General features: G+C 68.1%; 57 protein-coding genes (2 of these 57 only partly in view). 22 read left to right on the top strand and 35 right to left on the bottom strand.

Features of this window, described 5'->3' with window-relative positions:
- The 12 genes from D620_RS0103650 to D620_RS0103595 form a co-directional block, all read right to left on the bottom strand.
- Positions 1-143, bottom strand: partial view of a hypothetical protein gene (locus D620_RS0103650; protein WP_017664434.1) — the 5' portion only. It extends 70 nt beyond the left edge of the window; 143 of the gene's 213 nt are visible here — the first part of the coding sequence; the start codon lies at positions 141-143; its stop codon lies off the left edge, out of view.
- Positions 140-517, bottom strand: a complete 378-nt coding sequence (locus D620_RS0103645) for a HesB/IscA family protein (protein WP_017664433.1) — start codon at positions 515-517, stop codon at positions 140-142. Before D620_RS0103645 ends, D620_RS0103650 begins: the two co-directional genes overlap by 4 nt.
- On the bottom strand, positions 514-1,008 hold the full coding sequence (locus D620_RS0103640; protein ID WP_017664432.1) for a GNAT family N-acetyltransferase: 495 nt from the start codon (positions 1,006-1,008) through the stop codon (positions 514-516). Before D620_RS0103640 ends, D620_RS0103645 begins: the two co-directional genes overlap by 4 nt.
- Complete coding sequence (locus D620_RS0103635) at positions 1,005-1,460, bottom strand: SUF system Fe-S cluster assembly protein (protein WP_017664431.1); 456 nt, start codon at positions 1,458-1,460, stop codon at positions 1,005-1,007. The genes D620_RS0103640 and D620_RS0103635 overlap by 4 nt, the downstream gene beginning before the upstream one ends.
- A gap of 5 nt (positions 1,461-1,465) precedes the next feature.
- Complete coding sequence (locus D620_RS0103630) at positions 1,466-2,692, bottom strand: aminotransferase class V-fold PLP-dependent enzyme (RefSeq protein ID WP_017664430.1); 1,227 nt, start codon at positions 2,690-2,692, stop codon at positions 1,466-1,468.
- Positions 2,689-3,456, bottom strand: coding sequence for a SufD family Fe-S cluster assembly protein (locus D620_RS0103625; protein WP_017664429.1), 768 nt, complete (start codon positions 3,454-3,456; stop codon positions 2,689-2,691). Before D620_RS0103625 ends, D620_RS0103630 begins: the two co-directional genes overlap by 4 nt.
- Positions 3,453-4,196, bottom strand: coding sequence for a Fe-S cluster assembly ATPase SufC (sufC, locus tag D620_RS0103620; RefSeq protein WP_017664428.1), 744 nt, complete (start codon positions 4,194-4,196; stop codon positions 3,453-3,455). Before sufC ends, D620_RS0103625 begins: the two co-directional genes overlap by 4 nt.
- Positions 4,196-4,753 carry an endonuclease domain-containing protein gene (locus D620_RS0103615; protein ID WP_017664427.1) on the bottom strand — a complete coding sequence of 186 codons (558 nt, stop codon included), beginning with the start codon at positions 4,751-4,753 and terminating at the stop codon, positions 4,196-4,198. The genes sufC and D620_RS0103615 overlap by 1 nt, the downstream gene beginning before the upstream one ends.
- Complete coding sequence (locus D620_RS16225; RefSeq protein WP_155799966.1) at positions 4,750-5,097, bottom strand: hypothetical protein; 348 nt, start codon at positions 5,095-5,097, stop codon at positions 4,750-4,752. Before D620_RS16225 ends, D620_RS0103615 begins: the two co-directional genes overlap by 4 nt.
- A 133-nt stretch (positions 5,098-5,230) precedes the next feature.
- The gene (gene sufB, locus D620_RS0103605; protein WP_017664425.1) at positions 5,231-6,712 is read right to left on the bottom strand and encodes a Fe-S cluster assembly protein SufB; all 1,482 of its coding nucleotides are present in this window, start codon (positions 6,710-6,712) and stop codon (positions 5,231-5,233) included.
- Positions 6,709-7,158: an SUF system Fe-S cluster assembly regulator gene (locus D620_RS0103600; protein ID WP_017664424.1), complete on the bottom strand. Its 450-nt coding sequence runs from the start codon at positions 7,156-7,158 to the stop codon at positions 6,709-6,711. The genes sufB and D620_RS0103600 overlap by 4 nt, the downstream gene beginning before the upstream one ends.
- A gap of 83 nt (positions 7,159-7,241) precedes the next feature.
- Positions 7,242-7,682: a helix-turn-helix domain-containing protein gene (locus D620_RS0103595; protein WP_017664423.1), complete on the bottom strand. Its 441-nt coding sequence runs from the start codon at positions 7,680-7,682 to the stop codon at positions 7,242-7,244.
- An 86-nt stretch (positions 7,683-7,768) separates the two neighbouring features.
- Between D620_RS0103595 and D620_RS16220 the strand changes: the two genes are divergently transcribed.
- From D620_RS16220 to D620_RS0103570, 5 genes are all read left to right on the top strand, one after another.
- Complete coding sequence (locus tag D620_RS16220; protein ID WP_017664422.1) at positions 7,769-7,930, top strand: hypothetical protein; 162 nt, start codon at positions 7,769-7,771, stop codon at positions 7,928-7,930.
- Positions 7,931-8,454: 524 nt separating this feature from the next.
- On the top strand, positions 8,455-9,489 hold the full coding sequence (locus D620_RS0103585) for a quinone-dependent dihydroorotate dehydrogenase (RefSeq protein WP_017664421.1): 1,035 nt from the start codon (positions 8,455-8,457) through the stop codon (positions 9,487-9,489).
- 11 nt (positions 9,490-9,500) lie between these two features.
- Positions 9,501-11,225 carry a gamma-glutamyltransferase gene (gene ggt, locus D620_RS0103580; RefSeq protein ID WP_017664420.1) on the top strand — a complete coding sequence of 575 codons (1,725 nt, stop codon included), beginning with the start codon at positions 9,501-9,503 and terminating at the stop codon, positions 11,223-11,225.
- 114 nt (positions 11,226-11,339) lie between these two features.
- Positions 11,340-13,199 (top strand): AMP-dependent synthetase/ligase, encoded by a 1,860-nt coding sequence (locus tag D620_RS0103575; RefSeq protein WP_017664419.1) that lies wholly within the window; start codon positions 11,340-11,342, stop codon positions 13,197-13,199.
- Positions 13,200-13,482: 283 nt separating this feature from the next.
- Positions 13,483-14,085: a hypothetical protein gene (locus D620_RS0103570; protein ID WP_017664418.1), complete on the top strand. Its 603-nt coding sequence runs from the start codon at positions 13,483-13,485 to the stop codon at positions 14,083-14,085.
- 19 nt (positions 14,086-14,104) lie between these two features.
- On the opposite strand, the gene D620_RS14600 is transcribed toward D620_RS0103570, so the two are convergent.
- Positions 14,105-14,659, bottom strand: a complete 555-nt coding sequence (locus tag D620_RS14600) for a hypothetical protein (protein ID WP_233991955.1) — start codon at positions 14,657-14,659, stop codon at positions 14,105-14,107.
- A 118-nt stretch (positions 14,660-14,777) separates the two neighbouring features.
- On the opposite strand from D620_RS14600, the gene D620_RS0103560 reads away from it, so the two are divergent.
- Positions 14,778-16,076 (top strand): MFS transporter, encoded by a 1,299-nt coding sequence (locus tag D620_RS0103560; protein ID WP_017664416.1) that lies wholly within the window; start codon positions 14,778-14,780, stop codon positions 16,074-16,076.
- Between the two features lie 131 nt (positions 16,077-16,207).
- The gene (locus D620_RS0103555) at positions 16,208-16,978 is read left to right on the top strand and encodes a helix-turn-helix domain-containing protein (protein WP_017664415.1); all 771 of its coding nucleotides are present in this window, start codon (positions 16,208-16,210) and stop codon (positions 16,976-16,978) included.
- On the opposite strand, the gene D620_RS0103550 is transcribed toward D620_RS0103555, so the two are convergent.
- From D620_RS0103550 to D620_RS0103535, 4 genes are all read right to left on the bottom strand, one after another.
- Positions 16,968-17,873: a hypothetical protein gene (locus D620_RS0103550; protein ID WP_155799965.1), complete on the bottom strand. Its 906-nt coding sequence runs from the start codon at positions 17,871-17,873 to the stop codon at positions 16,968-16,970. The genes D620_RS0103555 and D620_RS0103550 overlap by 11 nt on opposite strands.
- Positions 17,870-18,415 (bottom strand): DUF7010 family protein, encoded by a 546-nt coding sequence (locus D620_RS0103545; protein ID WP_017664413.1) that lies wholly within the window; start codon positions 18,413-18,415, stop codon positions 17,870-17,872. The genes D620_RS0103550 and D620_RS0103545 overlap by 4 nt, the downstream gene beginning before the upstream one ends.
- Before the next feature lie 200 nt (positions 18,416-18,615).
- Positions 18,616-19,338, bottom strand: a complete 723-nt coding sequence (phbB, locus tag D620_RS0103540) for an acetoacetyl-CoA reductase (protein ID WP_017664412.1) — start codon at positions 19,336-19,338, stop codon at positions 18,616-18,618.
- 273 nt (positions 19,339-19,611) lie between these two features.
- Positions 19,612-20,397: a hypothetical protein gene (locus D620_RS0103535; protein ID WP_155799964.1), complete on the bottom strand. Its 786-nt coding sequence runs from the start codon at positions 20,395-20,397 to the stop codon at positions 19,612-19,614.
- 322 nt (positions 20,398-20,719) lie between these two features.
- On the opposite strand from D620_RS0103535, the gene D620_RS0103530 reads away from it, so the two are divergent.
- The 5 genes from D620_RS0103530 to D620_RS0103510 all read left to right on the top strand — a co-directional run bounded on the left by D620_RS0103530 (position 20,720) and on the right by D620_RS0103510 (position 26,822).
- Positions 20,720-21,196 (top strand): DUF3576 domain-containing protein, encoded by a 477-nt coding sequence (locus tag D620_RS0103530; protein ID WP_017664410.1) that lies wholly within the window; start codon positions 20,720-20,722, stop codon positions 21,194-21,196.
- A gap of 25 nt (positions 21,197-21,221) precedes the next feature.
- Complete coding sequence (gene leuS, locus D620_RS0103525; RefSeq protein WP_017664409.1) at positions 21,222-23,741, top strand: leucine--tRNA ligase; 2,520 nt, start codon at positions 21,222-21,224, stop codon at positions 23,739-23,741.
- Positions 23,741-24,253, top strand: a complete 513-nt coding sequence (gene lptE, locus D620_RS0103520; protein WP_017664408.1) for an LPS assembly lipoprotein LptE — start codon at positions 23,741-23,743, stop codon at positions 24,251-24,253. The genes leuS and lptE overlap by 1 nt, the downstream gene beginning before the upstream one ends.
- Positions 24,250-25,314: a DNA polymerase III subunit delta gene (holA, locus tag D620_RS0103515; RefSeq protein WP_026091919.1), complete on the top strand. Its 1,065-nt coding sequence runs from the start codon at positions 24,250-24,252 to the stop codon at positions 25,312-25,314. The genes lptE and holA overlap by 4 nt, the downstream gene beginning before the upstream one ends.
- Before the next feature lie 104 nt (positions 25,315-25,418).
- Positions 25,419-26,822, top strand: a complete 1,404-nt coding sequence (locus tag D620_RS0103510; RefSeq protein ID WP_026091918.1) for a sugar transferase — start codon at positions 25,419-25,421, stop codon at positions 26,820-26,822.
- Here the strand turns inward: D620_RS0103510 and D620_RS0103505 are convergent, their stop codons facing one another.
- From D620_RS0103505 to D620_RS0103495, 3 genes are read right to left on the bottom strand one after another with little or no spacing between them, the layout of a single operon-like run.
- On the bottom strand, positions 26,823-27,413 hold the full coding sequence (locus D620_RS0103505; protein ID WP_017664405.1) for an LptA/OstA family protein: 591 nt from the start codon (positions 27,411-27,413) through the stop codon (positions 26,823-26,825). It lies immediately after the preceding gene.
- Positions 27,413-28,078 (bottom strand): LPS export ABC transporter periplasmic protein LptC, encoded by a 666-nt coding sequence (lptC, locus tag D620_RS0103500; RefSeq protein WP_017664404.1) that lies wholly within the window; start codon positions 28,076-28,078, stop codon positions 27,413-27,415. The genes D620_RS0103505 and lptC overlap by 1 nt, the downstream gene beginning before the upstream one ends.
- 25 nt (positions 28,079-28,103) lie before the next feature.
- Positions 28,104-28,724: a ribonuclease D gene (locus D620_RS0103495; protein WP_017664403.1), complete on the bottom strand. Its 621-nt coding sequence runs from the start codon at positions 28,722-28,724 to the stop codon at positions 28,104-28,106.
- An 81-nt stretch (positions 28,725-28,805) separates the two neighbouring features.
- On the opposite strand from D620_RS0103495, the gene ung reads away from it, so the two are divergent.
- The 3 genes from ung to D620_RS0103480 all read left to right on the top strand — a co-directional run bounded on the left by ung (position 28,806) and on the right by D620_RS0103480 (position 32,455).
- On the top strand, positions 28,806-29,489 hold the full coding sequence (ung, locus tag D620_RS0103490) for a uracil-DNA glycosylase (RefSeq protein ID WP_017664402.1): 684 nt from the start codon (positions 28,806-28,808) through the stop codon (positions 29,487-29,489).
- Positions 29,489-30,286 (top strand): enoyl-CoA hydratase, encoded by a 798-nt coding sequence (locus D620_RS0103485; protein ID WP_017664401.1) that lies wholly within the window; start codon positions 29,489-29,491, stop codon positions 30,284-30,286. The genes ung and D620_RS0103485 overlap by 1 nt, the downstream gene beginning before the upstream one ends.
- A gap of 120 nt (positions 30,287-30,406) precedes the next feature.
- Positions 30,407-32,455 carry a GMC family oxidoreductase N-terminal domain-containing protein gene (locus D620_RS0103480; protein ID WP_017664400.1) on the top strand — a complete coding sequence of 683 codons (2,049 nt, stop codon included), beginning with the start codon at positions 30,407-30,409 and terminating at the stop codon, positions 32,453-32,455.
- On the opposite strand, the gene D620_RS15675 is transcribed toward D620_RS0103480, so the two are convergent.
- Together D620_RS15675 and D620_RS0103470 are read right to left on the bottom strand one after the other, a co-directional pair.
- On the bottom strand, positions 32,452-34,158 hold the full coding sequence (locus tag D620_RS15675; RefSeq protein WP_196795246.1) for a serine hydrolase: 1,707 nt from the start codon (positions 34,156-34,158) through the stop codon (positions 32,452-32,454). The two genes, D620_RS0103480 and D620_RS15675, sit on opposite strands and share 4 nt — an antisense overlap.
- Before the next feature lie 100 nt (positions 34,159-34,258).
- Complete coding sequence (locus D620_RS0103470; protein WP_017664398.1) at positions 34,259-35,497, bottom strand: polyhydroxyalkanoate depolymerase; 1,239 nt, start codon at positions 35,495-35,497, stop codon at positions 34,259-34,261.
- A gap of 181 nt (positions 35,498-35,678) precedes the next feature.
- On the opposite strand from D620_RS0103470, the gene D620_RS0103465 reads away from it, so the two are divergent.
- From D620_RS0103465 to D620_RS0103450, 4 genes are all read left to right on the top strand, one after another.
- Positions 35,679-37,532: an ABC transporter transmembrane domain-containing protein gene (locus D620_RS0103465; protein WP_017664397.1), complete on the top strand. Its 1,854-nt coding sequence runs from the start codon at positions 35,679-35,681 to the stop codon at positions 37,530-37,532.
- A 114-nt stretch (positions 37,533-37,646) separates the two neighbouring features.
- Positions 37,647-39,812: a M13 family metallopeptidase gene (locus D620_RS0103460; RefSeq protein ID WP_017664396.1), complete on the top strand. Its 2,166-nt coding sequence runs from the start codon at positions 37,647-37,649 to the stop codon at positions 39,810-39,812.
- 81 nt (positions 39,813-39,893) lie between these two features.
- Positions 39,894-40,697: an undecaprenyl-diphosphate phosphatase gene (locus D620_RS0103455; protein ID WP_017664395.1), complete on the top strand. Its 804-nt coding sequence runs from the start codon at positions 39,894-39,896 to the stop codon at positions 40,695-40,697.
- A gap of 97 nt (positions 40,698-40,794) precedes the next feature.
- On the top strand, positions 40,795-41,055 hold the full coding sequence (locus D620_RS0103450; protein ID WP_017664394.1) for a hypothetical protein: 261 nt from the start codon (positions 40,795-40,797) through the stop codon (positions 41,053-41,055).
- A gap of 106 nt (positions 41,056-41,161) precedes the next feature.
- On the opposite strand, the gene phhA is transcribed toward D620_RS0103450, so the two are convergent.
- A complete protein-coding gene (phhA, locus tag D620_RS0103445) occupies positions 41,162-42,052 on the bottom strand; it encodes a phenylalanine 4-monooxygenase (RefSeq protein WP_017664393.1) in 891 nt (296 codons plus the stop codon).
- Between the two features lie 101 nt (positions 42,053-42,153).
- On the opposite strand from phhA, the gene ppk2 reads away from it, so the two are divergent.
- Complete coding sequence (gene ppk2 / locus D620_RS0103440; RefSeq protein ID WP_017664392.1) at positions 42,154-42,927, top strand: polyphosphate kinase 2; 774 nt, start codon at positions 42,154-42,156, stop codon at positions 42,925-42,927.
- Positions 42,928-42,958: 31 nt separating this feature from the next.
- On the opposite strand, the gene D620_RS0103435 is transcribed toward ppk2, so the two are convergent.
- The 6 genes from D620_RS0103435 to D620_RS14590 form a co-directional block, all read right to left on the bottom strand.
- Positions 42,959-43,819, bottom strand: a complete 861-nt coding sequence (locus D620_RS0103435) for an FAS1-like dehydratase domain-containing protein (RefSeq protein WP_017664391.1) — start codon at positions 43,817-43,819, stop codon at positions 42,959-42,961.
- On the bottom strand, positions 43,816-45,057 hold the full coding sequence (locus D620_RS0103430; RefSeq protein WP_017664390.1) for an acetyl-CoA C-acetyltransferase: 1,242 nt from the start codon (positions 45,055-45,057) through the stop codon (positions 43,816-43,818). Before D620_RS0103430 ends, D620_RS0103435 begins: the two co-directional genes overlap by 4 nt.
- Entirely contained in the window at positions 45,054-46,286 is a 1,233-nt protein-coding gene (locus D620_RS0103425) for a CoA transferase (protein WP_017664389.1), read from the bottom strand. The genes D620_RS0103430 and D620_RS0103425 overlap by 4 nt, the downstream gene beginning before the upstream one ends.
- A gap of 144 nt (positions 46,287-46,430) precedes the next feature.
- Complete coding sequence (locus tag D620_RS0103420) at positions 46,431-47,630, bottom strand: acyl-CoA dehydrogenase family protein (protein WP_017664388.1); 1,200 nt, start codon at positions 47,628-47,630, stop codon at positions 46,431-46,433.
- Positions 47,631-47,668: 38 nt separating this feature from the next.
- Entirely contained in the window at positions 47,669-47,902 is a 234-nt protein-coding gene (locus D620_RS0103415; RefSeq protein ID WP_017664387.1) for a hypothetical protein, read from the bottom strand.
- 14 nt (positions 47,903-47,916) lie between these two features.
- Entirely contained in the window at positions 47,917-48,210 is a 294-nt protein-coding gene (locus tag D620_RS14590; RefSeq protein WP_017664386.1) for a hypothetical protein, read from the bottom strand.
- A gap of 145 nt (positions 48,211-48,355) precedes the next feature.
- Here D620_RS14590 and D620_RS0103405 point away from each other — a divergent pair, with 145 nt between their 5' ends.
- On the top strand, positions 48,356-49,309 hold the full coding sequence (locus D620_RS0103405) for a right-handed parallel beta-helix repeat-containing protein (RefSeq protein WP_017664385.1): 954 nt from the start codon (positions 48,356-48,358) through the stop codon (positions 49,307-49,309).
- 432 nt (positions 49,310-49,741) lie between these two features.
- Here the strand turns inward: D620_RS0103405 and ribA are convergent, their stop codons facing one another.
- Positions 49,742-50,815, bottom strand: coding sequence for a GTP cyclohydrolase II (gene ribA, locus D620_RS0103400; RefSeq protein ID WP_051020527.1), 1,074 nt, complete (start codon positions 50,813-50,815; stop codon positions 49,742-49,744).
- A 2-nt stretch (positions 50,816-50,817) separates the two neighbouring features.
- On the bottom strand, positions 50,818-51,606 hold the full coding sequence (locus tag D620_RS0103395) for an exodeoxyribonuclease III (protein ID WP_017664383.1): 789 nt from the start codon (positions 51,604-51,606) through the stop codon (positions 50,818-50,820).
- Positions 51,607-51,769: 163 nt separating this feature from the next.
- On the opposite strand from D620_RS0103395, the gene D620_RS0103390 reads away from it, so the two are divergent.
- Complete coding sequence (locus D620_RS0103390; protein WP_017664382.1) at positions 51,770-53,170, top strand: alkaline phosphatase; 1,401 nt, start codon at positions 51,770-51,772, stop codon at positions 53,168-53,170.
- A 468-nt stretch (positions 53,171-53,638) separates the two neighbouring features.
- On the opposite strand, the gene D620_RS0103385 is transcribed toward D620_RS0103390, so the two are convergent.
- The 4 genes from D620_RS0103385 to D620_RS0103370 all read right to left on the bottom strand — a co-directional run.
- A complete protein-coding gene (locus D620_RS0103385; RefSeq protein WP_017664381.1) occupies positions 53,639-54,310 on the bottom strand; it encodes a LolA family protein in 672 nt (223 codons plus the stop codon).
- A gap of 80 nt (positions 54,311-54,390) precedes the next feature.
- On the bottom strand, positions 54,391-54,558 hold the full coding sequence (rpmG, locus tag D620_RS0103380) for a 50S ribosomal protein L33 (RefSeq protein ID WP_017664380.1): 168 nt from the start codon (positions 54,556-54,558) through the stop codon (positions 54,391-54,393).
- Between the two features lie 138 nt (positions 54,559-54,696).
- Complete coding sequence (arfB, locus tag D620_RS0103375) at positions 54,697-55,119, bottom strand: alternative ribosome rescue aminoacyl-tRNA hydrolase ArfB (RefSeq protein ID WP_017664379.1); 423 nt, start codon at positions 55,117-55,119, stop codon at positions 54,697-54,699.
- Positions 55,112-55,291: the 3' end of an RluA family pseudouridine synthase gene (locus D620_RS0103370; RefSeq protein WP_017664378.1), read on the bottom strand. The gene runs 480 nt beyond the window's last position; 180 of the gene's 660 nt are visible here — the last part of the coding sequence; its start codon lies off the right edge, out of view; the stop codon is at positions 55,112-55,114. The genes arfB and D620_RS0103370 overlap by 8 nt, the downstream gene beginning before the upstream one ends.

Here is a 55,291-nt window from a genome sequence, read left to right as displayed (position 1 = left end):
ATCCGGGCCCGGTCTTCGGGCGCGGACCTCTCGGCAAGCTGCGCTTCCAGAGCGGCATGCTCGCCTTCCACCCGCGCGATGATCGCCTGCACTTCGCGCCCGCGCTGGGCGGTGCGCTGGGCATCGCGATCGGGCGGGGTCACACCATGAAGCTCTCGCCGCAGCCGCAGGCGCCCTTGGCGTTGGGGTTTTCGAACACGAAGCCGGCGGTGAAATCGTCCTCGCGCCAGTCCATGACGCTGCCGACGAGGTAGAGCACGCTCGCCCCGTCGATGTAGAACACGCCGCCCGGCGTCACGATCTTCTCGTCGAATTTGGCCTCGGTGGTCACATAGTCGACCGAATAGGCAAGGCCCGAGCACCCGCGGCGGGGGGTGGACAGCTTGACCCCGATGGCATCGGCAGGGGCCTTGCTCATCAGTTCGGCGATCCGCGCTTCGGCAGAGGGCGTCAGGGTGACGGCGGCCTTAGGAGCAGGGCCGCGGGCGGGGCGAGACGTCGTGGTGGTGTCGGTCATGTCAGCCTCTTCTGCCAGAACAGCGCGTGCCCGGTGGCGGGGTCGAGCTGGTAGTCGCCATAGCCTTCGCGCGCATAGAGACGGCGCGCCGGATTGCCGCTCAGCACTTCCAATGTGATCTTGGCAGCCCCGCGCTTCAAGGCCTCGGCCTCGACAGCGTACAGCAGCGCCTTGCCGACCCCGTGCCCGCGCGCCTCGGGCAGCACCGCGAGATCGTGGATGTTCACCAGCGGGGCGGCGGCAAAGGTCGAATAGCCCATGAAGCAATTGGCGAGGCCGACCGCGCGATCGTTGAGCCGCGCGATCAGCGAGAAGGCCTGCGGGTTGGCCGCCAGATCGCCCGGCAGCCGCGCCTTGACCGCGTCGCGCAAGGGTTCGCCCCCGCCCATCGGGTCGCGCGCATAGGCATCGAGCAGCGCCACCACGTCCGCCGCATCGCGCGCGTCGCGGGTGTCCGCGAGGGCAATCGCAAGGGTAGCCGTGTCGCTCACAGCATCCCCAGTTCGAGCCGCGCCTCGTCGCTCATCTTGTGCGGGCCCCACGGCGGGTCCCAGACGAGGTTGACCTCGGCATCGCGGATCCCCGGCACGCTCGACACGCGCAGTTCAACCTCGCCGGGCATGCTTTCGGCAACCGGGCAGTGCGGGGTGGTGAGCGTCATGGTGACGGTGGCGTCGCGGTTCTCGTCCACCTCCACGCCGTAGATCAGGCCGAGGTCGTAGATATTGACCGGGATTTCCGGATCGAAGATCTCGCGCAGGGCTTCGATGACGTCGGCCTGAAGATCGCTGCCCTCTCCGCCCACGGGGCCCTCGGGTGGCTTGGCGGCGAGGAAGCCGTCGAGATAGTCGCGGGTGCGGCCTTGCTCTTGGGGCGCCTCGGCGTCGCTATCGATCGCGTCTTCGACGCGGGCGCGGGGGGGCTTTTCGGCTGAGCTGTCCATCGCTCTCATCCTCTTCCAAAAATCTTGCGGGTGCGGGCGATCCCGGCGAGCAGAGCGTCGACATCGGCCTCGCTCGAATAGAGGCCGAAGCTGGCGCGCGCGGTGGCGGGAACGCCGAGATAGTCCATCAAGGGCTGGGCGCAGTGGTGCCCGGCGCGGATCGCGACATTGCTCTCGTCGAGGATCGTGCCGAGGTCGTGGGGGTGGATGTCGTCCAGCGCGAAGCTGACGATCCCGGCGCTGCCCTCGGGGCCGAACAGGCGCACGTCGTTCATCGCGCCCAGTTCCCGGCGGAGCCTCGCGACAAGGGCCTGTTCGTGCGCGTGGATGTTGGCGGGACCGATGGCGCTGACGTAATCGGCGGCGGCGGCGAAGGCGATCGCCTCGGTGATCGCGGGGGTGCCGGCCTCGAACCTTTGCGGCCCGCTGGCGTAGGTCGTCTTGGCGAAGGTCACCCGGTCGATCATCGCCCCGCCGCCCTGATAGGGGGGCATATCGGCGAGGATGTCCTTGCGCGCCCACAACGCCCCGATCCCGGTCGGCCCGTAGAGCTTGTGGGCGGAGAAGACGTAGAAATCGCAATCGAGCGCGGCTACATCGACGCCCATGTGCGGCGCCGACTGGCACCCGTCGAGCAGCAGCTTCGCGCCGACCTTGTGCGCCAGCGCGGCAGCCCGGGGCGCGTCGAGCACGCTGCCTGTGACGTTGGAGACATGGCCCAGCGCGACCAGCTTGTGCCGCTCGGTCAGCATCGCCTCGGCGGCACCCAAGTCGATCCGGTGATCGTCGGTCAGCGGGCAGACGTCGATGATCGCGCCGACCTCTTGCGCAACCATCTGCCACGGCACGATGTTCGAATGGTGCTCGGCCTGCGACAGCAGGATGCGGTCCCCGGCCTTGACGTTGGCCCGGCCCCACGTCTGCGCGACGAGGTTGATCGCTTCGGTCGCGCCGCGAGTGAAGACCAGCTCGTCCTCATGCCCGCCGATAAACCTGGCGACCGTGCGCCGTGCTGCCTCGTAGGCGAGCGTCATCTCGGCCGAGCGGGTGTAGACTCCGCGGTGAACGGTCGCGTAATCCTCGCCCAAGGCGCGCGCCATGGCGTCGATCACGGCGCGCGGCTTCTGCGCGGTCGCGGCGGTGTCGAGATAGTGCCAGGGTGTGCCGTCACGGGTGACCATGCCGGGAAAGTCGGCGCTGAAGTCGCGGGTGATGGTGGCGGGCGCGTTCACAGCTTGGCCCCCTCCAGCGCGGCGAGCGCTGCATCGAGCAGCGTCGCGCGGCTCTCTTCGTCGTCCAGCGCCACAAAGGCGTCGCCGATGAAGGCCTGCACCAGCAGCCGCTGCGCCGTGGCCGGATCGAGCCCGCGCGCCATCATGTAGAAGCGCGCGGCTTCGTCGAGCGCGCCGACCGTGGCGCCGTGGGCGCATTTGACGTCATCGGCGAAGATTTCGAGCTGCGGGACGGCGTTGGCGCTCGCCCCGGCTTCGAGCAGCAGGCCCTTGAAGTCCTGCGCGGCGTCGGTCTTCTGCGCATGGCGCGCGACCTTGATCTCGCCGAGGAAATTGCCCGTCGCGCCCGCCCAGTGGACCGCGCGGACGGTCTGGTTGGAGGTCGCCTCGGGTTCGGCATGGACAACCTGCGTCACGAATTCGCGGGTGACGCCCCCCTGCTTATTGGCCCCCCCAATCGTGACCCCGCCGAATTCGAAATGCGCACCCCGGGCGAGCCGCACTTCCACCTCGACCCGGGTGTAATCGCTCCCTGCATTGGTGACGAAGAACGCCGCCCTCGCGCCCTCGCCCAGCTGGACGCGGAAGCGGTGGAGTTCGGGCGCGTCGGAGCCGGCCACCAGGCAGCGCGTCAGGCTTTCGCCCGCAGGAACGTCAATCGCCTGCCACTGGCCAAGCGCCCCCGCGCCGAGCCGCGCCAGCCCATCCATGTCGGCATAGCGCCATGCCTCGTCGCGGCGGGTCGGGAGGGTCGCTACCGTCACGCCATCACCGCGTCATAGCCCTCGGCCTCGAGCCTCAGGGCAAGCTCCGGCCCGCCGGTCTCGACGATGCGGCCGCCGGCGAGGATGCTGACCTTGTCGGGCTTCACGACGTCGAGCAGGCGCTGGTAGTGGGTGATCAGCAGCACCGCCTTGCCGGGGCTGCGCATGATCGCGTTGATCCCCGCGCCGACGATCCTGAGCGCGTCGATATCGAGGCCGCTATCGGTCTCGTCCAGCACCGCGAGGTGGGGCCCGAGAATCCCCATCTGCACCATCTCGGCGCGCTTCTTCTCGCCGCCCGAGAAGCCGACATTGACCTGCCGTTTCAGCATTTCCATGTCCATCCTGAGCAGCCCGGCCTTCTCCTTGGCGAGCTTGAGGAACTCGCCGCCCGAGAGCGGTTCTTCCCCGCGCGCCTTGCGCTGGGAATTCAATGCCTCGCGCAGGAACTGGACGTTGGAGACGCCGGGGATCTCGACCGGATACTGGAAGCCGAGGAACAGGCCTTTCGCGGCGCGCTCGTGCGGTTCCAGCGCCAGCAGATCCTCGCCGCGGAAGGTCACGCTGCCCGCCGTCACCTCGTAACCGGGCTTGCCGCCGAGCACATTGGTGAGCGTCGATTTGCCCGCGCCGTTGGGGCCCATGATCGCATGCACCTCGCCCGCGGGGACTTCGAGCGTGAGGCCCTTGAGGATCGGCTTGTCGCCGACGGAGGCGTGGAGGTTGGTGATTTCGAGCATCAATACTTCCTTGGAGGGCGCTTCGCATCACCCTGCGGCTTGTCGCCGGACTTGGGCCGCGAATAGGTCTGCTTGGGGTTGGCCGCCTTGTGTGCGCGGGCGGCCTCTTTCTTCTCGGCAATGCGGTCGCGCATCACCTGGGTGAGCTGCTTCAGCACCGCGTCGATGTCGGTGAGGATGTCGGCGGCGGCGATCCGCATCACCTGAATGCCGACGCTCTCGAGGCTCTTGTCGCGGCGTGTGGCTAGGCGCACGTTCTGCCCCTCCTCGTCAATCGCCAGCGCGAGGCCGAGGTTGTGGCAGTTGAAATCGACGATCGCCGAGCCGACCACCGCGTGGCGCTTGAAGGTGTAGCGGCCCATGTCGGCGGCGACGAACTTGGCGGCGAGCGCCTTGTGCGCCTCGGACGAATGGCGGCGCAATTCGCGCGCCTGCTCGTGCAGCGCATCGAGCCGCTTGTCCGAAATCTCCCACCCGCGGCCCTTCTTCTTGAGCGCGGGGGCTTCGGCGGAGGCGGCAGCCTCTGGGTTGAGGGCGAGGGTTTTGCGGGTGGTCATTCGAATTCCTCGCCTCTAAGCGCACGGCAGGTGAGTTTCATCTCTCCGACAAGAAGCGCGACAGCATCCTTCCCGCCTTCGACATTTTTCTGCTGCAATTCCAGAAACCGGAGGAGGAAGTCACGATCCTCTTTGAATTCTCGGAGGCGATAAGTCGCTGCTAAGCGACAAAAAATGCCAGTGTTTGGATTGTCGAAGCGGTCTAGTAGCGCAAAAAACTCGTCGCGCTGCCGCTGTTTGGCCTCATAATATTGTCGGATTACAAGGGCCACAGCACTACCGGCTAATGCAATCAGAGGGGCTGCAAACCCAAGAAGGGCGAGCCAAGTTGGAATGTTATTCACCCCACGCTCCCCTCAACCAAACCAACTTCGTCATCCCGGCGAAGGCCGGGACCCAGTGGCGCTGGGCGCTGCACTTTGCCGCTCTGGGCCCCGGCCTGCGCCGGGGTGACGGAAAAGGTGAGGGCGGCGCGGATCACCCCACGCTCCCCTCAAGCGAAATCGCCAGCAGCTTCTGCGCCTCCACGGCAAACTCCATCGGCAGCTCTTTCAGCACTTGCCTAGCAAAGCCGTTGACGATCAGCGCCACGGCTTCCTCCTCGCCGAGGCCGCGTTGCATTGCGTAGAACAGCTGTTCGTCGCTGATCTTGCTCGTGGTCGCCTCGTGCTCGATCTGCGCGCTGGGGTTCTTCACCTCGATATAGGGCACGGTGTGCGCCCCGCATTGATCGCCGAGCAAGAGGCTGTCGCACTGGGTGAAGTTTCGCACGCCGCTCGCCGTCGGGCCGACCCTCACAAGCCCGCGATAGGTGTTGTTCGACTTGCCCGCCGAAATCCCCTTGGAGATGATCGTCGAGCGGCTGCCACGCCCGTTGTGGATCATCTTGGTGCCGGTGTCGGCCTGCTGGTAATTGTTCGTGACCGCGACCGAGTAGAACTCGCCCACGCTATCCTCGCCGTTGAGGACGCAGGAGGGATATTTCCACGTCACCGCCGAGCCGGTTTCGACCTGCGTCCAGCTGACCTTGCTCCGGTCACCCTGGCACAGCGCGCGCTTGGTGACGAAGTTGTAGATCCCGCCCACGCCCTCGGCATTGCCGGGATACCAGTTCTGCACGGTGGAATACTTGATCTCGGCATCGTCGAGCGCGACCAGTTCCACCACCGCGGCGTGGAGCTGGTTTTCATCCCGCATCGGCGCGGTGCAGCCTTCGAGATAGCTGACGTATGCGCCCTTGTCGGCGATGATCAGGGTGCGTTCGAACTGGCCGGTGTTCTCGGCATTGATGCGGAAATAGGTGCTCAATTCCATCGGGCAGCGCACGCCTTCGGGCACGTAGACGAAGGTGCCGTCGGAGAAGACCGCGCAATTGAGGGCCGCAAAGTAGTTGTCGCGCACCGGCACGACGCGGCCCAGCCACTGCTTCACCAGATCGGGATATTCGCGGATCGCCTCGGAGATCGAGAGGAAGATTACCCCTGCGCGCAGCAATTCCTCGCGGAAGCTTGTGGCGACGCTGACGCTGTCGAACACCGCGTCAACCGCGACCTTCTTCGCGCCCTTCACCCCGGCGAGCACTTCCTGCTCGCCCAGCGGGATGCCGAGCTTGTCGTAGACGCGCTTGATCTCGGGATCGAGCTCGTCGAGGCTGCCCAGCTCGATCTTCTTCTTGGGCGCGGCGTAGTAATAGGCGTCCTGGTAGTCGATCGGCGGATAGCCGAGCTTGGCCCAGTCGGGCTCCTCCATGGTCTGCCACAGGCGGAAGGCCTTGAGGCGCCAGTCGAGCATCCACTCAGGCTCGTTCTTCTTGGCGCTGATGAAGCGGACGGTGTCTTCGCTCAGGCCCTTGGGCGCGAATTCGGTGTCGATGTCGGCCGACCAGCCATGCTCGTAATCGGCGACCTTGGCGGCAGCTTCGCGCGCGTCACGGTCCTGGATTTCGATGTCTTCGCTCATGCCGGAAGGTCCTCAGGGGTCGCCGCGCCCATGACGGGGGATGGGGCGACAGGGCCGCGCAGCTGGGCCAGCGTGATGCCCGCCAGCGCCCCGCGCAGCGCGTTGTTGATGATCGGCCAATGCGGCTTCATGTTGCACCCGGCTTCGTAATCGCAAGGGGCATGGTCGATGCAGGCGGTGAGCGCGATGCGGCCCTCGATCGCCTCGACGATGTCCGCCACCGTGATCGCCGCCGCCGGACGCCCGAGCTGCAACCCGCCATGCGCGCCGCGCACACTCCGCAGCAGCCCTGCCGCGGTCAGCTTCGAGACCAGCTTCTGCACAGTCGGCACCGGCAGGCCGGTCTCGGTCGCGAGTTCAGCCGCGCTCACCCGCCCGTTGCCGCAATGGAGCGCGGCCTGGCACATCGTGATGACGGCATAATCGGCAAGGTTCGACAGGCGCATTTGCGAGCGGTTCTCAATTCGGACGGTATCAGTCCGAATTGGCAATTAGGAGCAGATTGCTCGCATTACAAGCCGCCAATCGGTCAGTCCGCCGCATCGCGCAGCAGCGATCCCGCCTCGCCATGCGCGGCCGGATCGAGCAGCGCGCGCTCGATCGATTGCCGGCGCAGCTGGGTGGGCGTGCGGCCGGTGTAGCGGCGGATGTCGCGGATAAGGTGCGCCTGATCGAAGAAGGCCGCCATCATCTGGTCGTGAAGCTCCTCGCCCATCGCCGGATTGGCGAGCAGCATCGCCGCGCGCAGCGCCCGGAAGCGCTTGAGGATCTGCGCGGGCGGCACCCCGAAGAACCGCCGCGCGATGCGCTGCGCCTGGCGCGGCGACATGCCGAGCCCGCCATAAAGCTCGTCGAGCGTCGGATCGAAGCCGCTCACCAGCCAGGCCAGGATCGCCTCGACCACGGCGACATGATCCGCGCGCAGCGGATGGCGCCCCGCCGCCGCCGCCGCGCCGAGCGTCGCGCACAACGCCTCGGGCGCGATCTCGCCCGCGCGGCAGGCGGTCGTGGACCTGATCTGCGGGGAGGTTCGCGAGCCGCTGCCAGGCGAGGTGGGTGAGCGATGCGCCGACCACCGTCAGCGGCCCTTCAAGCGCGCAGGCCGCGCTGCGCATCTGCGGCGCGTTGAGGGTCACGGTGGAGGAATGCGCGCGGGTGCCATCGGCAAAGCTGATCGCAAGCCGGCCGCGCACCACCACCACAAGCTGGGCCGAATAGGCCGGGATCGCTTCCTCGATCAGCGGTTCGTCGGTCTCGATCGTGTAGAAGCTGTGCACATGCTCCGCCGCGGCGGCGGGCGGAGCGATAATTTTTGTCCGGAACGTCACCCAAGCACCCCCCCGGATCCCCGGGGCCCCCCTTGTTTTGGTTTGGTGCGACCCCGGAGCCGGCAGGCCCCGCAAGTTCTTCATGCGCGGGCTGCGGCCGCTTGTCGAGTCGCTGCTTGGGGCGCGATGGGTGCGGGCCGGGGAAGGCTGCGCCAGCCTCGGGCTAATTGTCTGATAAAAAAGGGCGGCCGTCCCGATCGGGAAGGCCGCCCATTGAGTTGAGGAACTCTTCGCATCGCTGCTCCGAGCCCTTCGGGTCGCAGGGGTCAGATAAACAGCGATCGGCTGCGGGGATTGTATGCAAGCGACAGGGCGCCCCTTGGAAGCGCCGGAGGGCTTGTATGTCTGCGTCAATCAGCATCACGCAGCGCGCAGGCTCGACAGGCGCGGTGCCCTCGCATAGGCGCTTGGCTCATGCTGTTCCGCCTGATCCGCCCCGCCGTCTTCGCGCTCGATTCCGAGACCGGTCACCGCCTTGCCCTGCGCGCGCTGGCGGCGCTGCCGGCGCGCGCGCCCGCGCCCGCCGGTCCCCTGAGGGTCGAGGTGGCGGGGCTTGTCTTTCCCAATCCGGTCGGGGTCGCAGCGGGCTTCGACAAGGATGCCGAGGTCCCCGATGCGCTGCTCGGATTGGGCTTCGGCTTCACCGAGGTCGGCTCGATCACGCCGCTCCCGCAGGCGGGCAATCCGAAGCCGCGCCTGTTCCGGCTGGTCGAGGACAGGGCTGTCATCAACCGCATGGGGTTCAACAATGGCGGGGGCGCAGCGGCGCTGGCGCGATTGCAGGCGCGCGCCGGGCGGGCGGGGATCGTCGGGGTCAATATCGGGGCGAACAAGGACTCCGCCGACCGGATCGCCGACTATGCGGTGATGGCGCGGATGATGGCCGCGCACGCCAGCTACCTGTGCGTCAATATCTCCAGCCCCAACACCCCGGGTCTGCGCGCGCTCCAGGACGAGAGCGCGCTTACCGGGCTCATCGATGCGGTGGTCGCCGCGCGCGCCGAGGCGGGCAGTGCGGCGCCGATCTTCCTCAAGGTCGCCCCCGACCTCGAGCCTGCCGATATCGACGCCATCGCCCGCATCGCCATCGACAAGCGGCTGGGGGCGCTGGTGGTCTCGAACACCACGATTGCGCGCCCCGCCTTGCGTTCGCATCACGCGGGCGAGACGGGCGGGCTTTCGGGCGCGCCCTTGCGGATGCTGGCCACCCAGCGCCTGCGCGATTTCCGCAAGGCGACCGGCGGCGCGGTTCCGCTGGTCGGCGTGGGCGGCATCGCCACGGCCGAACATGCCTGGGAACGCATCCGCGCGGGCGCCAGCCTGGTGCAGCTCTATTCGGCGATGGTCTACGAAGGCCCCGGCCTCGGGGCGCGGATCGCGCGCGGGCTGGAAGGCCTGATGCGGCGCGACGGGTTCACCAGCATTGCCGAAGCGGTGGGAAGCGAATAGCACCCGTGCCGATGCGCTTTTTCCCCGCCCTGATCGCCCCGCTCGCTCTCGTCCTGTCGGGCTGCGCCACCTCCGAGACCATCCCTCTCGAAGGTGTGGAGAACATCCGCTTCAACAGCGGCGGCGCGGTCAGCAGTGCCGATCCGCGCGCGAGCGCGGCGGGCGCGGCGATCCTCGCCAAGGGCGGCTCGGCGACCGACGCGGCGATCGCGGTGATGCTGGCGCTGACCGTGGTCGAGCCGCAAAGCTCCGGCATCGGCGGCGGCGGGTTCATGGTGCGCAGCGACGGCGAGAGCGGCGCGCTCACCACCTACGATGGCCGCGAGACTGCGCCTGCCGCCGCCACGCCGACGCGCTTCCTCGATCCGAGCGGCAAGGTGCTGGGCCGCGACACCCGCGTCTTCTCGGGCCTCAGCGTCGGGGTGCCGGGCAATCTCGCGCTCGCCGCCAAGGCCCACGCGGCCCACGGCAAGCTCGCCTGGGCCGATCTGTTCGCGCCAGCCATTGCGCTCGCCGAGGATGGCTTCGTGATGAACCGGCGGCTGTTCGAATCGCTCAAGGGCAACAAGGGCCGCGCCGACAAGTCCGATGCCGCACGCGCGGTGTTTTTCGGCGCCGATGGCGAGCCGCTGCCGGTCGGCGCCACGGTGCGCGTGCCCGAACTCGCCGCGACCTTCCGCAAGCTCGCCGCCGGGGGGGTGCAAGCCTTTTACGGCCCCGCCCCCGCCGCTGCGCTTGCCAGCCATGTTGCCGCCGCCACTCCGCAGGACGGCCGGATGACCGCCGCCGACATCACCGGCTACACGGCGAAGGAGCGCGCCGCGGTGTGCACGGGCTACCGCATCTACCGCATCTGCGGCATGGGCCCGCCGTCCTCGGGCGGGATCGCGGTGGCGCAGATGCTCGGCCAGCTCGAACGTTTCGATCTCGCCGCATCGGGCCCCGACAGCCCGGTGTTCTGGCACCTGTTCATCGAAAGCCAGCGCCTCGCCTATGCCGACCGCGAGCTCTATGCGGGCGATGCTGATTTCGTCGCGGTGCCGGTCAAGGGCCTCGTCGATCCCGCCTACCTTGCGGCGCGCTCGGCGCTGATCGATCCGGCGACGACCATCGCCAGGCCCGAGCCCGGCGTGCCCCCCGGCGCGCCGCGCGCGCGCGGGGACGGGCCGGAGGAGCCCGAGCACGGCACCACCCACTTCGCGGTGGTCGACGCCGAGGGCGATGCCGTCAGCTACACCTCGACCATCGAGGGCGCGTTCGGGTCGGGGCTGCACTTCGGCGGCTTCTACCTCAACAACGAACTCACCGACTTCACGCTGACCCCCGAGGACGGCGGCAAGCCGGTCGCCAACCGGGTCGAGGGCGGCAAGCGCCCGCGCTCGTCGATGGCGCCGACCATCGTCTACGACGCGCGCGGCAAGGTGGTGCTGGTGATCGGCGCGGCCGGTGGGCCGACGATCCCCGTCACCGTTGCGCGCGGGATCATCGGCGTGCTCGATTTCGGGCTCGGCGCGCAGGATGCGCTCGCCCTGCCCTTCGCCATGTCGGTCGGCGACATGCTGCTGATCGAGGAGGGCACGCCGCTGGTGGCGATGCAACCCGAACTCGAGCGGCTCGGCCACAAGGGCATCCGCGCCGGGACTGCGCCGATCAAGGCCAATGCGCTGGGCCTTGGCCCCGACGGCACCTGGCAGGTGGCGACCGAGCCGCGCCTGGTCAGCCTCGTCACGCCCTGACACGCCTGCCGCGAGGTGCTTGCCGCTACGGCCCACAGCTTCTAACGAGAAGGGGCACGGGGTTGCACCTGAACCCCGGACGAGAACTTCCGAAGGGATCAGGAGCCTTTGCCAGTGCATTCTCCCACCGTTCCGCACGCCGCCCGCGCGGTTGCCAACCCTGCCGACCCGCAGGTCTTGCAGGACATCGACACCGCGCAGAACCTCGTGGAGCTGTTCCTCAAGCGCGCCGACGCAAAGGGCGATGCACCGTTCCTCGGCCACAAGACCGGCGGGCAGTGGGTGACGCAGACCTGGCGTTCGGCGGCGGAGCAGGTGTGCCTCATGGCCGAGGCGCTGCGCGGCATGGGCCTCGATGACGGCGACCGCGTCGCGCTCGTGTCCGAGAACCGGCCCGAATGGTGCATCGCCGACCTTGCGATCATGGCGGCAGGCTGCATCACCGTACCCACCTACACCACCAACACCCGCCGCGATCACGCCCACATCCTCGACAATTCGGGCGCGCGCGCGGTGTTCGTCTCGACCGAGAAGCTGCTCGCCCCGGTGGTGGGCGCGATCGGCCAGACCGGCCTGGTCGAGCATGTCATCGGTATCGAGAACCTCAAGCGCCAACAATCGGGCAGCTTCGAATATCACGACTGGGCGAGCCTCGTCACCGGCGATGCCGCGCCTGCGCGCGCTGCGGTCGACGCGCGCATCGCCCGGATCGCGCGCGAGGACACCGCCTGCCTCATCTACACCAGCGGCACCGGCGGCGCGCCCCGGGGCGTGATGCAGCACCACGGATCGATCCTGTGCAACGTCGCGGGCGCGGCCGAAATCCTCATTTCCGATTTCGGGATCAAGGACGAACGCTTCCTCTCGTTCCTGCCGCTGTCCCACGCCTACGAGCACACCGGCGGGCAATATCTTCCCATCGGGGTGGGCGCGGAGATCTTCTATTCCGAAGGCCTCGAAAAGCTCGCCAGCAATATCGAGGAGACGCGGCCCACCATCATGGTCGTCGTCCCGCGCCTGTTCGAGGTGCTGCGCACGCGGATCATGAAGCAGGTCGAAAAGCAGGGCAAGGTCGCCAATTTCATGATGGACAATGCCCTCAAGATCGCCGGCAACGCGCGTGACGGCAAGAAGCGCCTGCGCGACCGGCCGATCGACTTCCTTGTCGAGAAGACCTTGAGGCCCAAGATCCGCCAGAAATTCGGCGGGCGGATCAAGGCGATGGTTTCGGGCGGCGCGCCGCTCAATCCGGAAGTCGGCAATTTCTTCGAGGCCATGGGCCTCACCATGCTGCAAGGCTACGGCCAGACCGAGGCCGGACCGGTGATCAGCTGCAACCGGCCCAGGGTCGGCCTCAGGATGGACACCGTCGGCCCGCCGATGCGCGGGGTCGAGGTGCGGATCGCCGAGGATGGCGAGATCCTGGTGCGCGGCGAGCTGGTCATGCACGGCTACTGGCGCAACGATGCCGAAACCGCGCGCACCCTCAAGGACGGCTGGCTCCACACCGGCGATATCGGCCACTTGGACCACAAGGGCCGGATCAAGATCACCGACCGCAAGAAGGACATGATCGTCAACGACAAGGGCGACAACATCGCCCCGCAGAAGGTCGAGGGGATGCTGACGCTCCAGCCCGAGATCGCCCAGGCGATGGTGAGCGGCGACAAGCGGCCCTATGTCGTCGGCCTGATCGTGCCCGATGCCGAATGGGCGCTGGAATGGGCGCGCGAGAACGGCGAGAAGTTCGATCTCAAGGCCTTGCAGGAGCTGCCCGCCTTCAAGAACGCGGTGCGCGCCGGCATCGACCGGACCAATGCCGACCTCTCGGTGATCGAGAAGGTCCGCCAGTTCGCCTTTGCCGATGAAGCCTTCACCATCGAGAACGAGGAGATGACCCCCTCGATGAAGATCCGCCGCCACAAGATCCGCGAACGCTATCAGGAACGGATCGACGCGCTCTACCGGAGCTGATCGCCGCCACGGGGCGCGGGCAAAGTTCACGAAGTTCACATTGCAAAATGTGCAATCCTACAGGATTTCGCGCGTTCTTTCATCGGGTTGCGGGGCAAAACCGAAGTTCACACGATTTTCCGCTGCATCGGCAGCCGGGCGGGCACCGCGCCTTTGCGTCATTCGCGCAATTGCCAGGTCCACGCGGGGGGGTCACGAAGTGAAAGAGCTGCCCGTCCTGTAGCCGTTTTGCGCGGTGTAGGAAAATCGCGGGTGGCGGGTTTGGCGAGGAAGGAGCGGGGCGATGCGGCTGAGGGCAGTGATGGCGGCGGCGGCAGCGCTGCTCGGGGCAGCAGCAGGGCCTCCGGCCGCGCAGGCGCAGGCCCCTGCGGCAACCCCCGCCCCCGCCCCGTGGATCGCCCCCGATTTCGCCGTGCCGCTGACCGCCGGGGGGCCGGGCTTCCGGCTCGTCCCGCTCGGCCCCGGGCTCACCGAGATCGATTACCGCGCCTATATGAGCTCGATCGCGCATCTCCAGAAGACCTTCACCCGCTCGCCCGACTGGCCCCATGCGGGGCTGACGATGAAGGACGCGGTGCTCGACATGGAGACCGAGGCGGGCCGGTTCGCCGCCCGCACGTCCTTCGCCTACGCGGTCCTCACCCCCGACGGCACCCGCGAGCGGGCTTGCGTCTATGTCTACCCGAGCAGGGTCCCCGGGTACGACGCGCAGGTGGTGCTGTGGGTCACTGCCGCCGAATACGAGGCGGGCTTCGACGCCGAGCTTTACGCGTGGGTGCAAAAATGGCTCGCCCGCGACTGGCCCTTCCGAAGCGTCGCCTATCCGGGGCGCGCCATACCGTGGGAGCAATGGGACGCGATGGTGGCGGCGGGGAAGGGGGGCTGAGCGGCCTATCGCTCCTCCCTTATCCCGGTCTTGCTTCCGAACAATGCAGTTGGTGAGCCGGTTCTGGCGTGTTCGTGAAATCACTCCAGTTCAGACGCAAGAGCTTTCTCGATCCTTTTGGCAAGTCCTTCCGCTTGATCAACTTGCTCGAAATTTCGAAATTCTCATTGATCTTCACGATCAAGACCGCACTAAAGTTCCGATCCATGTTCAAGGTGATGACATCATTACTTTTGAATGGCGTGATCGTTTTGATTTCTACAAATGCATTGCCGATCTTGCCGTCGGATCCTTGGGCATAGTTGCGGTGGAGCTTCACTCCGTGAACGATTGCGCCATAGAGTTCGCCTAGATCGCCATAGACCTGCAAATGGCGGCCCGTCAGATGGAAATAATCTTGCGCGGTTTCGATCAGTCTTTGGAAAATCGGGACGAGTTCTACATCGAGAGACGGAAAAGCGGCTTCAAACTCCAATCGATCAAGATGGGAATTGATTTCTGTCCACGTGATCCACTCTCCATCGTCATAGATCGCGTTGTCGTCGTTCCACATTTCCGCCTCTGGTGCTGCCACGAGCAACGGCTAGGGCCAAGCCCTTAAGTTTTTGTCACGTCCCCGCGCCGCCCCTCGCCCACCCGCTTCATTGCGCCCCACGTTGGCATGAGTTAGTCTCGCTCTCGGGGGGCAGGCGATGGTGGCAGCGGACGACGAACAGGAGGCCATCGGCGCTTCGGCGATGAACAAGGCGATGTGGCGGATCATTCCGCTGATCCTCGTCGCCTACCTCTTTGCCTATCTTGACCGGGTCAATGTCAGCTTCGCGGCGACCGACATGAACGCCGATCTCGGCTTCAGCGCGACCGTCTATGGTCTTGGCGGAGGGCTGTTCTTCCTCGGCTATGCGCTGTTCGAGATTCCCTCGAACCTGCTGCTCACCCGGTTCGGGGCGCGCCAGTGGATCGCGCGGATCATGGTCACCTGGGGGCTGCTTTCGGCGGGCATGATGTTCGTCGAGAGCGCGGCGAGCTTCTACATCCTGCGCTTCCTGCTGGGTGTCGCCGAGGCGGGGTTTTACCCCGGCGTCATCTATTATTTCTCGGGCTGGTTCCCGCCCTGCCACCGCAGCCGCGCGGTGAGCCGCTTCTATATCGCGGTGCCGCTCGCCTCGCTGGTGATGGGGGCGGTTTCGGGCTGGCTCTTGTCGTTCGACGGGACGGCGGGGCTGGCGGGCTGGCAATGGCTGTTCCTTGCGCAAGGCCTGCCGACGGTGCTGGTCGGCCTCGCCGTGCTCGCATGGCTGCCCGACCGGCCCGCAAGCGTCACCTGGCTGACCCCGGCAGAACAGGACTGGATCGCCGAAGAACTGGCGCGCGAGCAGCGTCTGCGGGGCGAGCCGCCGGGCCACAACGTCCTTGCCGCGCTCGGCAATCCGCGGGTGCTGCTCAATGGCGGGCTCAGTTTCCTGCTGATCGGCGCGAACATCACCTTCACGCTTTCAGCGCCGATGATCCTCGCTTCGGGCGGCGGGCTGGGGCAGGAGGCGGTCGGCTGGACGGTCGCTGCCGGCGGGATTCTTGGCACCCTCGCGATGCTGTGGCTCGGCCACGAAGCCGACCGCCGGAGCGACCGGTTCATCTATGCCTTCTGGTGCACGGTCGTGATCGCTGCGGCCTATCTGGTGATCGCCGCCGGCGGGCCGGGCGAGATGATCGTCGCCGCCTATATCGCCTTCGCCATCGTCGGCGCGAGCGTGCAGATGCTGCTGTCCTCGGCCTGGCCCGAGGTGATGACCCGGGCCGAACTGGCGGTGGGCGCGGCGGCGATCAACACCATCGCGCAGATCGGCGCTTTCGTCACCCCCTTTGCCTGGGGCGCGCTGAGAGACGGGACGGGGAGCTTTGCGAGCGGGCTCTATGTCATCGCCGCGATGGCGGCGGGCGCCGCGGCGCTGATCTGGCTGCTGCGCGTGCAGGTGCGCTCCCGCGCCTGAGCGCGCCCGTCAACACGGCGGCGCCACCTTCGCGCGGTGCCCGCGCCGCTTCCGGCCGGGACCTGGTCCCCCTGCGACCCCCCAGAAATTCGGGGTGGCCGCGTGGGGGCCTGCGCCCTACCTTCGCGGCCATGACCACCAGCCCCGACGTGCTGACCCCGAAGGAGAAGGACGCGCTGCGCCTGCTGCTGCGCGGGCATGACGCCAAGTCCTCGGCGCGCGAGCTGGGCCTGTCGGTCCACACCGTCAACGAACGCCTGCGCGAGGCGCGGCGCAAGCTCGGCACCACCAGCAGCCGCGAGGCGGCGCGGCGCCTGCTCGAAGCGGAGGGCGAGCACACCCCCGAAACGCTGGGGGACAAGCCGTTGGGGGATGCGCCCGGCAGCGCTCCGGCGGCAGGACATGCGCCATCCGCCACCCGGCGGTGGGCGCGGCCCGGCCTCGTCCTGTCTCTTGTCGGAGCTGCCGCCATGTCGATCATCCTTGCCGCCCTGTTCCTTCCCGCATCCCCGCTCACTCTCGCCGGCCCCGCCCCCGCGATACCGATAGCCGCCGCCGCCGCGCCGGAGAGCGAGGCCGATGCCGCCGCCCGCGCGGCGGGGGATTTCCTCGCGCTGATCGATCAGGGCCGCTGGGCCGAAAGCTATGCCGCCACCGGCGCCGAATTCCGCCGGCTCAACACCTTGAAGGCATGGAGCGACGTCTCCGCCCGCCTGCGCACGCCGCTTGGGCATATGCTGACCCGCGACATCACCGGCAACGACTATGTCCCCGCCCCGCCGCAGGGCTACCGGCTGGTCAGGTTCCGCTCGACCTATGCGGACGGCACGGCCCAGACCGAGCGCGTCAGCCTTGCCTGGGAGGACGGCGCGTGGAAGGTCGCTGGGATCGTTATCGACTAGCGGGATCGGCCAGCGGCTCCGCGCGGTCCTCTTCCGCCTCCCTTTCCGCCTGCTGCCGTTCCCATTCGGCGCGGGTCAGGCGGGTGACGGTGGTGCGGGCGCGGGTGTGGCCGTCGCGCCAGCGGCTGCCGGTCATGGTATAGTCCGACACGTCCTCGCGCCGCCACACCATGCCTGCCGCATCGACCGCGAAGGTGACCGAGACCGTGCCGGTCGCAGCGATCGCGGCGGAAGCGGCGGCGGCCGCTTCGGGCGTCAGCGCCTCGCGGCCGACCTCGGCAACCACCAGTGCGGCGCGGGTATCTTCCTCGCGCAGGAAGGCGACGTCGACCGGGCCGGAGCCGGTGAGGATCACCCGGCCCTCGGCCTCGCCCGAACGCTCCAGCACCACCGGCCCGAGCGCGCCCTTGAGCGCGAAGGGCTGCCCCGCCGCGATCCGCCCCGGCTGCATCCCGTAGCTTTCCACCGTCTCGACGGCGGCGGCGGCATCGCAGCGGATCTGGTAGGCGGCCCAGCTGAAGGTCCAGCGCGAGCACACCTCGCGCGGCCACTCCATTTCGGCCAGCCACGCATCGGCGCGGGCGGTGAGTTCATCGGCGTTGAGCAGCGCCATGCTGCCATCGCCCACCACCCGCACCCGCGCGGGGAACATCCAGCGCGCGTTGCCGCGCACCTCTTCGGGATCGGAGGGGAGCGTGTATTCGAGCTCGGCCCCTTCGAGGGTCAGCGCGAGCACCCTCTCGGCGATGGCCTGCCGGCCGCTCGCCGCGCTGCTGGCGCCATCCGCGCCGCCCTCGGTGCCGGTTTCGTAGGTCATCGCCAGCACATACTCCTGCGCGGCGGCGGGCGCGGCGCAGCACACGCCGGCGGCCAGCGCGAGGGCGAGGCGCATCACGCAGGCTCTCCCGCCCCGCGCCACTGGCGCACCAGCAGCGCGCCGAGCGCCAGTTCGGCGAGCGCAAGGCCGATCGTCACCGGCAGGGCGGCGCTCTCCGGCGCGGCAAGCCAGGCCGCTCCGCCTGCAATGAACACCGCGCCGAGGCACGGAAACACCGCCCCGCCATACATCACCGGGAAGACGAGGTAGCGCGCCCCCACCGCAATCGCGACCATCGGGATCGCGGCAAAGGGCGCCCCGGCCATGCCGCGCCACCCGAAATAGAACCCCGCCAGCAGCACCGGCACGGTCGCGACCGCGATCCATTCGAGCCGCTTGCCGGGACCCGAGGGCGGGGCCTTGAAGACGAATTTCGACAGGGCCTGCGCCGCGGGCGCGATGGCGAGGCCGCAGACGAACAGCACTGCGAAGCCCGCCTCGGGCCCCGCCGCGAGGAACGCGAAGGCCGCCGCGGTCCAGGCAAGGCCGGACGCGATCACCCCCGCGCCGCCGTTGACATGGGCGAGGCGGAGGTCTGCTTGCGCTTCGGACAATGCCATGGTGGTGCCCCCTTTTGGCGGGGAGCTTAGCGGGATTGGGGCCGGCGGCAAGGGTGCTCGGTAAGGGGGGGTGAGGGGGCCTGCGGCAAAGCCGCAGGCTGATGTCAGACGGGTTCGGCGGGCTTCGCCGCCGACCCGCTGGCCGCGCGGCGGGCCGCCTTGCGGCGCCGGCTTGCAGCTGCGCTGCTCGCCTGCCCTTGCTAGTACATATGCTGCCCGCCGTTGATGCTCATGGTCGAGCCGGTCATGAAGCCGCCGTTCTCGGAGGTGAGGAACGCCACCCCGCGCGCGATCTCCTCGGCCATGCCGAGGCGGCCGACCGGGATCTTGGGGACGATCTTCTCGAGCACCGGCGCGGGCACGGCGGCGACCATGTCGGTGTCGATATAGCCCGGCGCGATGGCGTTGACCGTCACCCCGAACTTCGCGCCTTCCTGCGCCAGCGCCTTGGTGAAACCGTGGATGCCGCTCTTGGCGGCGGCGTAGTTGACCTGGCCGTACTGGCCCGCCTGCCCGTTGATCGAGCCGATGTTGACGATCCGCCCCCACCCGCGCTCGCGCATGCCGGGGAAGGTCGCCTTGGCCATGTTGAAGCACCCGCCAAGGTTGATGCGCATGACATCGTTCCAATCGGCAAAGCTCATCTTGTGGAGCGTGCCGTCGCGGGTGATGCCGGCGTTGTTGACGACGATGTCGACCGGGCCGTGCGCCGCCTCGACCTCGGCCACGCCCGCCAGCGTCGCTTCGTGATCGCCCACGTCCCACCTGTAGGCGGGAATGCCGGTCGCTTCGGTGAAGGCCTTGGCCTTTTCCTCGTTCCCGGCGTAGTTGGCGATGACCGTGTGGCCCTGGCGCTGGAGCCGCTTGCAGATCGCCTCCCCGATCCCGCGCGTTCCCCCGGTGACGATGGCTACCCGGCCCATGGCATTCTCCCCTCGAATTGTGACGCTTGTTGGGCGCAACCTAGCGAGCGCATTCCCTTAGGGAAAGCGGGGAATAGCTATGCGTTGAAAGGGGCTTGCGGCGGGGATTTGCGAGGAAGGTCGGCGGCCGATCCGGTGTGGTCATTCAGGTGATGACGTGCCGAAAATGGTGTGGATGCGGGATCCGGAGCGCAGCGGCCTTGAAGGCCGTGAGCACCGCAAGCCCGCAGCCGGGCCATTTGCAGGCCGTCAGCGCTGAATGCCGGTGCAGGATCAGAACTTGATCTGGGTGCCGACGTAGACGGCCTGGCTGTCCTGCACCGAGTTGGTGAGCGGATCGAGCCGTTCGCGCTCCTGCGAGTAGCGCACGCCCGCGGTCACGTTGAGGTTGGGCGAAAGGCGGAAGCTGCCGCCGACGCCCACCGTTTGTGCGGCGGTCGAATCGAGCGTGTTGGGCGAGCGGCCGGCGATCGCGCGGTCGCTGAATTCGATGCGCGGCTGGAGGCGCGAGGGCTTGTCGTCGGCCTTGGGGCGCGAAGGCTCGAACTGCGCAAGGTCGGGCAGGGCGAGCTTGGGGACATTGGCCGACAGGTCGACGGTGCGCGCGAAGCTCTTGTAGCCGCGCGCCGCACCGAGCTGGAACTTGCTCGCATCAAGCCCGGCGGGCGCCGTGCCGCGGCCCGGGACCGCATCGAGCGCCTTCCTCACCGAGATCGCGCGGGCCGTATCGTCATCCACGCGCACCGCGACGGTGACAGTGCGCTTGCCGGTGATCGGCGGGGCGCTGGCGGGGGTGAAATACACGCCGCGCGCCCGGGCCTTGCCGGCGACGCGGGCGGCGAGTTCCGGTTCGACCGAGGCGGGGGTGAACATGCCGAGGCCCAGCGCCTCAAGACCGGCACCCGAAATCGCCGCAGTCTGTGCCGGAGCGATCTGCCCGGCGAGCGCGAAGCCTGCACTGGGGACGGCGAGCGCGAGCAGGCCGGACAGCGCGGCGAGCGGCAGCGAGCGACCTGCCCGCACCTCCGCTTTTGCCAACCTGTCCGCCGTGCCTGCCATGCTTAAACCTTCGTCCCTGTTCCCGGACCCCGATCAGATAGAGCCCCAAGCAGATGCGACATGAACACTGGATGAGTCGCGCCTGTTTCCACATATATTCCTAGGCATTGCCCGCCGGCTTGCAATGATATTGCCGCAGCCGCCCGGGTTTCGCCGCTTACCTGTGGCACCATGCACACAGAAAGCCTTGCACAGCCTTGCAATTCAGCCCCGGTAAAGCACGAGGGGTGCTGAGTCTTGCACGCAGGCTTGCACCGGGGGCGATCGCGCCTTCGTGCTTGCCGCAAGGGGGCATGCCACTATAGAGCGGGCCCGAGACTTCATGATTGAGGATGATCCGGCAGTGACACGCGCCCCTTCCGCCCTTCTTCGCCGCACCGCCGGTTATGCTCTGCTCGGCGCCGCGCTGGTCGGCCTTGCGGCCTGCGGCGGGCGTGAACGTCCGCGCACCGAGCTTGCCGCTGCCCAGCTCAACACCATCGGCGTCAATGCCTATCTGTGGCGCGCCGCGCTCGACACTGTCAGCTTCGCGCCGCTGCTCCAGGCGGACAGCGCCGGCGGGGTGATCGTGACCGACTGGTATGCCAACCCGGCCAATCCGGGCGAGCGGGTGAAGCTGACCGTCACGATCCTCGACCAGGACCTGCGCGCCGATGCGCTGCGGGTCGCGGCGAGCCGTCAGGTCAACCAGTCGGGCACCTGGGTCGAGGCCCCGGTGCAGGCGGCGACCGTCCAGAAGCTTGAGGACATCATCCTCACCAAGGCCCGCGATCTGCGCCGCCAGGCGCTTGCTTCCTGACACCGCTCCACCGGACCGACCTTGCATGACTGACACCCGTTTCGACCCTGCCGTCGCCGATGAACGCTGGCAGCGTGCCTGGACGGAAGCCGGCACCTTCACGGCCGACAGCGACAGCCCCAAGCCCAAGAGCTACATCCTCGAGATGTTTCCCTACCCTTCCGGGCGCATCCACATGGGCCACGTGCGCAACTACACGATGGGCGACGTGCTGGCGCGCTACCAGAAGATGCGTGGGCATGAAGTGCTGCACCCGATGGGCTGGGACGCCTTCGGGATGCCGGCAGAGAATGCCGCGATGGAAAAGGGCGTGCACCCCGGCGGCTGGACGAGGGCGAACATCGCGCAGATGAAGGCGCAGCTCCAGCGCATCGGCTTCGCGCTCGACTGGACCCGCGAATTCGCCACCTGCGATCCCGAATATTACGGCCACGAACAGGCGCTGTTCCTCGATCTGTATGCGGCGGGCCTCGTCTACCGCAAGGAATCGACCGTCAACTGGGACCCGGTCGACATGACCGTGCTCGCCAACGAACAGGTGATCGACGGCAAGGGCTGGCGCAGCGGCGCGGAGGTCGAAAAGCGCAAATTGAACCAGTGGTTCCTCAAGATCACCGACTTTGCCGATGATCTGCTGGAGAGCCTCGGCAGCCTTGCCGACTGGCCCGAGAAGGTCCGCCTGATGCAGGAGAACTGGATCGGCAAGTCGCAAGGGCTGGAGTTCTGCTTCGACCTTTCCGACGGCGGCAAGCTGCCGGTCTATTCGACCCGCCCCGACACGATCTTCGGCGCGAGCTTCTGTGCGGTCGCTGCCGACCACCCGATTGCCCAGGGGCTGGCGGGCGACGCGCAAGTCGCCGCGTTCATCGACCAGTGCAAGAAGGGCGCGACCACGGCCGCAGCGCTCGAAACCGCGGAGAAGCTCGGCTACCTGACGCCGATCACGGCGAAGCACCCGTTCACCGGCGCGGACCTGCCGGTGTTCATCGCCAATTTCGTGCTGATGGAATACGGCACCGGCGCGGTGATGGGCGTGCCCGGCCACGACCAGCGCGATTTCGAATTCGCGACCAAATACGGGTTGCCGATCCTGCGCGTCGTCGCATCCGATCCCGCCCGCGCGGACGAGCCCTTCAAGGGCGAGGCCGAGGCGGGGGACGGGGTGATCGTCAATTCCGGCTTCCTCGATGGCATGGCGGTGGAAGCGGCCAAGGCCGAGGTCATCGCCCGCGCGGAAGGTGCCGGTTGGGGCGAGGGGCGCACCGTGTGGCGCCTGCGCGACTGGGGCGTCAGCCGCCAGCGCTATTGGGGGACGCCGATCCCCTTCATCCATTGCGAGACCTGCGGCGTGGTGCCGGTGCCCAAGGACCAGCTCCCCGTCACCCTGCCCGAGGATGTGACCTTCGAGGTCCCCGGCAATCCGCTCGAACGCCACCCGACGTGGCAGCACGTGGACTGCCCCAAGTGCGGCAATCCGGCGCGGCGCGAGACCGATACGCTCGACACTTTTGTTGACAGCTCGTGGTATTTCCTGCGCTTTGCGAGCCAGCCCGCCGACAAGCCCTTCGACCCGGAGGAAGTCGCCAAGTGGATGCCGGTGCAGCACTATATCGGCGGCATCGAGCACGCGATCCTGCACCTGCTCTACGCCCGCTTCTGGACCCGCGCGCTCGCCCACACCGGCAAGATCGCGGTGCAGGAGCCGTTTGCCGCGCTGTTCACGCAGGGCATGGTGACGCACGAGACCTATAGCCGCATTGATGAAGCGCGCGGGGTGCCGGTGTTCTTCGGGCCGGAGGAGGTCGACCGCACCGCGGACGGCGCGACGCTGCTGGCGGACAGCGCGCCCGTCGAAGTCGGCCGCGTGATAAAAATGTCGAAGTCGAAGAAGAACGTCGTCGACCCCGATGCGATCATCGCCCGCCACGGTGCGGATGCGGTGCGCTGGTTCATGCTGTCCGACTCGCCGCCCGAGCGCGATCTGCCGTGGTCCGACGCCGGGATCGAGGGCTGCGCGCGCTTCGTCCAGCGGCTGTGGCGGCTGTTCTGCGCCCATGACGCTGCGGCGACGGGCGAGGACAAGGCGCTCGACCGCAAGACCCACCAGACCATCGCCGCCGTCGCTGCCGACATCGAAGCGCTGGGCTTCAACAAGGCCGTGGCGCGCATCTACGAACTGACCGGCGCGGTCGAGAAGGCCGCGCCCTCGGCGAGCCGGAGCTCCGCCATCCGGGCCTTGGTGCATCTGGCGGCGCCCATGATGCCGCACCTCGCCGAGGAAGCGTGGCAGTCGATCGGGGAAGGCCTGATCGCCGATGCCGCCTGGCCCGCAGTCGATCCCGCGCTCTTGGTCGATGACGAGGTGACCATCGCCATCCAGCACATGGGCAAGCTGCGCGACACGGTCACCGCGCCCAAGGGGGCTTCCAGGCAGGACCTCGAGGCGCTGGCGCTGGCTTCGGCGAACCTCCAGCGCTCATTGGATGGCGCGCCGGTGCGCAAGGTGATTGTCGTGCCGGACCGATTGGTGAATATCGTCACCTGATGCGGATTCTTCTCGCCCTCGCCGCCCTCCTGGCCCTGTCCGCCTGCGGTCTGACGCCGATGTATGCGGGCGGGACGCAGTCGGTCTCGGCGCAGGGGCTGGCGTCGGTCGAGGTGCCCGCGATCCAGGGTCGGGGAGGCTGGCTGGTCAAGAACGCGCTCGATGCGCGGCTCGGCGTGGCGGGGCAGGCGGTGCCGCAATACCGGCTCGACGTGCGACTGGACGATTCGCTCGAGGCGCTGGGCGTCCTCAACGACGACACCATCAGCCGGGAACGCCGTATCCTGCGCGCGCGCTACCAGCTCATCGATCTGGCCACCGGCGCGGTGCTGCTCGATGCGACCTCGGGCTCGGACGCCGGGATCGACGTGGTGTCCAGCGAATATGCCACCATCGCCGCCGAGCAGAAGGCGCTCGAAAACCTCGCGCTCGAAGTTGCCGACCGGATGGCGACACAGGTCGCGCTGACCTTGAGGTCCCAAGGCGCGCAAGGCCGCCCCGTCCAGCCGTGAAGGCGACCCAGAAGGATTTTCTGCGAGGGGCCCCGGCGGGCGCGGCATCCTGCCGGATGTTCTTCTTCTGCGGACCCGACGAAGCCGGCGCCAGCGCCGCGGCACAGCGCCTCGCCGCCGCCCTGCCCGATCCGGGCGAGCGGATCGAGCTGACCGGCGCGGACCTGAAGCGCGATCCCGCCCTCTTGGGGGACGAGGCGCGCTCGGCCTCGCTGTTCGGCGGCAACCGCCACATCTGGGTGCGCGCGAGCGGCGATGATGCGCATGACGCGCTGCAAATCCTGATCGAGACCGGCGAGGCCGGCGCGGGCGAGGCGGCGCCGGTGATCATCGTCGCCACCAGCGCCACCGACAAGTCGCGCACCGCCAAGCTGCTGGAAAAGCGCAAGGATGCGCTCGTCGCGATGTTCCACCCGCCCGATCTGTCGGCGGTGGCGCAGGCGGTGCGGCAGATGGCGGACGCGGCGGGCCTCAGGCTTGGCGGCGACCTTGCCGAACGCATCGCGCGGTCCGCCGGGCTCGACGTCAGGCTCGCCCAGTCGGAGGTCGACAAGCTCGCGCTGTATGTCGGCGCCGATCCCCAGGCCCCGCGGGCCGCCACGCCCGAGGATCACGCCGCGATCGGCGCGGCCACCGAAGAGGACGGCTTTGCCCCGCTGGTCAACGCCGTGCTCGGCGGGGAGACCGGCAAGATCGCGGGCGAGGTGCGGCGGATGCGCGAGCTCGGCCTCAACCCCGTGGGGGTCGCGCTCGCGCTCGAACGGCGGGCGGCGCAACTCGCGCAGATCGCCGCCTATCTCGGCCCGCGCGGTGCCTTCGAACAGATCGACAAGGGCGCCGAGATGCGGCTCGGCATCTTCTTCCGCGAGAAACGCGACATCCAGAACCAGTTCAAGCGCTGGCTGCAACCGGCCGCGCGGGGCAGCCGCGAGACGCGGCTCGACCGGCTGATCCCCCGACTCACCGCGCTCCACCGCAGCCTCATCGCCAACAGTCAGGCCGCCGAGCTGCTGCTCGCGCAGGAGCTGGCCGAAATCGGGCGATTTGCTGCGAAGCGTTAGCAAAATGTGACAAGCTGCATTTCGCAGTCGCACAAGATGTGCTTTTGTCTGTAATATCCGCAAGGCAACATCTTGAGGGTCGCACCTTTGGGGGAAGGGCTTCCATGAACCGCGCTACGCCGAGGCTACTGGATGCAGTACGCCACCAGTCGGTGGAAAGCAGACTGGTGCCATCGCTGGAGCGGCGCCGCCTGCGCGCCTATGCGATGATGCTGCTGACCGACGGCGCGCTGTTCCACTTCAGCTTCGCGCTTGCCGCGCTGATCTGGGAAGGCGTGTGGGCCGAGGGCCGCGCGATGATCACCGCGCAGGTGATGCTGCCGGCCTACTTCACGATCGCGCTCTACAACGGATCCTATGGCGTGCGCGCGCTGGGCAGCTGGACCTTTGCCTCGCGCAAGGCGCTGACTGCGCTGGTGATTTCGGCCGCGCTCATCAACTTCGTGGGCTTCTACACCAAGTCCAACGACGATTTCTCGCGCGGGGTGGTGACGCTCGGCCTGTTGCTGGCCGCGGTGCTGGTGGTGGCGATCCGCCGCGTTGTTGCGGTGATTATCGCGGCCCGCTGGGGCGGGCGGGTGAGCAACCGGCTGGTGATCGACGATGGCGGATCGAGCTTCGCCTTCGCCGGGGCCGAGCGCATTTCGGCGGCCGAATACAACCTTGATCCGGGCAGCCACGATCCCTTCATGCTCGACCGGCTGGGCAAGCTGCTGCGCAACCAGGATCAGGTGGTGGTCAGCTGCCCGCGCGAACGGCGCGAGGACTGGGCCTTCCTGCTGAAGTGCGCAGGCGTCTATGGCGAGATCGTCAGCGAGCCCGCGCACAAGCTCGGCGCGGTCGGGGTGCACCGCTATGACGCGCTCGACAGGACGACGCTGGTGGTCTCCACCGGCCCGCTCGGCCTGCGCGCCCGGATCCTCAAGCGCGCCTTCGATGTGGCCGTGGCGCTGGTGGGGCTGGTCGTGCTCTTGCCGCTGCTGCTGGTGATCGCGGTGCTGGTCAAGCTCGAGGATGGCGGCCCGATGCTGTTCATCCAGCGCCGCCTCGGGCGCGGCAACCAGTTTTTCGACATGTTCAAGTTCCGCTCGATGCGCGAGGAGAAGCTCGATCACGACGGCAACCGCTCGGCCTCGCGCGATGATGACCGCATCACCCGCATCGGCGCCTTCATCCGCCGCACCAGCATCGACGAGCTGCCGCAGCTGCTCAATGTGCTGAAGGGCGACATGTCGATCGTCGGCCCGCGCCCGCATGCGCTGGGTTCACGCGCAAACAACAAGTATTTCTGGGACATCGACCGCCAGTACTGGCAGCGCCACTGCCTCAAGCCGGGTCTCACCGGTCTTGCCCAGGTGCGCGGCCACCGCGGCGCGACCGAGCACGAGAAGGACCTCACCGACCGCTTGCAATCGGACCTCGAATATATCGCGGGCTGGTCGCTCACGCGCGATATCGGCATCGTGCTGCGCACCGCGATGGTGCTGCGGCACAAGAACGCGTTCTGATCAGTTCTTCCGGTCGCCCTGCGGCACCGCGAAGGTCCCCGTGACCCGGCCGCTGCGCGCAGGCTGGCCCGGCACCGGGGCGCCGCCCGCCGCGCTGCCGTCAACGGTCGAAAGCCCGCTGTCGAGGTCGATCACCAGCCGCCCGCCGTTGAGCGTGTCGCTTCCCCGGCGCAGGGCGACATTGCCGGCCATGGTGATGATCCGGCGCCCGAAATCATAGACCGCATTGTCGCCGCTCGCGCGTTCGTTGCCGCGGGTGATGACCACGCCGCCGGTGGCGGTGATGCGCTGGATCTCGAGGCTCCCGCCGGCATCGGTGAAGTTCACCAGCATCCGGTCCGACTGGACGGTGAGCCCGGCCTGGGTGACGGTCACGCCGCCGGTGGCGATCGCCTGATTGGCCTTGTCGTCGAGCAGGAACCGGCCCGCGTCATAGGTCACCGGCGCGCGCGAATCGTGGCGGGCGATGCCCTGGGCTGCAAGGTTCATGCCCCCCGCCAGCACTGCGGTGAGCGCGAAGCCGCCGATCCCCCATGCCAGCGCGAGGCGGGCCACGGGGGTGCGGGTGGGGGTGGTGGTCGTGTCGTGCATCACGGCATCCTCAACTGGCCGGGAATCATGGTGAAGCGGGCCCTGCCCTCAAGCGTGATCGTGCGCGCGGCGAGATCGGCGCGCAAGGTGTTGGCGGAGAAGGTTCCGGCCGGGATCGCGCCGCTCACCCCTTCGCGCCCGAGCATGGTGCGCGATTTCAGATCGACCGACACCCCGCTTGCGGTCATCGCATAGCCATCGGAGGCGGTGAGGCGCACCGGGCCTTCGACCGTCACGGTTTCGGCGTCGATGTCATAGGTCCCGCCATCGGCGGCGAGGCGCGCGGGGCCCTCGGCCAGCAGCAGCTGGGCGACAAGGTCGCGCATCCGCACCAGCCCTTCGGCGCTCGAGCGCTGCACCGCCTCGCCCGCCAGCAGCGAGAAGGGCCGGCCCTGGTTGTCGCGCCCGCGATACATGGCATTGTCGACGGAGAGGCGCTCGTCGATCAGCGCGACCTTGTTGCGATCGAGCAGGAAGCTGACCTCGCCCCGGGGGCTCAGCGGCGTGATCACCATCAGCGCGGCGATCACCCCCACCCCCATCGGCAAGACCCGGGCGAGCAGCCGCACCGTCCGGTCGTGCGAACCGCCGGGCGCGGCGAGCGTCTGCCGCCGGCTGCGAAGCGCGCGCGCCTCGGATGTTTCGATGGCTTGCTCGGGGGCCATGATCGCGCTTGTGCTGCCTTCGACCTTACATGTGGCTGAAGATGTCGTTCTCGGCCCAGCCGGCGATGTCGAGCAGCGCCCGGGCCGGGAGGAAATCGAAGCACGCCTGGGCGATCGCGGTGCGCCCTTCGCGTTCCAGCCGCACGGTCAGTTCGTCGCGCAGGCGGTGGAGGTAGCGCACGTCGCTCGCCGCATAGTCGCGCTGCGGATCGCTCAGCACCGGCCCGCCCCAGTCGGAGGACTGCTGCTGCTTGGAGATGCTCTCCCCCAGCAGTTCCTCGACGAGGTTCTTGAGGCCGTGCCGGTCGGTATAGGTGCGGGTCAGCTTGCTGGCGATCTTGGTGCAGAACACCGGCCCCGCCATGACGCCGAGGTAGTAATGCACCGCGGCAAGATCGAAGCGAGCGAAGTGGTAGATCTTCTGGCGCGCCGGATCGGCGAGGATCGCCTTCAGATTGGGCGCATCATAGCTGCTGCCGGGGCCGAAGCGCACCAGATGCTCGTCCCCCGTCCCGTCGGAGATCTGCACCACGCACAGCCGGTCACGGTGGGTGACAAGGCCCATGGTCTCGGTATCGATGGCGAGCGCCGCCGAACCGGTCAGCACGCCTGCGGGGAGGTCTTCTTCGTGAAAGTGCACAGCCATGCGGCCAGCCCTACGCGCATTGGGGAAAGAGGGGAAGGGGCCAGTGGCGTGCGCGGGCGGGGTGGCCTAGCCTGCGGCGCCATGTCCGAGACCATCCCCGATAGCTGGCGGCCCGCGCTCGAACCGGTGCTGAACGCCCCCGAGGCAAGGAAGCTCGGGGGATGGCTCAAGGCCGAAGAAGCCTCGGGCAAGCAGGTCTATCCGCCGCGCGGGCAACGCCTCACCGCGCTGGCGCTGACCCCGCTGGAGGCGGTGCGCTGCGTGATCCTCGGGCAGGATCCCTATCACGGGCCGGGACAGGCGCACGGGTTGGCGTTTTCGGTGCAGGCGGGGGTCAGGCCGCCGCCGAGCCTCGTCAACATCTACAAGGAGCTCGAGGCCGACCTTGGCCTCCCCCGCCCCGCGACGGGCGATCTGACTGCGTGGGCGAAGCAGGGCGTGCTGCTGCTCAACAACACGCTGACGGTGGAAGCGGGACAAGCGGGGAGCCATGCCGGGCGCGGGTGGGATGCGATCACCGATGCGGCGGTGGCAGCGGTGGCCGGGCGCGCCGATCCTTGCGTCTTCATCCTGTGGGGCAGCCACGCCAAGAAGAAGGCGAGCCGCGTGCCCGCCCTCGCGCGCGCATCCCATCATCTGATAGTCGCCTCGGCCCATCCCAGCCCGCTATCGGCCCACAATGGCTTCTTCGGCTCGCGCCCCTTCAGCCGGACCAATGTTTTTCTGGAGGAGCACGGGCGTGGCAGCATCGACTGGAGGATTTGATGGCTGACGATGTGATCCTGCTCGCAGTTGACGGCGCGGTGGCGACCGTCACCTTGAACCGCCCCCAGGCGATGAACGCGCTGAACCGCGCGCTGAGGAAGCGCCTTGCCGAGGTGATGCGCGCGGTGGACGCCGACGACGCGGTGCGCGCGGTGATCCTCACCGGCGCGGGCGAGCGGGCGTTCACGGCGGGGCTCGACTTGAAGGAACTGGGCAGCGAGGCAGGCGCCTTGGGCAGCGCCAATGCCACCGACCCCGCCGACAATCCGGTCAAAGCCATCGAGCTGTGCAGGAAGCCGGTGATCGGGGCGATCAACGGTGTGGCGATCACCGGCGGCTTCGAAGTCGCGCTCGCCTGCGACGTGCTGGTCGCCAGCACCAATGCGCGGTTTGCAGATACCCACGCAAGGGTCGGGATCGTGCCGGGCTGGGGGCTGTCGCAGAAGCTCTCCCGCATGATCGGGATCTCCCGCGCCAAGGAACTCGCCTTCACCGGCAATTTTCTTGATGCGGCAACCGCCCATGCATGGGGCCTCGTCAACCACGTGACCGCGCCCGAGGAACTGCTCCCCCTCGCCCGCAGGCTGGCCGCCGACATGGCGAGCATCGATCCTGCCTTTCTGGGCCTCTACAAGCGCCTGATCGACGATGGCTACGCGGCCAGCTTCGGCGAGGGGCTGGCGCTGGAGGCGCAGCGCTCCTCCGCCGCCAACAGCGCGGTCGCGCCGGAAGAGGTGGAGGCCCGCCGCATGGCGGTGCAGGAACGCGGGCGCCAGAATGCCGGGGGGCAGGGCTAGCGACCGGGTTCGGACGCGCACAGCCGTTCCATCCCCCATTGCCCGCGCAACCCGGCGCAGGCATACAATCTCCCGCCGTTCCAACGGGGTAGCAAGGTGCGGCAACCGGGGGATCGCAGCATGCAGGACAAGCCGTTCAATCCGTTCATCGCCGCCATCTGGCGCAGGCTTGCCGAGACCATGCTGGTCGAGCCCTCGCGCATGGCGATCACCCCGCAGCAGGTGGTCGACAACCTCCAGACGATGTTCGGCAATATCCGCGGGCAGACCCCGTTCAGCACCGGGCTTGCGGTCTTCGCCGCATGGGTGGTGCTGGGCGGCCCGGTCTGGCACTTCGCGCCGAGGAGCTTCCGGGTGTGGCGCATCCGGCGGCGGCTTCAGAACACCCGTGTCGACCTGTTTCAGGACATGGCCCGCATCCGCGGCATCGTCTATGCGGGCTACTATGGCCACTGGCAGGCCGCCCCCGGCCCGAGCCCCACGCAGCAGGCCGAGGAAGACGCCAACCGCGACAATCCGGTGCTCGGCGCGCTCGGCTACACCCTCCCGGGGCACCGCACCCGCGCCGGCACGCCCGACGATCCCGCCATCGCCGAATTCACCGGCAATGATCTGCCCGCATCCGCCTTTGTCGATCCCGATGCCATCCCGGACACGGTCGAGGTGGTGGTGATCGGATCGGGCGCGGGCGGGGCGGTGGCGGCGGCGAACCTTGCCGCGCAGGGCTACGAGGTGCTGGTGATCGAGGCCGGGCCCTATCTGCCCTCCAGCCGCATTACCACCCACGAGAAGTGGATGTCATCGAGCCTGTTCAAGGACGGCGCGATCCAGACCACGCGCGACCGTGACATCATCGTCTTCCAGGGGCGCACCGTGGGCGGCTCGACCGTCATCAACAACGGCATCTGCCTGCGGCTTGCGGCCGAGGGCGAGACGCACCCTGACGCCAACGACGTGCTCGCCACCTGGGCCGGGATCGGCGCGCCGATCGCTGCGGACGCGCTTGCGGCGGCCTATGAGCGGGTCGAGGCGGTGCTCGGCGTCCATGAGATCGACCGGCGGCTGGGGCGCAGCAACGGGACGCGGCTGCTGGCCGGGTGGGACGCCTACAAGGCCGGGTCGAGCGACCCGATGGACAGCCGCGCCGTTGCCGGGTGGTTCCGCAAGAACTGGGGATCGAAGACCGAGCCCAACGCCTGCATCTCCTGCGGCTATTGCAACACCGGCTGCCCCTATGGCCGCAAGCGCGCCATGCCCGAGAGCTTTTTGCGCCGCGCGGTCACCGCCGCCCGGCCCGCGCGTATCCTTGCCGAGGCCGAGGTCGCCGAGATCGGCTGGGGCCCGCGCGATGCGCAAGGCCGCCGGGTGGCAAGCTCGGTCAAGGTGGTGCTGCCCGATTATCGCGGCAAGACGATCCGCGTCACCCGAGGCGTGATGGTCGCCGCGGGCACCATCGCGTCGAGCAATATCCTGTCGGCGAGCGGGATCCGGGGCACGGGCCAGAACATCTCGCTCAACATCGCCTGCCCCGTCCCCGCGCTGATGCCCGCGAACGTGATCGCCTGGGACGAGGACCAGATGGCGACCTTCATCGACCGCGGCGATTTCCTGATCGAGAGCCATTTCCAGCCGCCGATGAGCATGGCCTCGCTGGTGCCGGGGTGGTTCGAGGACCACTTCACCCGCATGCACCACTACAACCGCCTCGCCTCGGCGGGGGTGCTGTTCCCGGCGGACCGGCGCGGGCACATCAAGGGCGGCAAGCTCGATTTCAAGTTGACCGGGAGCGACCTTGCCGTGCTGCGCCGCGCGCTGGCGCTGCTGGCGAAGGTGCACTTTGCGGGCGGCGCGCTGGAGGTCTATCCCGCGCTGCTCCACGGCGACACGCTGCGGGCCGGGATGAGCGATGCCGAGATCGATGCGCTGCTGGCGCGGCTGATCGAAGAGCCCGATGATGTCGTGCTCTCGTCAAGCCACCCGCATGGCGGCAACGAGATCAACGCCGATCCGGCCAAGGGCGTGGTCGATCTCGACCAGCGCGTCCACGGCACCGCCAACGTGCTGGTTTGCGATGCGAGCGTGATGCCAAGCTGCATCCGGGTGAACGCGCAGCTGACGACGATGGCAATGGCCGACCGGGTGACCCACGGGCAGCGGGTGTTCGGTTAGTCCCGCTTGCGCGGCGCGCGCTGCTGCATCCCGCCCTGGTCGAGCGTCACGGCGCTCGCCTTGCCCTCGCCGGCTTCGAAGATCAGGCGCGCTTCGACGCCCTCGGCCTTGAATTCGCCGTCGCTTGTCGGGATCAGCGGGATCGGGGGCTGGCCGGTGAGCTGGCCCGTCAGACCGGTGCCGTCGGCGGTGAAGGCGATGGTGAGGGTGGCCGGGCCGAAGGCATAGGTTCCGGCATAGCGCTCCAGCACCGCGCGCGGCACGGCGATTGCAGCCGCCTCGGGCGGGATCGGGCCGCTGCGCTTCGCGGTCTGCACGGGCAGCTCGCCGTTCTGGGCGAATTCCATCACCGGCGTGCCGCTCTCGTCGCGGCGCAGGGCGAACCAGCTCAAGGTCGCGGGGCCATAGAAGAAACGGTTGTCGCCCGCCGCATAGGCCTCGAGCGTGCCGCCGCCCTTGCGCTGGGTGTAGAGCTTGCCGCCCTTCGCAAAAAACCGCCGTTCGCCCCCGCCGGGGAGGGCATAGACGCCGTAGAACGGCTCGAGCGCGGCAAGATCGGGCGTGGTGCGGGTGAACATGGGATAGGGATCGCCGATCGCGGCGGCGGCGATCCGGCGCATCACCACGCCGGGCGAAGTCTGCGGCGCATCGCTGTTGGCGAACACCGCGACGAAGATGTCGGCGTCGGGCAGGTAGATGCTGTCGGTCTCGAAGCCGAAGATCCCGCCGTTGTGGCCCACCGCGGGATGGCCGCGCAGCGGGTTGAGGCTGAGGCCGAAGCCGTAAGGCACGGTTTCGCCTGCGGGCAGCTGGGTCGGCGCGATCATCATCGCATAATGCGCCGCGTCGACCACCTTGCCGTGGTGGAGCGCCTGCCCCCACTTCGCCAGATCGCCGACCGTCCCGATCAGCGCCCCTGCGGCATTGGGCAGGCTCATGTGGATATACTGGGACATCGCAGCGGCCGCGGTCAGCTCGCCCGAATAGCCCTTGGCCATCGCCGGCGTATCCTCGCCGCCCACGCCGTAGCGGATCGAGGCGAGGCCGAGCGGGCGGGTAACGCGCTCCTCTATGGCCTCGTGCCACGCCTTGCCCGTGACCTTCTCGATGATCGCGCCGAGCAGCACGTAGCCCGAATTGTTGTAGTTCCATACCTCGCCCGGCTTGCTCACGGCAGGCGCGTCTCGGAACACCGCGACCAGCGTCTCGGTGGTGCGCGGGATCGCGGTGGCGACCGGGTTCATCAACCCGGGCATCTCGGTGTAGGACTGGATGCCGCTGGTGTGCTGGAGCAGCTGGCGCACGGTCGCGGAGCCACCGGGCTCGGGGTAACCGGGCAGGAACTTGGCAAGCGGATCGTCGAGCGAGAGCTTGCCCTCCTGTGCCAGCTGCACGATCACCGCGGCGGCGAACTGCTTGGTGATCGAGCCGAGGCGGAACACCGTGTCGGGGGTGATCGCGCGGCCCGCGCCGATATCGGCCAGGCCGCGCCCGCCGGTATAGACCACCTTGCCGCCCTGCATCACCACCACCGCCGCGCCGGGCCCGTCCGCTGCATAGCTTTCCGCCAGCACCGCATCGGCGAGCTTGCGCAGGTCTTCCTTCGAGGGGGCCGCAGCGGTCGCGGCAGGGCCTGCGCTTTCGGCCGCAGCGGGCGCGGCCAGAGCCAGCAGAGCCACCGCCGCCAGGGCATGGCCGGTCATTGTCACGATCTTGCGCATTGTGAACCCTCTCCCGCTTGTCGGGCGAGTGTATTGCGAGACTAAGACACCTGTCAAGCCGCCGTGTGCCCCGCGGGAAATCTCACTTGGCGTGCGCGGCGATCCAGTCCTCCACCACCGGCGCGACCTTGGTGCGCCAGCGGCTGCCGTTGAAGATGCCGTAATGCCCGGCGCCCTCGGCCATGTAGTAGCGCTTCTGGTCCTCGGGCAGGTTCGGGGTCAGCTTCAGCGCCGCCTTGGTCTGGCCGAGGCCGGAGATATCGTCACGCTCGCCCTCGATCGCGAGGAGCGCGGTGTCGGTGATCTGCGTGATGTCCACCAGCTCCCCCTTGTGGCGGAACTCGCCCTTGGGGATCGAGTGCTTCTGGAACACCTCCTCCACCGTCTGGAGATAGAACTCGGCGGTCATGTCGCACACCGAACGGTATTCGTCGTAGAAATCCTTGGTGGCGTTGGCGCTCGCCTCGTCGCCGACGGTGAGGTGTTTGAACATCTCGTAGTGGCTCATCATGTGGCTCGACAGGTTCATGGACATGAACGCCGAGAGCTGCATGAAGCCCGGATAGACGCGGCGGCCCGCGCCCGGATATTTGAGCGGGACCGTGGCGATCACGCTCTGGCGGAACCAGGCGATCGGGCGCTGCATCGCCATGTTGTTGACCACCGTGGGGCATTCGCGCGTGTCGATCGGACCGCCCATCATGGTCAGCGTGGCCGGTGTCGCGGGCGACTTGTGCAAATTCATCAGCGCGGTCGCGGCGAAGGCCGGAACGGAGGGCTGGCACACCGCCATCATGTGGATGCGCTGGCCGCCCGCTTCGGAATGGACGTGCCCGGCAAAGTCGATGAGGTAATCGATGTAATCGTCAAGATCGAAGTCGCCTGCGCTCTGCGGGACCATCTTCGCGTCGGCCCAGTCGGTGATGAACACCTCGGCCGATTCCAGCATCCTTTCGACCGTGCCGCGCAGGAGCGTTGCATAGTGGCCGCTCATCGGCGCGACGATCAGCAGGCGCGGACGGTCGGCCGGGGTGCCCTCGACATGGAAGCGCAGCAGATCGCCGAAGGGGCGCTTGATGGCCACGCTCTCGGTGACGGAGTGGGTCTTGCCGGCGATCTCGACGCTGTCGATGCCGAATGCGGGCTTGCCGTAATGCGCGGTGGCGTGGGCGAAAACGTCGAGCGCGTTCGCCACCAGCGGGCCGATCCCGGTGTAGCCCAGGGGATTGGCGGGGTTGGAGAGCATGCCCGAACTGATCGCGGCAAGCGCGCTGGCGCTGTTCATCCAGCTACGCTGGAGCTCATAGGCATGATAAAGCATCGGTTTCCTTCGCGCGACGAACGTCCTGACGCCTTGTCCCGCGGCGTCTTGGACGGGAAGATGCGCCATGGCGCGTCATTGTGCAATGCACAATTGCATATGAGGCAATCGGGGCCGAACGAAGGCAGCCTTGCTTTTTGCACGTGAAATTGCCGGGGAGCGGGTCTAGAGGCTTCCCAGCATGCACGCCGACATCCCCCCGCACACCGCGTCCGAGACCCCCGACGACCAGCCCGAGACGGCGGCCGCGCTGCTGCCTGCCGCGCCCGAACCCGCGCCGAAATCGCGCAGTCTGGCCCCCTTGCGCATGGTGTTCGGCACCGCGCTCCAATACCCGCGCGAGATCGCCCTTGCGCTGATCGCGCTGGTCATCACCTCGGCGGCGACGCTGGCGATCCCCTATCGCTTCAAGGTCATCATGGACAAGGCCTTCACCGGCGGCGCGGACCCGGTCGAGATCGGGCACGCCTTCCAGTACCTGCTGATGATCGTCGCGATCCTTGGCCTGGGCACCGCGATGCGGTTCTATTTCGTCAGCTGGATCGGCGAGCGCGTGGTGGCGGACCTCCGCCTGAAGGTGCAGGAAAACCTGCTGCGCCTCTCGCCCGGCTTCTACGAGGTCAACAGCCCCAAGGAAATCTCGAGCCGGATGACCTCCGACACCGCGGTGATCGAGAACGTGGTGGGCACGACCGTTTCGGTCGCCCTGCGCAACACCCTGACGGGGATCGGCGGGATCGGGGTGCTGGTCTATCTCGCGCCCTCGCTGACGCTGGGCCTGCTCATCGGCATTCCGCTGATCATCGCCCCGATCGTGTTCTTCGGCCGCAAGATCCGCACCGTCTCGCGCACCAGCCAGGACCGCATCGCGGACGTGGGCGCCTATGTCACCGAGGTGCTCTCGGCGATGAAGATCGTGCAGAGCTTCGGGCAGGAGCGCCGCGAGAACGAGCGTTTTGCCAGCGTGGTCGAAGGCACCTTCGAGACCGCGCGCCGCCGCATCCTGCTGCGCGCGGCGATGACGACCGTGGTGATCATGCTGGTGTTCGGCGGCGTGGTGCTGGTGATGTGGCGCGGCGCGCTCGCCGTGGCGGCGGGCGAGATCAGCGGCGGCACGATCGCCGCCTTCGTGCTGACCGGCGGGCTGGTCGCCGGCGCGCTGGGTGCGCTCACCGAGGTCTATGGCGATCTCTTGCGCGGTGCAGGCGCGGCGAGCCGGTTGGCTGAACTGCTCGAAGCCCGGCCCGAGATCGCCGCCCCCGCCCGGCCCGAACGCCTGCCCGAGCCCGCGCGCGGCAGCCTTTCCTTCCGCAATGTCACCTTCCGCTATCCGGCGCGGCCCGAAACCGCCGCGCTCAAGGACTTCACGCTCGAAATCGAGCCGGGCGAGACGGTCGCCATCGTCGGGCCTTCGGGCGCCGGCAAGTCGACCATCTTCCAGCTGGTCGAACGGTTCTACGATCCCCAAGGCGGCACGATCCGCCTCGACGGGGTGCCGCTGACCAGCGCCGACCCGGCCGAAATCCGCGCGCGCATCGCGCTCGTCCCGCAGGTCGGCGTGCTGTTCAGCGCCAATGCGCGCGACAATCTGCGCTACGGCAAGTGGGACGCGACCGACGAGCAGATCTGGCAGGCCGCCCGCGCCGCCAATGCCGAAAGCTTTTTGCGCGCGCTCCCCCAGGGGCTCGATACGCATCTGGGCGAAGGCGGGACGCAGCTTTCCGGCGGGCAGCAGCAGCGCGTCGCCATCGCCCGCGCCGTGCTGCGCGATGCGCCGATCCTGCTGCTCGACGAGGCCACCAGCGCATTGGATGCCGAGAGCGAGCAGCTGGTCCAGCAGGCATTGGAAGCGCTCATGCAGGACCGCACCACGCTGGTAATTGCCCACCGCCTCGCCACGGTGCGCGCCGCCGACCGGATCGTGGTGCTGGATGAGGGCCGGATCGTCGAACAGGGCACCCATGACGCGCTGACCAAGGCGGGCGGGCTTTATGCGCGCCTCGCGCGGCTGCAATTCGCCGCGGACGCGGCCTGATCTAATCGACGAAGGGCCCGCTTTGCTTGACGAAGCGCAACCCTTCGCCGCGTGCGACGTTACGGTGACACCATGCGGCAGCCTGCCGCCGCTTCACAGGGACCCAAGACGCACATGATCCACAAGACCGCCGCCCTACTCGGCGCGAGCCTGCTGGCGCTCGCCGCACCCGCGCTTGCCGACGAACACCGCCACGACGAGGCGACCGAAACGCTCCAGAGCACCGAGGCCGCGCCCGCATCCGCGCTCCCCACCATCAGCTTCGGCACGTGGGGCTATGATCCCGCCTACATCGCCGCCGACATCGAGCCGGGCGACGATTTCAACGCCTATGCCAACAAGCGCTGGATCGACGCCAACCCGCTTCCGCCCGAATTCAGCCGGATCGGCGCTTTCACCCTGCTCGGCGAGAAGAGCACCGCCGACGTCAAGGCGCTGGTCGATGCGTTTGCCGCGAAGGATCCGGCCAGCCTCTCGGCCGATCAGAAGCGCATTCTCGATACCTACCGGACCTTCCTCGATACCGACGCGATCGAAGCCGCCGGCCTTGCCCCGGCGCAGCCCTATCTGGCGCGCATCTTTGCCGCGAACACCCTCGACAAGCTCGCCGCGCTGTGGGCCGAGCCGGGCATTCCCAGCCCCTTGAGCGGCGGGGTGACGATCGATCCCAAGCAGCCCGACCGCCAGATCGCCAGCGTCGGCTTCGGCGGGCTGGGCCTGCCCGACCGCGACTATTATCTCGACACCACCGAAAAGGGCCGCGCGATCCAGGCCAAGTACAAGGCCTATCTCGCCTTCCTGCTGGGCGAGGCGGGCTACACCGACCCGGCGGCAGCCGCCGAGGCGGTCTATACCTTCGAGGATGCCATCGCCCGCGGCATCGCCTGGGACCGCGCGGTGCGCCGCAACCGCGACCTCACCTACAACCTGCTGAGCGCCCAGGAACTCGCCGCGATCGGCGGCAAGGTGCCGGTCACCGCGATGCTGGCGCAGATCGGGATCGCCAAGAGCCCCGGCTTCCTCGCCAGCCTGATGCCGCCGACCGATGCCGAGATCGCCGCGAGCAAGCTCGACACCGCGAACCTCGCCAAGATCGGCAGCGGCCTGCCCGGCATGTTCGCGCTGCTCGGCGAGACCGCGCCTGCAACCTTGCAGGCGTGGATGGCCAAGGAGTTCCTGTCGGCCAACGCGCCGGTGCTCCCCAAGCGCTTCGACGATGCGCGCTTCGCCTTCTACAACCAGACCCTGCAAGGCACCCCCGCCCTGCGCCCCCGCTGGAAGCGCGCCATCGCCGAGACCGAGGGGCTGATCGGCGAGCTGGTCGGCAAGGAATATGTCGCGCGCTATTTCCCGCCCGAAAACAAGGCGGCGATGGACGAGCTGGTGGCGAACCTGCGCAAGGCGCTTGGGGCATCGATCGACGAGATCAGGTGGATGAGCCCGGAAACCAAGAAGCAGGCCCGCGCCAAGCTTGCAAGCTTCGACCCCAAGATCGGCTACCGCTCCAATCTCGAGACCTATGAAGGCCTGGCGATCACCCCCGGCGACCCGATCGCCAACCGCATGGCGGCGGCGAAGTGGGCGCTTGCCGACAACGTCGCCAAGCTCGGCCAGCCTGTCGACCGCACCGAATGGGGCATGCTGCCGCAGACGGTGAATGCCTATTACAACTCGGTGAAGAACGAGATCGTCTTCCCCGCCGGCATCCTCCAGCAGCCGTTCTTCGCGCTGACCAACGATATCGCGGTCAATTACGGCGGGATCGGCGCGGTGATCGGCCACGAGATCGGTCATGGCTTCGACGACCAGGGCTCGAAGTCCGACGCCAGCGGCGCGCTTCGCAACTGGTGGACCGACGCCGACCGCGCCGCCTTCGACAAGCTCGGCGATGCCCTGGTGGCGCAATACAACGGCTTCTGTCCGCTCGATGCCGGCAAGACCTGCGTCAATGGTCGGCTGACGCTGGGCGAGAACATCGGCGATGTGGGCGGGCTGTCGATGGCCTACCGCGCCTACAAGCTTGCCACCAAGGGCAAGGAGGTCCCGGTGATCGACGGGTTGACCGGCGACCAGCGCTTCTTCCTCGCCTGGGCACAGGTGTGGCGTTCGACCCAGCGCGAGGAGAATTACCGCAACCGCCTGCGCACCGATCCGCACAGCCCCGAGGAATACCGCGTCAACGGCGTCGTGCGCCAGCTCGACGAATGGTACGAAGCCTTCGGCGTGAAGCCGGGCGATGCGATGTATCTGCCGCCCGAAAAGCGCGTGCGGATCTGGTAAGTGTAACGAAGGGCCCGCCGGATCATCCCGGCGGGCCTTTTGGTTTGACTTGACCGCCGCCCTCGTCGAAGCGGTGCGCCCATGACAGACACCATCGCCGCGATCCTGCTCGGCATCCTCGAGGGGCTGACCGAGTTCCTGCCCGTCTCCTCGACCGGACACCTGATCCTTGCCACCGAGTTCCTGGGCTTCGACCAGAGCGAGTGGGAGGTGTTCAACATCGCCATCCAGCCCGCCGCGATCCTTGCCATCGTCGTGCTCTACTGGCGCACGTTCTGGGATGTGGCGAAAGGCCTGCTGGGCTTCGAGAAGGGCGCGCTCGCCTTCGTTGGCAACCTGTTGGTGGCCTTCTTGCCGGCGGTGATCCTCGGCCTTGCGTTCGGCGATGTCATCGAGGGCTTTCTCGGCAATGCAGTGCTGGTGTGCTGGTCGCTGATCGTGGGCGGCATCGCGATCCTTGCGATCGAGCGTTGGGCCAACCCCCCGGCCGAGGGCCCCGGCGTCGCCGGCGTCCCCTTGCGCACCGCAGTCCTCATCGGGCTTGTCCAGTGCCTTGCGATGATCCCGGGGGTGAGCCGTTCGGGGGCGACGATCCTCGGCGCGATGGCCTTCGGGGTGGACCGCAAGACGGCGGCCGAATTCAGTTTCTTCCTCGCCGTGCCGACCCTGTCGGGGGCGACCGTCTACCAGCTCTACAAGCACGGGAGCGGGCTGACCGGCGATGACCTGCAACTGATCGCGATCGGTTCGGCGGTCGGTTTCGTCACCGCGCTGGTGGTGGTCAAGCTGTTCGTCGCGGTGGTGACGAAGATCGGCTTTGCGCCGTTTGCCTGGTATCGCATCGTGCTCGGCGCGGCCGGCCTTGCGTGGCTGACGCTGGGATAGCGCACTTTCTCGGAACCAGCCGCGCTGCCGCTGGTTAGAAAGGCGAACCGCGCTGGCGAAGATGCCGCCGGGCGACCTTTCGGAGACCTAGGACAAAATGGCGTTGCTGGTGCTGATCGTGTTGGGGGCAACTCTGGGCTGGCTGGCCTCGATCCTCGCGCGGACCGAGGCGCCGGGCAGCATCCTGCGTCAGGTTGCCCTCGGCATGGGCGTGTCGGTGGTCACCGGCGAGATCGCCAATGACGGGGCGATGATCGGCAGTCTTTCCTTCCTGAGCCTCGGCGTCGCGCTGGCGGCGACCGCTGCGGCGCTGGTGCTCTACCACGCGATCTTCACGCGGCGGCGCGCGAAGGCGTAATTTGTTTCGCCCTCAAACGCCGGGCGGCGGACGTCCGTCCGCCTTGGCTTTCGCGGCATGAGCCGCGGCGGCCGTTCGGCCTTGCGGGGCCTTCGGCCCCGACTGCTTAAACCGGCGCCGCCCCGCTTCCCCGCCCGCCGCGCAGGTGATATTCCTGGGTGCCGCGGTGCAGCACATTGTCGACATCGATCACCGCCGCGTTGGCATAGGTGAACGCTGCCGGCAGGCTGCGATACAGCCGGTCGAAATCGCGCTCCACCGTCTGGCGGTAGAGATCGGCGAAGCTCTCGATCACGAAATAGGTCGGTTGCAGGTCGCTGATAACGTAATCGGTGCGCATCACCCTATCGACATTGAGCATGATGCGGTTGGGGCTCTGCGCCTCCACGGCGAACCGCGCCTCCGCCGGGCCGGAGAGGATCCCCGCACCATAGGCCCGCACCTCGCCCGCTTCCTCGATCAGGCCGAATTCGACCGTGTACCAGTACAGCGCGCCCAGCGCCTTCAGCCGGTTGTAGCGCATCGCCTTCCACCCGGCGCGGCCATATTCCTGCATGTAGTCGGCATAGACCGGGTCGGTGAGCATCGGCACATGGCCGAACACGTCGTGGAAGACATCGGGCTCCTCGATGTAGTCGAACGTCGCGCGCGTGCGGATGAAGTTGCCCGCGGGGAAGCGCCGGTTGGCAAGATGCCAGAAGAACACGTGATCGGGGATCAGCATCGGCACCGGAACGACGCTCCACCCGGTGAGCGCGCCCAGTTCCTCCGAAAGCGGGCCGAAGTCTGGCACGCCGCCGCGCCCGAGATCGAGCTTTTCGAGGCCTGCCATGAAGGCACTGCACGCGCGGCCCGGCAACACCTCCATCTGCCGGGCGAAGAGATCGTCCCATACCGCGTGATCCTCGGCGGAGTAGACGGTCTGAGCCGGCTCCAGCCAGTCCTCACCCACATGCGAGGGCCGCGCGAGCGGCGCGGTGAAGACATCGGCCGCCATTTGCGGCAGGGTGGCATAGTCGGGCCGGGGGTCTGCAAGAGTCGCCATGGTTGCAAGCGATACTACTTCGGCCCGCGAAGGACAAACAGGAGGGCCCCCCGATGGGCATGAAGCGCAAGGAATACGAGGCGGCGCTCGCACCGCTGACGCTCGAACTGGTCAGCATGGCGCGCTGGGTGAAGGCGAGCGGAGCCCGGGTGGTGGTGCTGTTCGAGGGCCGCGATACGGCGGGCAAGGGCGGCGCGATCACCGCCGTGCGGCAGGACCTCAACCCCCGCCAGTGCCGCACCGTCGCGCTCTCCAAGCCGACCGAGGCGGAGCTGGGCCAATGGTATTTCCAGCGCTACGTCGCCCACCTGCCCACCGCGGGCGAGATCGTGCTGTTCGACCGTTCATGGTACAACCGCGCAGGCGTCGAGAAGGTGATGGGCTATGCCGATGACGCGCAGGTCGAGGCGTTCCTGAAGGCCGTGCCAGCCTTCGAAAAGTTGCTGGTCGACGACGGCATCCTGCTGTTCAAATACTGGCTCGCCGCCGATCAGGCGCAGCAGGAGGAGCGCCTGCGCGAACGGCTCGATGATCCGTTGAAGCGCTGGAAGCTCTCCCCCATCGACCTCGCCGCCCGCGCAAAATACGATGATTACACCAGGGCGCGCGAGGCGATGCTGAAGGCGACCCACACCAGCCACGCCCCGTGGACGCTGGTCGATTTCAACGACCAGAGACGAGGCCGGCTGACGCTGTTGCGCGATCTGCTCAGCCGCGTCCCCGATACGCACGCGGAGCCCGACGCTATCGATTTTCCCGACCTGGGCAGGAAGCCCGCGAAGGAGAAATACAAGGTGCTGAAGCCGATTGCCGATTGGGAGGGGTGAAGTGCTCCCCTCCCGCCTGCGGGAGGGGCGGTCAGATGCCCGCGCTCGCCTGTGTCACCTGCCGGCCGTCCCCGGCGAACGCGGCCAGCTCGTAACCCTCGCCCCCATTCGGATGGGCGCGCATCACCAGGTGCAGCGGCTCGCCCGCGATGGCGGGGGAGAGGCCGCGGAAGGCGAAGCTGCGCAGCCGGTTCTCGCCCAGCTCGCGCGCCGCCAGTTGCAGCAGCAGGCTCGCGGTCAGGGGCCCGTGGACCACCAGCCCGCGATAGCGCTCCACCCCTTCTGCATAGGGCGCGTCGTAGTGGATGCGGTGGGTGTTGAAGGTCAGCGCCGAATAGCGGAACAACAGCCGCGTGTCGGGGATCAGCACGCGGGCAGCCTCCCACCCGGCAGGGTCGAACGTCGCTTCCCCCGGCGGGGGAGGCGAAAGCGGCGCATCGGGCGCGGCGGCCTCGCGGTAGACCAGCGTCTGGGTCTCGATCACCGCGATCGTGCCATTGGCCTTGGTGACATGCTCGACATCGACAAAGGCGAGGCGGCCCGATCCGCCCTCCTTCTCGCTGACCGAGGCGACGCGGCTGACCCGTTCGATCACCGCCCCGATGGCGATGGGGGCGTGGAAGGCGATCTTGCTCGAAGCCCACATCCGGCGCGGCATAAGGAAGGGGGGCAGGAAGCTGTCGGCGCTGTCGTCACGCGCGGGATGCCCGTCCTGGCCGAGCCGCGCGGTGGGCGCTTCGGGGGTGCAGAGCGCGAAGTGGATGCCCTGCGGCATGACCGGCGGGTGCGGGCGGGCAAGGTCGAAGGTGGCGAGCCAGCGTTCCGCCAGCCCTTGATCCAGCCGGTCGCCCGCGCGCTGTTCGCGCCCGATCCACGCCGAAAAGTCGCTCACGCCGCCCGCTCGAACACCGCGGCAATGCCCTGGCCGCCGCCGATGCACATCGTCTCCAGCCCGTAGCGGACCTCGCGCCGGTGCATCTCGTGCGCCATGTCGGCAAGGATGCGCCCGCCGGTCGCGCCGATGGGGTGGCCAAGGCTTATCCCTGAACCATTGACGTTGAGGATCTCGCGGCGGCTGTCGTCCGCGCTCCAGCCCCAGCCCTTGAGCACGGCGAGCACCTGCGGGGCGAAGGCTTCGTTGAGTTCCACAAGGCCGATATCGTCCCAGCTGTAGCCGCGCCGTTCGAACAGGCGCTCCACCGCCGGCACCGGGCCGATGCCCATGCGCGCCGGATCGCAGCCCGCCGCCGCCCAGCCGCCGAACCACAGCATCGGGGTGAGGCCCAATTCCTCCAGCTTGTCCTCGGCGACCACCAGACAGGCCGCCGCCGCGTCGTTCTGCTGGCTGGCATTGCCGGCGGTGACGATGGCTTGCGGGTCACGCTTCACATCGATGGGGGCGAGCTTGCCGAGCGTTTCCATGCTGGCGTCGGTCCGGTAGCCCTCGTCGTGGTCGAAGATTTGCGCGTCGCCCTTGCGGGTGGGGATGGTGACCGGGACCAGCTGCTCGGCAAACTTGCCGTCCGCCCACGCCCGCGCCGCATTCTGGTGCGAGCGGACGGCGAAGGCATCGGCGTCCTCGCGCGAAATGCCGTAATCCTTGGCGAGGTTTTCGGCGGTCTCGATCATGCCGGTGATGACCCCGAAGCGTTCGACCGGCTGGCTCATCACCCGCCCCCGGCTGAGGCGGTCGTGGAGCACCATGTCCCCCATCCGCACACCACCGCGCGCGGCGAGGGTGTAGTGCTCGACGGTCGACATCGATTCGACCCCGCCCGCGACCACCACGTCGGCCATCCCGGTCTCGACCATCATCGCCGCCGTCGCCACCGCCTGCACGCCCGATCCGCAGCGCCGGTCAAGCTGGAAGCCGGGGACTTCGATGGGCAGGCCTGCGGCAAGCCAGCTCCAGTGGCCGATCGCGGGCGCCTCGCCATTGCCGTAACCTTGCGAGAACACCACGTCATCGACCCGCGCCGGATCGATGCCGGAACGTTCGATCAAGGCCTTGAGGATCACCGCGCCAAGCTGGCCCGCGTTCATGCTCGAAAGCCCGCCGAGGAACTTGCCCACCGGGGTGCGCAGGGGCGAAACGATGGCGGCCCTGCGATTTTCCGGGCGTCTGGTCATGTCTTGTCCTTGTCTGAAAGAGCCACCGTCCCCGCATCGACCAGCTTGCCGATGGCGCCGGAGGAAAGCCCGAGCTTTTCGGCCAGCACTTCCTCGGAATGTTCGCCGAGGTAGGGGGCGGGGGCCGGGTCGCCCGCGTCGCGGCCCGGGAGGTTGGCGAAGCTGCGGGTCGCGGGGTATTCGAAGCCCGAGGGGTTGGCAGGGGCAGGGCCGAACAGCGGGTTGCCTGCCACCAGCACCGGATCGTTGGCGGCCTCGTAGGCAGTGCGATAGCGCTCGAAGGTGCAGGCCTCGGCGGCCATGCGCGCCTCGAGCGTCGCATAGTCCATCGTGTCCGCCGCGCTCTGGAACAGGGCGAACAGCGCGTGGCGGTGATTGAAGCGCGGGGTATCCCTGTCGGCGAAGCGGACGCCATGTTCGGCTTCGAGCGCAGCGATGCCGTGCTCGACCCCGAAGGCCTTGACCAGCCCGCTCCACTGCTTGGGGGTGAGCGCGGCGACCATGAAGCGCACCCCGTCCCGGCTGCGGAAGTCCCGCCCGAACGCGCCCCAGATCGCATTGCCCAATCGCTCGCGGTCTCCCCCGCGATAGAGCACTTCGGCGAGCAATCCGGCATTGGCCATGGTGCCGATCGCGACGTCGCCCAAGGGCAGGCGCACCTCGCTGCCCTCGCCCGTGCGGTCGCGGTGGCGCAGCGCTGCGAGCATGGCGAAGGCACCATAGGCCCCGGTGATGAAGTCCCACGCGGGCAGCACCTGGTTGACCGGCGGGGCGGTCGCCGGGTCCCAGTCCTCGGGCCCGCACATCAAGGGGTATCCGGCGGCCGCGTTGACGGTGAAGTCCATCGCCTGGCGTCCGTCATGCCAGCCCATGACGCGAAGGGAGATCATGTCGGCGCGCCTGGCCTGCATGGCGGCGTGGCTGAGGAAGGACTGTTCGGGCAGGTTGGTGATGCACTGGCCCACCGCCCCCGCCAGCTCCACCAGCAGCTCGCGCCCCTCGGGGGATTGCAGATCGAGCGAGACCGATTTTTTGGCGCGGTTCAGGTTCTCCCACGAGAGCGAGCGCCCCTCGGCGGTCAGCATGTAGCGGTTGTAATCGAGCCCGCCTGCCTTGTGGTCGACCCGGATCACCTCCGCGCCCAGCTGCGCGCAGTAAAGCCCCGCGGTGGGCGAGGCGACGAAGCTGGAGACTTCGACGATCGAGAGGTCGGAGAGGAGGTTATACATAAAACTGGGGGCCAACCTTACTAAACGCGCTGCATCGGCCCGCAGGGCCGCAAGGGCGCCAAAGAGTTCCGGCGCCCGCCCGCAGCGACGGGGCCTTCAGGCCCCATGAGCGAGGATTTCGCAGCACGGATGGGCTGCGGAAGATCAAGCATCTTTCCACTCGCGCAGCATGTGCTTGGCGATCTGGAGCTGGAGGATCTGCGTCGTGCCTTCGTAGATGCGGTAGATGCGCGCATCGCGGAAGAAGCGTTCGGCGTCGTATTCGGCGAGGTAGCCCGCGCCGCCATAGATCTGCACCACGCGGTCGACCACGCGGCCGCACATTTCGCTCGCGAAGACCTTGAAGGCGGCGGCCTTCACAAGGATGTTCTCGCCCCGGTCGGCGCGCGCGGTCACATCCTTCATCATCGCCTCGGCCGCGTAGATCTCGATCTCGCTGTCGGCGAGCATCTGCTGGATCAGCTGGAAGTTGGCGATCGGCTCGCCGAAAGCCTTGCGCTCGTTGGCATAGCGCAGCGCCGAATCCAGCGCGCGGCGCGCATAGCCGGTCGCCGCCGCGCCGACGCTGATGCGGCCGTTGTCGAGGCTCTTCATGGCGAAGACGAAGCCCTTGCCGGTCTCTCCGCCGAGCAGCGCGTCGCCCGGCACGCGCACATCGTCGAGCATGATGTCGCAGATGTGCGAGCCCGACTGGCCCATCTTCTTGTCGGGGCTGCCGCGCGAGATGCCGGGGCTGTCCATCGGCACCAGAAAGGCGCTGACATGCGCGTTCTTGGGCAGCGCTTCTTTGTTGGTGCGCGCCATGATCAGCGCGACATCGGCGTAGGGCGCGTTGGTGATGTAGCGCTTGGTGCCGTTCAAGATCCACCCGTTGCCATCGGGATCGGGGGTGGCGGTGGTCGCCATTGCGGCAGAATCGCTCCCCGAGCCCGGTTCGGTCAGGCCAAAGCACGCGATGCGGCCCTCGGCGACCCTGGGAAACCATTCGGCCTTCTGCGCCTCGGTAGCGCCGTTCTTCAGCGCGCTCGCGAACATCCCGACATTGATCGAGAAGATCGAGCGGTAGGCGGGCGCGGCATAGGCCATGATGTTCACGACGCGGGCATATTGCGTCATGTTGAGCCCCGCGCCGCCATATTCCTCAGGCACGGAAAGGCCGAACAGGCCCATCTCGCGCATCTCGCCCACGATATCCTCGGGCACGCGGTCTTCGGCGATCACCTGCGCTTCGGCGGGGATCAGGCGTTCGCGGACATAGCGGGCGAGCTGCTCGGCGAATTGTTCGAAGCTCTCTTCATCCATGCCCGGGATGGCGGGCGCGGCGAGATGGGCGGGGGCGTTCATGGTGTGGGCATCCTTGAGATAGCGCGCGCCTCGCCCGCCTAACGGCGGGCCGCGGCGGCGTCGCCTGTCATTTCGGCAGGCGCGGGGGTTGCGGGCGGCGGATCGGTCGGCAGCGCTTCGGGCGGGAGGCGGCGCTCGTCGAGCATCTGCGCGGCCTCGTCGAGCGTCTTGGCCTCGCCCGGGCTGACCGCGCCGGGCGCGGCCGCCTGCTCGCGCCCGCAGGCCGCGAGCGCGAGAGTGAGGGCGAGGGCAAGCAATCGGGCGCGGGCCATGGCGGGCGGGCGGCCTATTCGGGCGCGTCTTCGCCCTTGCCAGCGGCTTCGAGCGCCTTGGCGGCAACCGCCGCCCCCGCATCGCCGGCGGCAGTCGCGCCCGGTTCGGGCACGGCGGGTTCGGGCGCATCGGTCGCGGTCGCGGACGGATCGGCGACGGGCACATCGCTGACCGGCTCCAGCGCGCTGTCGGCGGGCATTTCGACCGTGTCGGCGCTCGCCTCGGTCGAGGCGTCATCGGCGCTGCCGCAGCCGGCCAGCGTCAGGCTGGTGGCTGCCAGAACAACAAGGGATGCGATCTTGCGCATGGCGGGGTTCTCTCCTCTCGAATGTGCGGGGCGCAAAGGGCGCGCATGGCCCGGCCCGCTTCGGACACGGGTTTAGCCGCGGCTTGCCCCCGCCGCCAAGCGGCAAATGGTGCCTTAACCATTGGCGCGTAGAATCGCCCGCGTCATGACCCGCAAGCCCTCCTTCGCGCTCAACGCGCTCGCCGCCGCCATGCTGGTGCCCACCGCCGTGCTGGTCGCCCAGCCGGTGCCCGAAGCCTTCACCGTGGCCGAGACCGGCCAGAGCTTCGGCACGCTCCAGGAAGCGGTCGACGCGATCGGCAACGGGCGCAGCACGATCCGCATCCAGCCGGGCACCTATCGCCAATGCGCGGTGCAGGAGGCGGGCGTGATCGTCTACGAGGCGCCCCAGCCGGGCAGCGTCACCTTCACCGCACGGTCGTGCGAGGGCAAGGCCGCCTTCGTGCTGCGCGGGCTGGGCGCGGAAATCCGCGGCATCACCTTTGCCAACCTGCGCGTCGCCGATGGCAACGGCGCAGGCATCCGTCTGGAGAAAGGCGCCCTCAACGTCGCCTATGCGCGCTTCGAGAACAGCCAGCAGGGCATCCTCACCGCCGACGATCCGCAGGGCCGCATCTACATCACCCGCTCGACCTTCACCGGGCTTGGCACCTGCGAGAACTCCGCGGGCTGCGCGCATTCGATCTACATCGGCAATTACGGCTCGCTGACCGTGCGCGAGAGCCGCTTCGAGCGCGGCATGGGCGGCCACTACGTCAAGGCGCGTTCGAAGGAAGTGGCGATCGAGAACAACAGCTTCGACGATGCGAACGGCAAGGCGACCAACTACATGATCGACCTGCCCGCAGGCAGCATCGGCCGGATCGCCGACAACTGGTTCGTCCAGGGGCGCGACAAGGAGAACTACTCGGCCTTCATCGCGCTGGGCGCGGAAGACCTGCTCCACACCTCCGAAGGCCTCAAGGTCGAGGACAACGAGGCCCGCTTCGTCCCCGGCCTCACCCGCAGCAGCGTGTTCCTCGCCGACTGGACCGGCAGCCGCGTGGTGATGCAGGGCAACCGCATCGCGGGCGGGATCAAGCAGTACGAGCAGCGCTGAGGCTTGCGCCAGCCCGCAGGCGGCAGGCTCTGCCCTGCGGGCATGGCGCGCGCAACACTCTTGCGAAGTTCACGAAGTTCACATTGCAAAACCTGCAATCCTACAGGATTTCCGCAAGCCTTTCAGCCGGTTGCGGGGTAAAAACGAAGTTCACACATGTTCGCGCGTTTTCGCCGCATGATCGGGTGTGCGGATGTGCGTGCGGGGCATCGACAATGGGAAAGAGCGCCGCGAGCGTAACGCTTTACCGGCCTGTAGGAAAGCGAGCGGCACGACCGCTTTCGGGCATGCCGATGGGCTGTCCGGTGGGCGGCAAGTGGGTGGGGAGGTGCCGCCCCCTCCCCGTCACCCGATGTCCGGCACGCGGTGACGAAGGCGGGAGAGCGTCTCTTTCGGGCCGGTCCACGATTTGCCGCCCCACGGTGACGCACCTCAGAACAGCAGATGCCCCGAGCGATCCCGCTTGGTCGCCAGATAGCGGGCATTGTGGGGGTTTTCGGGGAGCTGGTGCGGCACGCGTTCGCTCACCGTGATCCCCGCCGCCTCGAGCGCGCGCACCTTGGCCGGGTTGTTGGTGAGCAGGCGAATGGTGCCCGCTCCCAGCAGTTCCAGCATCCGCGCCGCCACCGGAAAATCGCGCGCTTCATCGGGCAGGCCGAGGCGCTGATTGGCCTCGACGGTATCGAACCCCTGATCCTGCAAGCGGTAGGCGCGCAGCTTGTTGATGAGGCCGATCCCGCGTCCCTCCTGCCGCATGTAGAGGAGGATGCCCCACCCGGAGTCCCCGTTGCGCGCCTCGTGCGCCATCGCATGGAGCGCGGCGTCCAATTGCGGGCCGCAGTCGCATTTGAGGCTGCCGAGGATGTCGCCGGTCAGGCACTCCGAATGGAGCCGCACCAAGGGCTGGCGGTCGCCTGACTGCTTGCCGATGACGAGCGCGACATGTTCGCGCAGGTCCGCAGCGGAGCGGAAGGCGACGATTTCGGCATCCTCATAGGCCGATACCGGCAGGCGCGCGCGGGTGACGATCTTCAGCGCGCCCGCGTTGGTATAGGCGGCCAGATCGCCGAGCGCGACGGGCAGCGCCTCGCCTGCGGCTTCGGCGTTCACCATGAAGGCGGGGAGGATGCCTGCGATCCGCGCCAGTTCCAGCGCTGCGGCGGCGGTCTCGGCCCAGTCGAGGCTGACCGCCTTGAACGGGCCCTTCAAGGGGTTGCCGAGGTCCAGCGCCGGATCGGCGATGGGCAGCGCGTCGCGGATCGTAAAGTCCTCTCCGCCCGCGATCAGCACGGGGGCGTGGGGGACGGCGGCCTCGCGCTGGTTGGCGAGCTTGAGGGTCGCGGCGCGCGCGGCGGAGATCAGCATCTGCGGCGCGCGCGCACCGGGCGCGGTGGCGGTCTCGACCGGCAGCAGCACCGCCCCCCCCTCGAACGCCAGCGGCCAGCCGTGGCGCAAGCCGTCCACGGCCTGTGCGGCGCGGCGCTCGGGAGACGGGGCGGGCGACAACGTCAGAGGTCGAACTCCGTGATCAGCGGCACATGGTCGGAGGGCTGCTCCCACGCGCGGGCCGCTTCGATCACGCGGTGGCTGCGCGATTGCCGCGCCACCTCGGGCGAGGCCCACATGTGATCGAGGCGGCGGCCCTTGTCGTTCTCCTGCCAGCCGGGATTGCGGTAGCTCCACCAGGAATAGTAGCGCTGCGGCGCGGGGATATGCTGGCGGCCGCAATCGACCCAGCCGTGGGCGTCCTGAAAGCGCCCGAGCGTCTCGACCTCGACGGGCGTGTGGCTGACGACCTTCAAGAGCTGCTTGTGGCTCCACACATCGCTTTCCAATGGCGCGATGTTGAAATCGCCGACGATCAGCGTGGGCTTGTCGAGCGTGTCGGCCCAGCGCGTCATGCGCCCGAGAAAATCGAGCTTCTGGCCGAACTTGGGGTTCACCTCGCGGTCCGGCACGTCGCCGCCGGCCGGGATGTAGACGTTTTCGACCAGCAGGCCCTTGCCCACCACCTCGACCCCGATGTGCCGCGCCTCGCCATTGTCCTGCCAGTCGTGGCGGGTAACTTCGCGGATCGGCACGCGGGCGACCGTGGCGACCCCGTGGTAGCCCTTCTGCCCGCTCACCGCCTGATGGGTGTAGCCCAATGCCGCCAGCGCCTCGGCCGGGAAGAGGTGGCTCTCGCACTTGATTTCCTGGAGACACAGGATGTCGGGCGCGGCCTCGGTGAGCAGCTTTTCGATGAGGCCGATGCGCAGGCGGGCCGAGTTGATGTTCCAGGTGGCGACGGTCAGCATGGGGCGGGACTTAGGGTAGCGCGTCCCCGTCCTCAAGTGGCGGATGCGAAGCACAGCCGAAAGGCTGAACCGGCAGGACGACAAGGACACCGAAACTTCTAGCTTTCACTTTATCGTCAAACGGCGGCGCGATAGACGCGGGCAAGCTTTCCGGAGACCTGCCATGATCACCCGCACCCTGCTCGCCGCCCTGCTCCTCGCCTCCACCGCCGCCAGCCCCGTGCTCGCCAAGGAGCGCCGCGCCAGGCCCCCGCAGGAACCGCGCGCGAAGAACGTCATCCTGTTCATCGGCGATGGCATGGGCATCTCGACCATCACCGCCGCGCGCATCTATGACGGCCAGAAGCGCGGGGAGACGGGCGAGGAGAACAGCTTGAGCTTCGAGAAATTCGAGCATGTGGCGCTGGTCAAGACCTACAACACCAACGCGCAGGTCCCCGATAGCGCCGGCACGGCGACCGCGATGCATTCGGGGGTCAAGACCCGCATCGGGGTGCTCGGGATCGGGCCTGCGGCGGAAAAGGGCGTGTGCAGGGACGCGCTCGCCCACCCGCTGCCGCTGCTGGGCGAAGAGGTGAAGGCGCGCGGCCTCGCCCTGGGGATCGTCACCACCACCCGCATCACCCACGCGACCCCGGCGAGTGTCTATGCCCGCTCGGCCGACCGCGACTGGGAGGCCGACAGCAATATCCCCGCCGACCAGCAGGTGGGGTGCAAGGACATCGCGCTCCAGCTGGCCGAGGCGCAGTTCGATGTCGCGCTCGGCGGGGGTGCGCGCAGTTTCTACGGCAAGAGCGGCGGCGGGCGCAGGAGCGATGTGGCGGCCGATCTGCCCGCGCAATGGGCGGCGAAGAACGGCGGGGTGGTGGTCAAGGATGCCGCCAGCCTCGCCGCGGCGCCGGCCGGCAAGCCGGTGTTCGGGCTGTTCAACGCCGATCACATGACCTTCATGGCCGAGCGCAAGACGGATTCGTCCGAACCCACCCTCACCGACATGACCGCTGCCGCGATCGCGCGGCTCAAGGCCGATCCGCAAGGCTTCTACCTGATGGTCGAGGGCGGGCGGATCGATCACGCGCACCACGCCGGCAAGGCGGGCTTCGCGCTCGAGGAGGCGGTGGAATTCGCCCGCGCGGTGCAATATGCGGTCGATCACACCGATCCGAAGGAGACCCTGATCCTGGTGACCGCCGATCACAGCCATGTCTTCACCATCGCCGGCTATCCGCAGCGCGGGAACGACATCCTCGGGCTGGTGGTCGCGCCTGTGGGGCGGGGCGAGGATGGCGGCGACGGCACGAGCCCGGTGCTGGCGGCGGACGGCAAGCCCTACACGACGCTCGGCTATGCCAATGGTCCGGGCGCGGTGAAGGGCGAGCGCCCGGTGCCGCAGACCGGCATCGCCGCGACCCAGCAGGCGCTGGTGCCGACCGGCGGCGAGACCCACGCCGGCGAGGATGTCGCGCTGTTCGCAACCGGCCCGGGAGCGGCCCGCGCCCACGGGGTGATCGAGCAGAACGTGATCTACAGCATCATCCGCAAGGCGCTGGGCTGGGAGAAGTAGGAGAAAGAGTCTTTTGTTTGCGCTCTCAAGCGCCGGGCGCAGCGCGTTCGCGCTGCTTGGCTGTCCTCGCATAGGCTCGGGCGCGCGTTCGCGCTTGCGGCCCTTCCTTCGGGCCGGTTCATCGTCCCCTTGAAATGTCGTGCTGGGATCGGTCGCAAAGCGACCGCAAGGCCGAACGGCCGCCCGCAGCGACGCGGCCTTCAGGCCGCATGAGAGAGGATTTCGCGCGCCGGAGGCGTGCGGAACACAAAAAACGCGAAAACCCCCGACCCGGGGGCGATGGGTCGGGGGTTCCATGGAGCGTTCGTCACGCTTGTGCAAGGCAGGCCCTTGGTGAAGGGTGGGCAACAGGGGGGAAACCTCCCTTCGGCCCGCCTTGTTGAGAAGAATTAGCCCGTCTCGCCTTTCACGCACATGAACGCTGCAAGGTTTCTGTCGCTTTCATACAACCGTTCGTCGGACGGGCGTTCACCCCGGGCGACGAGCCGTGCGGCGGGGATCCTTGAAGGTGAAGGTGCTTTCGGCCACCGCCACGCCGTAGCGCTGGTTCGACAGTTCGACCCGCGTGCGATTGTTCTGCGCATCGAGCGCGACCCAGTAAGTGAGCTGCAAGCCCCCGGGCGCGGCGGCGTTCCTGACGAAGATCAGCGTGATCATCCCGAATTCGGGCTTCTTGGGATCGCGCACCTGGACGCTGATGACGTCCCGGTTCGAGGTCGGCATCAGCTTGCCGAAGCGCTTCACGTCCTTTTCGGGATCGAACAGCGCCCCCAGCGGCGAGTTGCCGATCGGCCAGCGTTCGACCTGGTTCACCTCGTAATCGATCACATAGAGCGATTTGCCGTTCGAGATGACGAGGAAATTGGCGGACTTGCCGTAATCGAAGCGGATCTTGCCGGGGCGCTTCAGGGTCATCACGCCGCGCAGGGACTGTCCGGCGCGGTCGGTCTGGACGAAGTCGGCCTTCATCGTCGAGATCGCCCGCAGCGCGGTGACGACACGGTCGAGATCGGAGGCCTGGGGCTGCGCAGCGGCCGATGCGGTCAGCGGGGCGGTGTCACCGGGGGCTAACCCAAGCGCAAGCGCCCCGGCGCCAAGGCCGAGGGCTGCGAAGCGAAGCTTTGTCGAAGCTGTTTTCATGCCGCTGCGACTAGGGCGCGAGGCTTGAACTGTCGATGAATTACCGCGCCGCGCCATCACGCTGCGGGCGCGCGGGAGCCTTACTTGATCTTGGCTTCCTTGAATTCGACATGCTTGCGCGCGACCGGATCGTACTTGCGGAAGCTCATCTTCTCGGTGATGTTGCGCGGGTTCTTCTTGGTCACGTAGAAGAAGCCGGTGCCCTCGCTCGAGACGAGGCGGATCTTGACGGTGGTGGGCTTCGCCATGGCGGGTTCCTGTCAACTGGGTCGGCCCGGTGGATGCAAGCGGGCGTCAAAAAAGCAAATAGCGGCGCGCCCGGAAGGCCCGGCACACCGCCACACGGGCGCGCCATTCGCCGATTCACGGGCAAAAGTCAATAAGCCTCACCAGTCCGATGCGCTCGGCCGCCCGCGCCCGGCCTTCACCGCGCCGCGCGCCTTCTTGACCTTCAATCGCTCGGTCTTGCCGACGCGGTTGACCCGGGTCTTGGCGCGCCGCTTGGGTTCGACCAGCGCGGTCTCGATCAGCGCGGCGAGCTTTTCGCGCGCGTCCTGGCGGTTGGCGTCCTGGGTGCGGTGGGCCTTGGAGGTGACGATGAGGTCGCCGTTCCCCGCCAGCTTCGCGCCCGCGAGCTTCCTCAGCCGCGCGAACACCGGCGGCGACAGGCGCAGCGCGTAGATGTTGACGCGCAGTTCCACTTCCGTTGCGACCTTGTTGGCGTTCTGCCCGCCCGGGCCCGATCCGGCGAGGAAGCTCTCGCTCGCCAGCCGTATCGCCCGCGCGCAGAGGGGCTCCTCGTCATCCATCGCTCGCCCCGAGCGCGCGGAAGTCGGCGGGCAGCGGCGCGCGGGCTGCGATGGCGGTCTTGCCGGGTCGCTCCACCGTCAGGCTCTCGGCGTGGAGCATGGTCCGCTTGGCCGCGCCCGCATGGCCCGCGCCATAGACCGGATCGCCCAGCAGGGCCGCGCCCAGCCCCTT

The sequence above is a fragment of the Porphyrobacter sp. AAP82 genome (genome assembly GCF_000331285.1).
Classification (GTDB): domain Bacteria; phylum Pseudomonadota; class Alphaproteobacteria; order Sphingomonadales; family Sphingomonadaceae; genus Erythrobacter.
Note: the sequence above shows the minus strand (reverse complement) of the source record. Positions and strands in the feature narration are given on the sequence as shown.

Coding starts and splice junctions, on each gene's coding strand:
- D620_RS0103645 (WP_017664433.1), bottom strand. CDS start 517: ATGACCGACACCACCACGACGTCTCGCCCCGCCCGCGGCCCTGCTCCT.
- D620_RS0103635 (WP_017664431.1), bottom strand. CDS start 1,460: ATGGACAGCTCAGCCGAAAAGCCCCCCCGCGCCCGCGTCGAAGACGCG.
- sufC (WP_017664428.1), bottom strand. CDS start 4,196: ATGCTCGAAATCACCAACCTCCACGCCTCCGTCGGCGACAAGCCGATC.
- D620_RS0103615 (WP_017664427.1), bottom strand. CDS start 4,753: ATGACCACCCGCAAAACCCTCGCCCTCAACCCAGAGGCTGCCGCCTCC.
- sufB (WP_017664425.1), bottom strand. CDS start 6,712: ATGAGCGAAGACATCGAAATCCAGGACCGTGACGCGCGCGAAGCTGCC.
- D620_RS0103600 (WP_017664424.1), bottom strand. CDS start 7,158: ATGCGCCTGTCGAACCTTGCCGATTATGCCGTCATCACGATGTGCCAG.
- D620_RS0103585 (WP_017664421.1), top strand. CDS start 8,455: ATGCTGTTCCGCCTGATCCGCCCCGCCGTCTTCGCGCTCGATTCCGAG.
- ggt (WP_017664420.1), top strand. CDS start 9,501: ATGCGCTTTTTCCCCGCCCTGATCGCCCCGCTCGCTCTCGTCCTGTCG.
- D620_RS0103570 (WP_017664418.1), top strand. CDS start 13,483: ATGCGGCTGAGGGCAGTGATGGCGGCGGCGGCAGCGCTGCTCGGGGCA.
- D620_RS0103560 (WP_017664416.1), top strand. CDS start 14,778: ATGGTGGCAGCGGACGACGAACAGGAGGCCATCGGCGCTTCGGCGATG.
- D620_RS0103555 (WP_017664415.1), top strand. CDS start 16,208: ATGACCACCAGCCCCGACGTGCTGACCCCGAAGGAGAAGGACGCGCTG.
- D620_RS0103545 (WP_017664413.1), bottom strand. CDS start 18,415: ATGGCATTGTCCGAAGCGCAAGCAGACCTCCGCCTCGCCCATGTCAAC.
- phbB (WP_017664412.1), bottom strand. CDS start 19,338: ATGGGCCGGGTAGCCATCGTCACCGGGGGAACGCGCGGGATCGGGGAG.
- D620_RS0103535 (WP_155799964.1), bottom strand. CDS start 20,397: ATGGCAGGCACGGCGGACAGGTTGGCAAAAGCGGAGGTGCGGGCAGGT.
- D620_RS0103530 (WP_017664410.1), top strand. CDS start 20,720: ATGATTGAGGATGATCCGGCAGTGACACGCGCCCCTTCCGCCCTTCTT.
- leuS (WP_017664409.1), top strand. CDS start 21,222: ATGACTGACACCCGTTTCGACCCTGCCGTCGCCGATGAACGCTGGCAG.
- lptE (WP_017664408.1), top strand. CDS start 23,741: ATGCGGATTCTTCTCGCCCTCGCCGCCCTCCTGGCCCTGTCCGCCTGC.
- D620_RS0103510 (WP_026091918.1), top strand. CDS start 25,419: ATGAACCGCGCTACGCCGAGGCTACTGGATGCAGTACGCCACCAGTCG.
- D620_RS0103505 (WP_017664405.1), bottom strand. CDS start 27,413: ATGCACGACACGACCACCACCCCCACCCGCACCCCCGTGGCCCGCCTC.
- lptC (WP_017664404.1), bottom strand. CDS start 28,078: ATGGCCCCCGAGCAAGCCATCGAAACATCCGAGGCGCGCGCGCTTCGC.
- D620_RS0103495 (WP_017664403.1), bottom strand. CDS start 28,724: ATGGCTGTGCACTTTCACGAAGAAGACCTCCCCGCAGGCGTGCTGACC.
- ung (WP_017664402.1), top strand. CDS start 28,806: ATGTCCGAGACCATCCCCGATAGCTGGCGGCCCGCGCTCGAACCGGTG.
- D620_RS0103485 (WP_017664401.1), top strand. CDS start 29,489: ATGGCTGACGATGTGATCCTGCTCGCAGTTGACGGCGCGGTGGCGACC.
- D620_RS0103480 (WP_017664400.1), top strand. CDS start 30,407: ATGCAGGACAAGCCGTTCAATCCGTTCATCGCCGCCATCTGGCGCAGG.
- D620_RS15675 (WP_196795246.1), bottom strand. CDS start 34,158: ATGACCGGCCATGCCCTGGCGGCGGTGGCTCTGCTGGCTCTGGCCGCG.
- D620_RS0103470 (WP_017664398.1), bottom strand. CDS start 35,497: ATGCTTTATCATGCCTATGAGCTCCAGCGTAGCTGGATGAACAGCGCC.
- D620_RS0103465 (WP_017664397.1), top strand. CDS start 35,679: ATGCACGCCGACATCCCCCCGCACACCGCGTCCGAGACCCCCGACGAC.
- D620_RS0103460 (WP_017664396.1), top strand. CDS start 37,647: ATGATCCACAAGACCGCCGCCCTACTCGGCGCGAGCCTGCTGGCGCTC.
- D620_RS0103455 (WP_017664395.1), top strand. CDS start 39,894: ATGACAGACACCATCGCCGCGATCCTGCTCGGCATCCTCGAGGGGCTG.
- D620_RS0103450 (WP_017664394.1), top strand. CDS start 40,795: ATGGCGTTGCTGGTGCTGATCGTGTTGGGGGCAACTCTGGGCTGGCTG.
- phhA (WP_017664393.1), bottom strand. CDS start 42,052: ATGGCGGCCGATGTCTTCACCGCGCCGCTCGCGCGGCCCTCGCATGTG.
- ppk2 (WP_017664392.1), top strand. CDS start 42,154: ATGGGCATGAAGCGCAAGGAATACGAGGCGGCGCTCGCACCGCTGACG.
- D620_RS0103430 (WP_017664390.1), bottom strand. CDS start 45,057: ATGACCAGACGCCCGGAAAATCGCAGGGCCGCCATCGTTTCGCCCCTG.
- D620_RS0103425 (WP_017664389.1), bottom strand. CDS start 46,286: ATGTATAACCTCCTCTCCGACCTCTCGATCGTCGAAGTCTCCAGCTTC.
- D620_RS0103420 (WP_017664388.1), bottom strand. CDS start 47,630: ATGAACGCCCCCGCCCATCTCGCCGCGCCCGCCATCCCGGGCATGGAT.
- D620_RS0103415 (WP_017664387.1), bottom strand. CDS start 47,902: ATGGCCCGCGCCCGATTGCTTGCCCTCGCCCTCACTCTCGCGCTCGCG.
- D620_RS14590 (WP_017664386.1), bottom strand. CDS start 48,210: ATGCGCAAGATCGCATCCCTTGTTGTTCTGGCAGCCACCAGCCTGACG.
- D620_RS0103405 (WP_017664385.1), top strand. CDS start 48,356: ATGACCCGCAAGCCCTCCTTCGCGCTCAACGCGCTCGCCGCCGCCATG.
- D620_RS0103395 (WP_017664383.1), bottom strand. CDS start 51,606: ATGCTGACCGTCGCCACCTGGAACATCAACTCGGCCCGCCTGCGCATC.
- D620_RS0103390 (WP_017664382.1), top strand. CDS start 51,770: ATGATCACCCGCACCCTGCTCGCCGCCCTGCTCCTCGCCTCCACCGCC.
- D620_RS0103385 (WP_017664381.1), bottom strand. CDS start 54,310: ATGAAAACAGCTTCGACAAAGCTTCGCTTCGCAGCCCTCGGCCTTGGC.
- rpmG (WP_017664380.1), bottom strand. CDS start 54,558: ATGGCGAAGCCCACCACCGTCAAGATCCGCCTCGTCTCGAGCGAGGGC.
- arfB (WP_017664379.1), bottom strand. CDS start 55,119: ATGGATGACGAGGAGCCCCTCTGCGCGCGGGCGATACGGCTGGCGAGC.